We start from the raw sequence: 56,954 nt of genomic DNA, 5'->3' as shown, positions 1-56,954 counted from the left end.
GGGTGCGTGCGACCACGCGCCCTGCCCATCCGAGCGCCTTGGGGTCTCCGTGTCCGGCGACGAGTTCGTCGCCCACGAAGAACACATTCCTCATCGCGTGAACGCCCTTGTCACCAGGTCCTCCTGCTCATCCTTGTGTCGCGACGACAACCCGGAGGCGGGGGAGGCGGACGCGGGACGCGTGACTCCGGAGACCTCGCGCTCGGCCACCCGCGGCAGTGCGTGAGCGAGGTACGTCCAGGCACCTTGGTTGCGTGGCTCCTCCTGGACCCAGGTGAGGGGCGCGTCGCCGTACGGGGCCAGGGCCTCGTGCAGCGCGTCCTTGTCGAGCGGGTACAGCTGCTCGAGCCGGACGATTGCGGTGGTGGTGTCGCCGTCCTTGTCTCGCTGCGCGGCGAGGTCGTAATAGACCTTTCCGGCGCACAGCAGCACCCGCTCGACACCCGCCGGGTCGACGGTGTCGCCGATCACGGGGCGGAACGTGCCGGTCGTGAAGTCCTCCACGTCCGACTGAGCGGCCCGCAGGCGCAGCATCGACTTGGGGGTGAACACGATGAGCGGACGGCGCGGACGGTCGTACGCCTGGCGACGCAGCAGGTGGAAGTAGCTCGCAGGGGTCGACGGCATCGCGGCGATCATGTTGTCCTCGGCGCACAGCTGGAGGAACCGCTCGACGCGGGCCGACGAGTGGTCGGGACCCTGACCCTCGAAGCCGTGGGGTAGCAGGAGCACCACGGACGAGGACTGACCCCACTTCTGCTCGGCAGAGGAGATGAACTCGTCGATGATGGTCTGCGCGCCGTTGACGAAGTCGCCGAACTGCGCCTCCCACAGCGTCAGAGCGTCGGGACGCTCGACCGAGTAGCCGTACTCGAACCCGAGCACCGCGTACTCCGACAGCGAGGAGTCGTAGATGTGCAGCGGTCCCTGGTCGGCGCTCAGGTAGCGCAGGGGAGCCCACTCGGCGCCGGTGGCGCGGTCGTGGAACACTGCGTGGCGCTGCACGAAGGTGCCGCGACGGGCGTCCTGACCCGACATACGGATGGGCACACCCTCCTGCAACAGCGTGCCGAAGGCCAGGAGCTCACCGTAGCCCCAGTCGATGCCGCCCTCGCGGGTCATGGCTTCGCGACGCTCGAGCAGCTTGCCGAGCTTGGGGTGCACGGCGAAGCCCTGGGGCGGGCGCACGTGCGCGCGCCCCACTCGCTCGACGTGTGCGGGAACTGCGGCCGTCTTCCAGCCCACCATCACGCCCGCGTCCTCGGACTGCGACGAGGGCAGCTCAAGGCCGGAGATCGACTCGGTGTCGGTGCCGGAGAAGCCCTCGCGGGTCTCGATGAACACCCGCTCGAGTTGGGCGAGGTAGTCCTGCGACACCGCCTCGGCCTCTGCCTCCGTGATGTCGCCGCGACGGATCAGCGCCTCGGTGTACAGGTGACGCACCGAGCGCTTGGCCTCGATGAGGTCGTACATGCGCGGCTGCGTCATCGAGGGGTCGTCGCCCTCGTTGTGACCGCGGCGGCGGTAGCAGACCATGTCGATGATGACGTCGCGACCAAAGGCCTCGCGGTACTCGAAGGCCAGGCGCGCGGCGCGCACGGCGGCCTCCGGGTCGTCGCCGTTCACGTGGAAGATGGGGATCTGATAGCCCTTGGCCAGGTCCGTGCAGTAGCGCGTCGAACGCGAGTCACCAGGCCCGGTCGTGAAGCCCACCTGGTTGTTGATGATCACGTGGACGGTGCCACCTGTGGTGTAGCCGCGCAGGCCTGCGAGGTTGAGCGTCTCCATGACCACGCCCTGGCCAGCGAAGGCCGCGTCGCCGTGAATGAGCACGGGCAGCACGGGGAAACCCTCGGTGGCAGGGTCGGCGCCCAGCTGGTCGAGCTTGGCACGCACGATGCCCTCGAGGACGGGGTTGACCGCCTCGAGGTGCGAAGGGTTGGCCGCGAGGTAGACCTTGGTGGTCGCGCCCGACTCGGCGGTGAAGGTGCCCTCCGTGCCCAGGTGGTACTTGACGTCACCGGAGCCCTGGACGGAGCCGGGCACCGCAGTGCCGTCGAACTCGGAGAAGATCTGCGAGTAGGACTTGCCGGCGAGGTTGGCGAGCACGTTGAGGCGGCCACGGTGGGCCATGCCGATGCAGACCTCGTGGATGCCCGACTGGGCGGCAGAGGACATCACGGCGTCCAGCAGCGGGATCAGCGACTCGCCGCCCTCGAGGGAGAAGCGCTTCTGACCCACGTACTTGGTCTGCAGGAAGGCCTCGAACGCCTCTGCGGCGTTGAGGCGGCGCAGGATCCGCAGGTGCTCCTCGCGGCTGGGCTTGGTGTAGCCGTGCTCGAGTCGCTCCTGGAGCCACGCGCGCTGCGCACGGTCCGCGATGTGCATGTACTCCACACCCACGGTGCGGCAGTAGGCGTCGCGCAGGCGGCCCAGCACGTCGCGCATCTTCCAGCGGTCCTGGCCACCGAACCCGGCGGTCGAGTACACGCGGTCCAGGTCCCACAGGGTGAGGCCGTGGGTCTGCACGTCGAGGTCGGGGTGCTTGCGCAAGCGGGTCGACAGAGGGTCGACGTCTGCCATCAGGTGGCCGCGCGAGCGGTACGAGTGGATGAGCTCGGCGATCCGCGCGGGCTTGGCGGCCTCGGCGTCCTCGTTGGTCGCAGAATCCTGCACCCAGCGCACGGGCTCGTAGGGCACGCGCAGGGCCACGAACACGCGGTCCCAGAATCCGTCCAGACCCAGCAACTTCTTGTGCACGAGCGCGAGGAACTCGCCCGACTGCGCACCCTGAATGACGCGGTGGTCGTAGGTCGAGGTGAGCGTCATGACCTTGGAAATGCCAAGGCGAGACACCGTCTCTTCCGAGGCTCCCTGGTACTCGGCCGGGTAATCCATCGAGCCCACGCCAATGATCGCGCCCTGGCCGGCCATCAGGCGCGGCACGGAGTGCACGGTACCGATGGTGCCGGGGTTGGTCAGGGTGATCGTGGTGCCCTGGAAGTCGCTCGCCTGGAGCGTGCCAGTGCGGGCCTTGCGGACCACGTCCTCGTAGGCCTGCCAGAACTTGGCGAAGTCCATCGCATCGGCGTTCTTGATGCTCGGCACGAGCAACTGGCGCACGCCGTCGCCCTTGTCGAGGTCGATCGCGAGGCCAAAGTTGATGTGCTCGGGAGTCGCGACGGCGGGCTTGCCCTCGTCCTCCGTGTAGGCGACGTTCATCGCGGGCTGCTCGGTGAGCGACTCGACGATTGCGTAGCCGATGAGGTGAGTGAAGGACACCTTGCCGCCGCGGGTGCGCGCCAGGTGGTTGTTGATCACCGTGCGGTTGTCCATGAGCAACTTCGCGGGGATCGTGCGCACCGATGTCGCGGTGGGCACCTGGAGGCTCGCCTCCATGTTGGTGACCACGCGCGCGGCCGGGCCGCGCAGGCGCTCGACGCCGTGCTTGACGTCCTTCGCTGCCACGGTCTGGTGCTCGTGGCGCTGCAAATACAGGGCGGTGGGAGCCTGGGCGGTCGCGATCGGCTGAGTCGCGGCTTCCGTCTCGGTAGGCATCTCACCAGGGGTGGCCGATGCGGGGGGCACCGCCGCGGCGGGCGGTGTCGGTGCCGCAGGGGTCGCGGCCGTCATGGCAGGCGCCACGGCGGCCGATGCGGCAGCAGGTGGCGCCGATGCCACGGGCTGCGCGGGTGCCGAGGCAGGGCTCGGCGGGGAAGCAGGGGCAGGCTCGCCCCCGAGGATCAGGGACGCGACGGTGGGGGCTCCATTGCCCCTCGCGACGGTCGTGCGTTCAGTGTCAGGCGCGCTGGTGTCGGTGGACACGTCGGGGGCCGCTCGCTTTCTTGGCAAACATGCATCGGGGACGTCGGTGTACAACTTGCATTGTCCAGCCTAGACGGATTCACCCGGTGCTTCGACCGTCGATTTGGTGCAATCGTTATCCGATGTCGCGGCGGAACGTCACGAGCCACCCGATCAACGCCGCGATCGCGGCGTAGGCCAGCAGCACCAGCAGCCCGCCCCACGCGGGGAGCAAGTCGGCAGACCCCGCAGCGGAGTAGAAACTCGCCCCAGCGATGGCCTCTCCCGCGGCTCCCGGCAAGAACTTGCCCACCGGGGCGAGTGGCTCGACGAACGCGAACGCGACCCTGAGCAGGGGCTCCACGAGTTGTGTCCAGCACAGCAGCGCCACGATCACGACCACCTGATTGGTGATCGCCGCACCAAACCCGACCCCCACCAGAGCCCACACCGCCAAAGCGGCGGTGCCCATGCCGATGGCAACCCACGCATCGGCCGTATCGAGAAGGGTGGGCTGGTCGGCGAGCGCGAGCGCGCCGGCGCCGATCGCGACGCCCACGGCCATCGCCGTGACCGCATAGATGACAGCAAACGGGAGGACGGCGACGAACTTCGCGGCGATGACCCGTGCGCGGCTGGGTTCGAGCAGCAGCGTGGTGTCGATGGTGCGGTGGCGGAACTCGGAGGTCACCGTGATGGCGCCAAGAATGACGGGGAACACGTAGCCAAACGACACGGGCAGGGCGTAGATCATGGCCGCCATCGCGGCCGGATCCATGGCTGCGGTGGCGGCATCCGGGTCGCCCAACTGGTCGGCGAACGCCATCGCCGCGCCGATCGAGCCCGTCATGAAGGCGACCCCGAGAAGCATGCACAGCAGGAGGATCCACCACAGGCGGGTCGACGCGAGCTTGCGGACCTCGGAGCGGATTGCGGCGCTCATGCGCCCACCCCCGTCTCGGTCGCGGTGAGTCTCAGGAACACGCTCTCGAGGCTTTCGCCGCCGTCCTCAAGGCCGTGAACTTCGAGCCCGTCGGCGAAGGCCGCGGCGCCCACCTGTGCCGCCGTCGTCGCGGTGATTGCGACCTCGCCTGCGCGCACTGCGGTGTGAGTGTGGGGAAAACGTGCTGCGGCGAAGGCCGCAAGCCGGTCGGCGTGAGGGCTGCGCAGGCGCACCGTGGGTTGAGCCAGGGCGCGCAGGTCCTCGAGCGTCGACTGATGGCGCAAGGAGCCGTCCGCGATGATCACGATGTCGTCGACGGTCTGCTCGACCTCGGACAGCAGGTGAGAACTGAGCAGGACGGTGCCCCCCGCATCGGCAAAGCTCCGCAGGAAGGTGCGCAGCCAGCGGATACCCGCGGGGTCCAGGCCATTGGCCGACTCGTCGAGCGCGAGCACGCTCGGCCGGCCCAGCAGTGCGGTCGCGAGGCCCAGGCGTTGGCGCATGCCCAGCGAGTAGCCACCCACCCGACGGTCGGCGGCCTCTCTCATGCCCACGGCGTCGAGGGAGGCCATGCACTGGGCGTCGTCGGCCCCCACCAGCGGCGCATAAGAACGCAGATGCTGGCGTGCCGTACGGCCGGGGTGGAAGGCTCCCTCGAAGTGGGCGCCCACGACCGTGCCCGGCCGCTCATGGTCGCGGTAGGGAACCCCACCGATGGTCGCGGTCCCCGCGCTTGCCGACACGAGCCCCACGAGAATGCGCAGCGTCGTCGACTTGCCCGCGCCGTTGGGTCCAAGAAACCCCGTGACGCGTCCGGGCTGAGCCGTAAACGTCAGGTCATCGACGGCAGTGACGGGGCCGTAGCGCTTGCTCAGGCCTGCGACTGCGATGGCGCGCGGTTCCATGATCCTCCGTGTGGCTGGGATGGTTCTCGGCGACCCTATCGGGTGGTCGGTATGCTGACCACACCATGGACTGCGACTGTCACACGTCATGATCACTCAGTGGCTGCTGGTCGGGCTCGGCGTGCTGCTCACCATCGGAACGGCCGTGTTCGTTGCCGCCGAATTCTCCCTCGTGGCGCTCGACCCCGCCCACGTCGACGACTCGGATCGCGGCGGCAAGCGCGTGCGACGGGCGTTGCGGCGGCTGTCGACCCAGTTGTCCGGCGCTCAGGTAGGCATCACCCTCACGACCATCCTGCTGGGCTACACCGCTCAGCCCGCGCTAGTCGAGCTGCTCGAGGTGCCGCTGTCCTCCACCCCGCTCGCGCGCACCGCCGTGGCGGGAGTCGCTGGTGTGGCATCACTCGTGCTGGTGAATGCCTTCTCGATGATCTTCGGTGAGCTGGTGCCCAAGAACGCCGCGCTCGCGGATCCGGATCGCACCGCGCGCCTGGTCACCCCGGCCAGCATGTCCTTCACCACCGCGTTGGCGCCGATCATCTCCGCGCTCAACCGCAGCGCCAACGGGATCTTGCGGATTATGGGGCTCGAGCCGCGCGAGGAGTTGTCGGGAGGTCGTTCTCCTCAGGAGCTCGCTGCGTTGGTGCGGCGCAGCGCGGAGGCCGGCACTCTTGCGCCGTCGACCGCGCTGCTGCTGAAGAACACGATCGAACTCGACGCGCTGACGGCTATCGACGTGATGACCGACCGCACCCGCATGCACACCCTCGAGCGCGATGCGGTCGCTGCCGATGTGCTGTCGCTCGCGCGCGCCTCGGGCCACTCGCGCTTCCCGGTGCTGGGCGAGGGCGTGGACGACGTGCTCGGTCTGGTGCACCTGCGTGCTGCCGTTGCGGTGCCAGCGCACGAACGCGACACGGCGCCCGTGGCGGACTTCATGGTCCCCGCGCCCCGGATTCCGGAGACCATGCGCATGCGGCCGCTGTTGATTGAACTGCGCGACCTGGGGCCCCAGTGCGCGATTGTCGTCGACGAGTACGGCGGCACCGCTGGCCTGGTCACCCTGGAAGACGTGGTCGAGGAACTTGTGGGGGAGGTGGCCGACGAGCACGACCGCAGGCGCGCGGGGGTGCACCGCACCCCGGGCGGCGCGTGGGTGGTGCCCGGCGACCTGCGGCCGGACGAGGTGGACGAGGTCACGGGATTAGGCGTGCCCGAGTCGCGCGCGTATGAGACCGTCGCGGGTTTTGTGATGGCCAGCCTTGGCCGTGTCGCCGAGGTGGGCGACGAGGTCGACAGCGACGATGCGCGTATTCGGGTCGAGCGCATGGATGGTCGCCGAATCGACCGGGTGCGACTCACCCCGATGGCGCGCGACGCCGCCGGACGGGACGGTGAGTCATGAGCCCGGGCATGGTGTTCGCGGTCGCGGGACTGTTGCTGGCCAACGCCTTCTTTGTGGGTGCGGAGTTCGCGGTCATCTCCGCGCGACGCAGTTCGATTGAGCCGCGTGCAGAGGAAGGATCGCGCGCGGCGCGCACCGTGTTGTGGGCGATGGAAAACGTCTCGCTCATGCTCGCGTGCGCCCAGTTGGGCATCACTGTGTGCTCGGTGTCGCTGGGTGTGGTGGCCGAGCCCGCGATCGCGCACGCGCTCGAAGGTCCGTTCCATTCGCTGGGCGTGCCCGAGGCGGCAGCGCACGGAGTGGCCGTTGCGGTGGCGTTGCTCATCGTCGTGAGCCTGCACGTCGTGGTGGGCGAGATGGTGCCTAAGAACGCCGCAGTGTCGAGCCCCGACCGTGCCGCCCTGATCTTTGGCCCTCCGCTGGTGTGGCTCGCACGGGTGCTCAAGCCGGTGATCTTCGCCCTCAACTGGGTCGCCAACGCGCTGCTGCGCGCCGTGGGCATCGAGCCGCGAGATGAAGTCACCAGCGCGTTTACCGCGGACGAGGTGCACTCGATCGTGGAGCGTTCGAGCGAAGAGGGAACGCTGTCGGACCCCACCGGCCTGCTCACAGGCGCGATCGAGTTCTCCGACCACACCGCCGCTGATGTGATGGTGCCCGTCGACTCCGTGATCGGTGTGGAGGCGGGCGTGAGCGTGGACGAGTTCGAGCGAGCGGTGGTCAGCTCCGGCTTCTCACGACTTCCCGTGAGCGACTGCGCCCGCTACGTGGGCTACCTGCACATCAAGGACACGTTGTTTGCGCGGCCCGGCGAGCGCGAGGAGCCCATTCAGGAGTGGCGCGTGCGCGATCTGCCCGCCGTGGCACCTGGAGACGAGGTCGAGTCAATCCTTGCCCTCATGCGCAGCTCAGGCGCCCACCTCGCCGGCGTCGAAGACGACGGCGTGACGGTGGGGCTGGTGTTCCTGGAGGACATCATCGAGGAACTTGTGGGTGAGGTCCGGGACGAGATGACGCGGCACGAGGGAGCATCGTAGTTTCACGACATCGTGCTCGAGGTGTGGGGAAATCCACACTTTTACCAGGGGACTGGTGTGACCGTTACCGTTTGGTTACACTCGCTCGCAACGTCCGATGGCTCCGGCCGCGGTCACGATGGCACTTGTACCCGGTCTTTGGAGGCTCGTGTGAGCTTTGACGCTGACGCGCTCGCGCCCGCTCAGGGACGCCGCTCGCGCCGCTCACGTCGACTCCTCGAGACCCAAGAAATCCAGATCCGGTCCACGCACCGACGCCGCAAGATTCTCACGCGCTCGGGCGTGCTCGCTGGCTTCGCGCTCGCGATGGTCGTATATCCGGTGATGGGAACCTTGGCTCCCTACGCCGACGCGATGGAGAACTTGCCTGGCGTGGTGTCCGGCGAGAGCCCGTCCACGGCACGTGCGCTGCTGGGCGATGGCCCGCAGTTGCTCGCCTCCGAGCTGCCCTTGCCTGACCCTGACGTCGCCTCCGCGACGATTGCCGCCGCCACCCAGTTCACGTTCTCGACGTACCTGCCCGACTGCGACCCCTCCGTGGGATGGGAGGGCCGCAACGGTCGCCTGACGGATGCCTCGCTGTGCAGCCTCGGCAACGGTTCGCAACTGCGCAACGATGCTGCGGTCGCGTTCGCGGAGATGAATGCCGCCTACGAGGACGAGTTCGGTCGCGAGATCTGTCTGTCTGACTCCTATCGCACTCTCCAGGGCCAGGTCCAGACCAAGGCCTCGCGCGGCTACCTCGCCGCCACCCCCGGCACGTCCGTGCACGGCTGGGGCCTCGCCATCGACCTGTGCCGTGCCGACTCTCGCGGTGCGTCCAAAGCGTGGCTCGAGGAGTACGGCCGCATGTGGGGTTGGGTCAACCCCGGTTGGGCAAAGTCGTCCAAGTGGGAGCCCTGGCACTGGGAGTACGAGCCCGGCACCGACGAAATTGGCGTGTACGAGTCCGCCTATTGGAACGTCGGGGATATCTACCGTTCGAGCGAGGACTACTCGTAGCGGATCTCTCGCAAGGTCCGGCCGCATGGCCGGGCCTTCAGCATGTGCGCATGGGCCGCTAGCGTGCACGGACGGAACCCGCGCCGCTGACCTCTTGGTCCACGGTCGCCCCGCCGCTGTAGAGCACGTCCCCAGCCCCCGACAGCTCCACGTCGAGCGTGTCCGTCGCCGTGACGGCGACGTCGCCCGCACCCGACAGGTCCACGCTCGCATGGGTGGCGGTCAAAGCCTGCGCGTCAACGGAGCCTGCGCCGTCGAGTTCGACGGACAGCGAATCGCAGTCGCCTGCGAGGCTCAGCGCCCCCGCTCCGGTGAGCTTGGCGGCCAGTTTCGCTGAGTCGATCCCCTCGATCGAGACGTCGCCCACCCCGGACAACTCGATGGATTCGAGCGACGGGACCGTGATCGTGTACTGCACGTCCTGATCGCGCCACCCCCACGTCCACGAGGGTCCGTTCAGCGACAGTGTTCCGTCGGTGACGGCGACCCGCAGCGCGGCGAGCAAGCCCGTGTCCGCGTGGACCTCGACGGAAGGCTCTGGCCCCACCCGAATCTCGACATCGCCAGCGCCATCGTGGCGAATGTTGGCGAAGTCGCCCACCAAGAACTCGGCGGCGCCCGGTGTGCCGTCGAGCTCTGGTTCACCGAACGAGCAACCTGACACCAACACCGGCGCCAGCACGAGCGAGGCAGCGGTCAGCGTCGCGGTCCGAGACGAACGGACAGGGCTGAACCGCGAACGGGACGTGTGTGACATGGGTGCTCCTCGACAGGCGTGGTGACTCCAACGTCACTGACGCTATCGATGCCATCCCAGCCGCCGCATCGGCCGTGCGGGTGCATTCCTGGGTGCCTGAAGAGGGGGGACTCCCTCACCCGGATGAGGGAGTCCCTTCAGGGTTGGCCCTGAGGCTGATCGCCTACAGCCAAGGGGAGGAGATGTCGAAGGTTTCAGCGACGCCCCTGATCTCCTGGCGGGTGAGTCCCTCGGCGCGGCCGCCTGCAACCAGGTCCATGTACTCGTACTTGGCTCCCGTCTCGGCGTACTCGACGCGGTCGACGGCGCGATACACCGACACATCCGAGCGCGACATGGTGCCGTGCTTGGACCACAGCGTGATCTCGAAGTCGCGCAGGCCCTCGACGTTGGCTGCGCCCATCTCCTCGGAGCCCGGGATAAAGAACGGCAGCACGGCGATGCCCTGCGACAGCGACACGATGCTCTCCGGCTCCCAGCGCAGAATGGCGGCGTTCATCCGCGCCGTGTCGCGGTAGGCCGGGATGTGGGACAGGTAGGTCAGGTGCGGCGGCTGGGCGTGCACCACGGCGTGGAAGTCGATGCCGCGGCGGCTCACCTGGTCTTCGTGGACTGCGAGGTGCGAGTTGAACTCCGAGGTCAGGCGCGCAAAGCGGCGGACGTTCGAGGTGTAGAGGGTTCCCGTGAGGCCGTCCTCGTGAATCTTGACAGCGCCGATCGCGGCGAGGGGCTCGAGGACGATCTGGCGCAGGCGGCGGCCCGAGCCGGTCGCCAGGACGGTGCCGCCCGCGAGCGAGGGTGCAGGGACGGGAAGTTCGATCTCCTCGGCGTGGGGGAAGTGGCGACGGACCTCGACGTCCCAGCCCATGTATACGGAGATGTTGCCGGCACCCGCCTCGGAGGCGTCGATGTCGCAGATGCGCGCGCCCGCCTCTCCGATCTGCTCGATGATCTCGTCGAGGGTGGGCTTGGGTTCGGTGGCGGGGTGTGTCGACATGATGCTCCTCGGGTGTGGCGGCGGTGCCGGTGAGTGGTGGCGGTGTGTCGCCAGGCTGTTGCGAACTGTTGTTGAAACGATTCAACCATGGATGTGGTGATGGCGCGATGGGCTCAAGGTCCCGGTTCGCCCCGCCCCACCCCGTTGATACCTGTGTGTGCGTGATTTCGAGTGCGCCTGCGCACCTGATACCCGTCTGTGCGCGTGGGGTGGCGTCACGTGTGCGCCACGCCGCCTGGCGCGCGCAGAGCTCGGGCGAGAGCCGTGGGGCCGCGCCCGGGTGACGCCGCTCGTGGGTGTGGGACCGTCACGGGTATCTAGCGCGCCTTGACCCGTGATGTCGCGTCGAGACGGGTATCAACCGGGAGGGAGCGCGGGAGGGCGGAGAGGGGCGGGAGGGGCGGGGCGGGAGGGAGCGTGGGAGGGCTCTCCGGTGGCGCGTCGCTGCCCCATGCACCAGGCTGAAGACAGCGGCACGACGAGACCCGGAGCGCCGCAACCCACTGCCGCAGGCGGGCAACCCGCCCGTCTGCCGGCTATGCGGGAGGAGTCACAATGCGCATCGGCGTGCCCAAGGAGCTCAAGAACCGCGAGACTCGCGTCGCACTCACCCCCGCCGGGGCGAAGGCGCTGGCCGCCGCAGGCCACGAGGTCGTCGTCGAGCGCGGCGCTGGTGCGGGCGCATTCCTTCCCGACCGCGAGTACGTGGACGCTGGGGCGATCATCGGCACGGCGCGGCAGGCGTGGGACGCGGACCTGGTGCTGAAGGTCAAGGAACCCGAACCCCAGGAGTTTGGCCTGCTCCGAGACCAGACGCTCTTCACCTTCCTGCACCTCGCGGCCAACCCCGAACTCGCCCACGCACTCGTCGCCGCGGGCACCACGGCCATCTCGTATGACACGGTCCAACTCGACGACGGATCCCTTCCGCTGCTGATTCCGATGAGTGTGATCGCTGGCAGGCTCTCCATCGTCGAGGGTGCGCACTTCCTGCTCAGTGCGTGCGGCGGGCGCGGGGTACTGCTCGGCGGTGCGCCGGGCGTGGCCGGAGCGCGGGTGGTCGTCATCGGCGGGGGAGTCGCAGGGGCGAGTGCACTCGCGCAGGCAATCGCCCTGGGGGCCGATGCGGTGGTCGCCGACATCGGCGATGCCCGACTGGTGCGGTTGGCTGCCACGCACGCCGGGCGGGTGCGAACGGTGCCGTCCCGCCCGGAGGTGATCGCGCAGGAGGTGGCGCGAGCTGACCTGGTGATTGGCGCCGTGCTCGTCCCGGGTGCCCAGGCGCCCAAAGTCGTCACCCGCGCCATGGCCGAGGCGATGCGCCCCGGCAGCGTGCTCGTCGACATCGCGATCGACCAAGGAGGGTGCTTCGAGTTTTCGCGGCCCACGAGCCACGATGACCCGGTGTTCCGCGTGGGGGACTCGCTCGTCTACTGCGTGGCCAACATGCCGGGCGCGGTGGGCGCGACGGCCACCGCAGCGCTCACCGCCGCGACGGGGCCATATGTCGCCGCACTTGCAGCGGGCGTGAAGCAGGCGATCGCCGCGGACGCGGCATTGGCGCGCGGAGTCAATGTTGCCGCAGGAACCGTGACACACCCCGCAGTGCGGGCGGCACTTGCGAGTCGCTAGCGGACTCGGCTGAGGGAACCCCCGGGACGGGCTCCGACGGATCCTCGTCCGGCTCGGCAGCCAGGTCCTTGCGTGGTGGCCGGGGGTTGACGATGGGGTAGTCGGCGAGAGCCCGCTCGGCTGCCTCACGCCCGATGTCCACCAGTTCGGGGAGATCTTTGGTGATCCACTGCGAGCGAGTGTCGGTGAGGGGGCGAATGTAGGTCACGTCGGCGCGGATCAAGTACTCGTGTACGTGAAGTGCCTGGTGGCCGAGCGCATCCCATTCAGGAGCGATCCGCACCCCGATGACATGCGTGGCTCCAAGGTCGAAGCACGCCTCGATGGGCAGGTTCTGCACAATCCCGCCGTCGACGAGTTCCCGGCCTTCGATGGTGACGGGCCGGAACACGCCGGGCACGGCGATCGAGGCGGCCACCGCCTCGGCGAGTTCGCCCTGGGTCACGACGACGGCCTCGCGCGTGCGCCAGTCGGTGGCGACCGCGCCAAAGGTGACAGACAGATCCTCGATGTTGCGCTCCCCGGCGACGCGATCGGCAAGGGCGCGTAACGCATCGGCGCTGAGAATGCCCTTGCCGGGACGTGGTGCGAAGGTGCCGAACGTGCCCCAGGTCGCGCGAGCGGCCCAGTCTTCAAGGACGTAGGGGTCGAGGCCGAGCGCATAGGCCGCGCCGACGATCGAGCCTGCCGAGGTGCCGGTCACGACGGTGGGGCGAATGCCGCGCTCACGCAATACCTGCAGGACTCCCACATGGGCTGCGCCGAGAGCGCCACCTCCGCCGAGCGCGAGTCCGAGCCGGGGGGTGGTGCGTAGATCGTCGATGGCCTCCATTGACCCATCGTAGGCTTCTCGCATGTCTGAAGACCCGGGTGAGCGACCACGTACTTGGCTGCCAGTTGCGGGCGCGGCAGGTATAGCGGTGCTCTTCGTGGTGGGTGCGCTCGTGTGGAGTGCGCTGGCGGGCGGGGCGAGTCCCGCTGAGCAGGCCGCCATCGTTGCGTGCGAGGCCGCGCTCGACAAGGCAGATGCGCCCGCCATCGTGGGTGGGGACGTGTACGAGTCGCCCGAGTGGCGTGACTACTACGCCATCGCGGAGGCATACGGTGAGGTTCCCGTGCCGCTCGAGGAGATGGACGATGCGGCGGTTGCCTCATGGGAGGACGGTGCCCGGGCGTATGAGGAGGATGGCGACGGTTTCATCGCCATCGTCTGGAAACTTGAGGACGACACCTACCGTCAGTGCGTGCTTCCGGTGACGGACGGCGAGGTGGCCACGGGCGGTGCGACCGTGGCGGACGTAGGGATCGCGCAAGAGGACTGACCCCACCGGGAAGGCCTCACACGCTAGTGGCGTTGCCTCGATGCCGACGTACCACCCGGGGCCGTCGCGCAGGAGGAGGAAAACAATGGGGCGCAACCTCGCTATACGCACCGCCGAGACCGTCGGCATGGGACTCATTGGGGACGGAGTTCTCGGGCTGTTGCAGCCGGAGCAGCACGTCGCGCGGTGGGAGTCGGGGCCGTCGTGGTGGCAGCGCGGCCTGCGCCCGTTCGTGGGCAATGCCCGCAACACCAGGACCTTTGCGGCTGTGGAAATCGTGGCAGGGATCGCCCTGGTGTGGGCGCTGCCCAAGGGTGGCAAGCGCTAGGCCGTTGCCCGGCACCTCGCCTTCTCGTTCTTCGTCCTCTTCGTGAGTCAAATGGATCCATTTTCATCGTCTAAGGGGGCGATTTTCCCGTCAAATGGATCCATTTGACTTGGGAACGGGGGTTAGTGGAGGGTGCCGCCCACGGTCGGCGCGTCGGCGCCCGGCACCGCGTCGAGCGTGGTGCGGATCGCGATCTCCAGCGCGGTGACGATGTCGCTCAAGGGAAGATCGGGCTGGCCGGCGGGGGCCTGGCCCGAGGCCCACGGAACGTGGATGAAGCCGGCCCTGGTGCTGGCGTCGGCCGCCTCGAGCGCGTGGAAAAACACGTGATTGCACACGAACGTGCCCGCAGTGTGCGACACCACGGCAGGGATCCCTGTGGCGGCGATGTCGCGTTGAATGGCTTTGACGGGCAACGTGGCGAAGTGCGCCGTGGCAGCGCCGTCGACGCAAGGCTCGTCGAGCGGTTGGTGACCGGAATTGTCGGCGATACGCGCATCGGCGAGGTTGATGGCGACACGCTCGACGGCGATGCCCGGACGGCCGCCGGCCAGCCCGGTCGCGAGGATCACGTCAGGCGAATGCGCGGCGATCAGTTCCCGTAGACGGGCGGCGGCGCCCGCGAACGTGACCGGGAGCACCTCGGTGACGAGCGTGGCGGGGCCTGCCCACTGCGCAGCGAGCGCCTCCACTGCCTGTCCGGACGGGTTGACGGCGTCGCCGGCAAAAGGCTCGAACCCGGTCAGCAGCACGGTGGTCATGAAAGATCTCCTGGTAGAAACGACAAAGCCGGAGGGACCCACGCCTCTCAGCGTGCCCTCCGGCTTATGTGTCGCGAGCATACGACGTGCCCCCGACAGGAATCGAACCTGCGACCTTCGGTACCGGAAACCGGCGCTCTATCCGCTGAGCTACGGGGGCGTGCGGGCGAGCCCGCGAGGGTCAAGACTAGCAGGGGGCGGGGGTCTCACCCGGCACGCGGGCGCCGTGCCCCCTGACCGCTAATCCTGGGCGGCCCGCAACCGGATCGCCATGTACGGTCGCGCAGGCAGGTCGACCTTGGTGGTGCCCTCATGGACGCCCGGAAGGGTCTCGATGGTCATGTTCCAGGTGTCGATGACGTCGATGTGCGCGCGCATGCCTGCGGGGACGGCCACGTGGCGGAATCGCGGTTGAACGGCGCCAAAATACTGGATCACATACTGGCCCGTTACGCCGCCCCACGGGACATCCCAGTCGGACGGCAACGGGTCGAGTCTGCCGATGGGTGACGCCTCAACGACGTCACGCAAGAAGGCCAGTCGTGCGACGGCGTCACCCTTGAGCGCACCGCCCTTGGACCACCACAGCACCTCGTCGGCGTCGTGAAAGGTCTCGCCGTGAGAGACATAGCCGCCGCGCACAGCAGCGGACCATGCGATCTCAAGGACGGCCTGCGGCGTGTGGTTTCCCCAGCCCTGGTCGATGTCTCCCTCATACCCGGCCTCGTCCACCACGACGGGCTTGCCCCACGCCAGGCGCCACGCATCAACCTTCTTGGCCATGTCGCGATCGCCGCGCTGGATCGAGCAGTGGGTGGCCCATGGAGCGCTGTAGTCGTACAGCTCTGACCAGTTGTGAATCGACAGCAGGTGCCCTGCGTGGTCCTCCTGCCCCACGATCTCGGCAAACCGGTGCCACGAACTGGGGCGCTTAGTCGTCAGAAGCTCGTATTCGTTCGCGAGCGACCACCACACGTGTGGGAAGGCAGCCAGGCGGCGCACCACGTAGGTGAGGTACCGCTCGTCGACTGTCTGGCCGAGTGTCGACAGCCCCCACCGGTCGTACGGGTGGAAGAGGATCAGGTCCGCCTGAATGCCCAGGCTGTCGAGTTGCGTGAGCCGCCGTTCGAGGTTGGCGAAGTAGTCGAGGTTAAACCGAGTGGTGTCCCAGGATCCGTCTTCGGCCCGAGGGAAGACAAAGTGCTCGGGTTCGTTGCTGTTATACATGAACGACTTGGGGAACAGGCACATGCGGATCTTGTTGAACGGAGCCTTGGCCAGCGACACGATGGTCTGGTCCTGAAGGTCGTCCGATTGGTGAGTCCAGGCGTAGGCGGTGGTGCCGAAGGGTGCGTAGGGTGTGCCGTCCGCGTGGGCGAAGCCGAACTGGTCGACGACCCCGACGGGGCCGCGAGCTGGCCCATCGGCCACGGCGATGGTGCCATGGATTTCCCGCAGCGACCGCGCGTTGCTCGACGTCGTGAACTCCCAGTTGCCCGCGTGCGGGGGGAGGAACCTGATCCGGTAGGTTCCGTCGCCGTCGTAGAAGCCGCCCACCGCGATGGTGCTGTCGGACTCGGCAAAGGTGGCAGTGAGGTCAACGTCGACAAAGGGGTTGCCGTGCGATGGGCCTTGCAGGACGACTTCAGTGATCTCGTAGGTGAGAGCCGATGCGGGTGCGAGCACCCGTGCGCTTGCGACCTGGGTGGTGACGGGCTCATAGTCGTCGCGGACCACGATCGGTGGCTCGGGGGCGAGGTCAGGCTTGGTGCGCACGATCCGCGACAGTTCGTCGAGCACCAGGGCGGCGCGAGCCGCGTCGGGGCTGAGGGAAAACTCCAGGAAAGGGCCGAGCGGGAACTCTGCGAGCTGGGTCGCCATCGATGACTGCAAGAGGTCGGAGGCATGTTCTTCGAGCACCGCTCGCGAGTCCGCTTGAGCGAGGGCGTCGCCAAAGGTGTCGAATCTGTCGAAGGTGCGCAACGTTGTGCTCCAGACGTTGGTGGGTCGCCGCGTCGGCTGCGGCGTGTGGGCCTCCATCGGGGTCGAAACCAGGCTAACACGACACGCGTGTAACGTTCTACACCGGGTGGCCCGCGGTCAGCGCTCGGTGAGGGCCTCGACCATTTCGTCAATGGAAATCTGCACCAAGCCGTGGCGTGCGGAGAAGTCCCGCAGCGACTGGCCGCGCAGCATGTGTCCGTCGTCGCCTGCGATCTCACAGATCACACCCGATGGATCGAGCCCGGCCAATTGAGCGAGGTCGATCGCCGCTTCGGTGTGCCCTGGTCGTGCGCGCACCCCACCCGCGGCCGCAATCAACGGGAACAGGTGCCCGGGGCGCACCAGGTCGGAGGCCGTCGCGGTCGGGTCGGTGAGAACAGCGACGGCGCGGGCGCGATCGGGTGCCGAAATGCCCGTAGTGATGTCGTGGGTCGCGTCGACCGACACGGTGAAGGCAGTGCGCAGTGCTTCTTGGTTGCGCTCCACCATGAGCGGCAGGTCAAGGTGCTGAGCGCGCTCGAGCGTGATGGGGGCGCAGATGAGCCCTCGACACTCGCGCATCATGAACGCGATCCACTCGGTGGTCGCGTGCACGGCTGCCACGACGAGGTCACCCTCGTCCTCGCGGTCCGGGTGGTCCGTCACGACGATCGCACGGCCAGCTCGGATCTCGTCAACCGCCTGCTCGAGCAGTGCCGACGCCGCGCTCATGCGAGGCTCCCCACCAGCACTCGCGCGGTGGCGGCATCGACGATCATGACGTTGACCCACCCTCCTCGAAGCGCTCCCGCGATCGCCTCGGCCTTGCGCGTGCCACCCGCCACACCGATTCGCCGGGGGACTGTACGGAGAGCATCGGCCGTGATGCCGACCACGCGGGTGTCCAGATCGGACGCGACGGGTGCGCCGTCGACGTCGAAGTAGCGCAGGCATACGTCGCCTACCGCGCCTGCGGCTGAGAGCGTCTGGCGGTCCGGCGCGGGCAGCACGTTCCCCGATGAGTCGAGCATGGGGGAGGGGTCGAGAGCGCCAATCCCGACCAAGGCAATGGTGAGGTCGTCCCACCGGGCGGCGACGGAGGAAACGGTCGCATCACCCACGAACGCGTCATGGGCGGCGGTGGTGCCCACCACTCCGGGAGCAGGCAAGAAGATCGGTTCGGCGCTTGTGGCGGCGGCAAGCCTGGTGAGCAAATGGTTGGCCTCGACCTGTACCTGCGATTGGCCGATGCCGCCCACGAGCTGGGTGACGGATGTGGCGACGGGCTGCGGGAACGGCCGCAACGCGCCGGCCATCGCCACGAGGGTGGCGGACCATGAAGAGATACCGATGCGGTCGCCACCGATGAGAGTGGCCTCCAGGTAGGCGGCGGCCGCTGCGCCCAGCGCCGCAGTGACGTCTGCGGAGGCGCCCGTGTCCACCACCACGGCCTCGTCGATGCCGAATCCCTGCTCGAGTTGCGTCTCAAGGTCGGTGAAGACCCCCGCAGGCTCTGTGACCGTGACCCGCACCACACCCGTGTCGCTCGCGCGCTTGAGCAGACGTGACACGCGCGGCTGGCTGATGTGGAGGGCCTGCGCGATCTGCGCCTGGCGTAGGCCCTGCTCGTGGTACATCCGCGCCACGCGCACCAGCAGGCGCGTGTGCGGGTCTGCCACGGGGTCGAGGCGAGGCGCGGCGGGGGAGGTGTCGCTAGTCACGTGGGTCCTTTGCAAGAGCTTTCCGACCCGATAGTTTATGCGACGACGCTCCGCCCGCCGTGCCGATTCACTTGCCGACGAGGTCGCGGGCCGTTGCTGCGATGCCTTCGGGGGACATCCCAAAGTGGTCGAGCAACCATTCGGCGCTTCCGGTCGGGGCGAACTCACGGATGCCGAGTGAACGTACGCGAACCGGGGCCTCGCGTACGACAACCTCGGCGACGGCGCCACCCAGTCCAGTGGGCAGTGCTTCCTCCATCGTGACGATCGCACCCGTGTCGCGTGCGGCTGCCACGATCGCATCGGCGTCGATGGGAGAGATGGTGGGCATGGACAACACTCGCGCCGAAACGCCGTCGCGGGCGAGCGCGTCGGCCGCGCTGAGGGCGCGGGTGACCACGGTGCCGGTGGCGATGAGAGTGACGTCTGTGCCCTCACGGAGCGTGACGGCACGTCCGTGCTCGAAGGCGTAGCCCTCGGGGTTCACGGAGGGCACTCCCATACGGGAGACCCTCAGGAACACGGGCCCGTCATGGTGCGCAGCCCATCGCACTGCCTGGCGGGTCTCCTCGGGGTCGGAGGGAACGATCACGGTGAGACCCGGAATGGTGCGCAACCAGGCGAGGTCCTCGATGGAGTGGTGGGTGGGTCCCAACTCTCCGTAGGCAACGCCGGGGCTTTGGCCCACCAGCACCATGTGGTGACCGGAATAGGCGGCATCGACCTTGATCTGCTCCATGGCACGCGCGGTCAGGAAGCAGGCAGCCGCAGAGACGAACGGGATCTTGCCGCCGTTAGCGAGGCCGGCTCCGACCCCAACCATGTCCTGCTCGGCGATGCCGACGTTGATGAGCCGCTCGGGGAAGGCCTCCTGAAACGGAGCGAGCTTGCTGGAACCCACCGAGTCGTTGACGACGGCGACAATGCGGGGGTCAGCGTTGCCAAGTTCCACGAGGGTCTCAGCCCACGCATCGCGGCAGTCGTAGAGGGGGGCGGTGTCGGTCATGACTGCTCCAGTTCGCTCAGCGCTGTCTCGACTTGCTCAGGCGAGGGCACCTTGTGGTGCCACGCGACGTTGTCGGACATGAAGGAGACGGGGTGCCCCTTCATGGTGTGGGCGATGATCGCGGTGGGTTTGCCAGAGACTGCGGGCACCTGGGCGAACGCTGCTCGGAGAGCGCCATGGTCGTGGCCATCGAGTTCTACCACGTCCATGCCGAAGGCACGCAGCTTGTCGGGCAAGGGCTCGAGGTCGTTGGTGTCCGCGACCCGTGCGCCCTGCTGGAGGCGGTTGCGGTCCACGATGACGCACAGATGTGACAGTTGGTGATTGCCGGCCGTCATGAGGGCTTCCCAGTTGGACCCCTCTTGCATCTCGCCGTCACCGGTCACCACAAAGGTGCGGCGCTGCGAGCCGTCGATCTTTGCGGCGATCGCCGTCCCCACGGCGATGGGCAGCCCGTGTCCCAGTGGCCCGGTGCTCGCCTCGACCGCGTCGATCTTGGTGCGGGCGGGGTGGCCATTGAGCATCGACAGCGGCTCCATGAACGTGTCGAGGTCTTCAGGGTCGATGAACCCTGCAGCCGCGAGGGTGGTGTAGAGGGCTGCCGCGGCGTGGCCCTTGGACAGGATGAGCCTATCCCGCTCGGGGTCGCCGAGCAGTTCGGGCCCCATGTGGAGCGCGTCAAGGTAGAGCGTCGTCAGAATGTCGATGACGGAAAACTCGCCGCCAATGTGGCCGAGTCCTGCGGCACGCACCATCTGGATGTCGCGCATGCGGATGGCGCGCGCGGCGGAGCGTAGGTGCGCCACCGCCTCGGCGTCTGTTGCGCCAGTCGGAACACGTCCGATGACGGCGAACTGTCCACGCGGCAGGTCCTCGGGATGAACCGCGGGCACGAGGTCCTCTTCGAGGGTCACGTCACTCACCCCGCATGCAGGAGAACAGCACGTCTTGGACGATGCGTTGCGCCCCCATGGCGTCTTGGCGCAGTTGCGCAGCGCGCAGTGCCTCGACGTCAAGCTCGTCGAGCGCGCGGTGCAGGGCCTTGAGGAAGCGGATGGACAGGTTGGCTGCCTCGACGGTGTCCTCGCGGAAGGGGAACTGGTCGAGTTGCCACACGCCTTCCCAGCCGTTGACCTTCAACGTGTAGAAGAACTCGAAGACCTCGACGGGGTGAACCGTGCCGACGACCAGGTCGTCGTCCCAGCCGCGAAGGTTGTCGTTGACGTCCATGCCCCACAGCAGGCCCTGGTCGATCAGCAACTGTGCCGAGGCGGAGGGTGATTCGCCGCCGTACAGCGCGTGGCCAAAGTCGAGCAGCACGCCAACGTTGTCGACACCCATCTCCTTGATGCCGAGCGCCGTCTTGGCCGCCGAGTCCCAGAACATCTTGCCGCGGGGCTCGCGGGGCTTGTATTCGATCACGATCTTGATGTCGGAATTGGCCTGTGCGAGTTCACGCATGCCGTCCACGGCAAGGCGCCACTGCTGGCGGTGGTCGACCTGGAACGGGTAGTCCCAGCCGTCCTGGCCGGGCCACACCTTGAGGTACTGGGCGCCGAGCGCGCGCACCACGTCGGCCGCTTCGTTGAGGAACTCGAGGAGTTCGGCGCGTACGGCGGGGTCGGGGTGCGTGAAGGCGCCCTTGGAGAACTTGCGCAGGTAGATCTCTGGAGTCACGCCGATCGCTTCAAGACCGTGCTCGACGAGTGCGGCCTTGACCTGGTCGATTGTCACGCCCTCGGTGAAGGGGTAGGGGACGTCAACCACGGACAGGTCGTCAACGCGTCCGGCGCGGGCGATCTGCTCCAGGGTGGTCACGGGCGGGGCGTAGCCGTCGGTGGCGTAGCGGTCGACGTACGACGCGAAGTGCCACAGGCCGGCACCGAACTTGGGGTAGTTGGACATATCTATTCACCTCCGAGTGAGATTGCAAACATCGTACAACGTTCTACGTCCGGTCGTGAAGAAGGCGGGCTCGAGCGACGGCAAGGCTCCACCGGTCGCGCCCGTGCGGCGTGTCACCTTCGCGCGGCGCGAAGGAGCGCTCGGCTGCGGCCGCAGCCAGGTCGTGGCCCAGGCGCCGCCACGCGAGCCGCGCCACACCCCGCAGCGCGACGTCGCCACTGCCGGCGACGTGAACGGGCTTCCCGAGTGCATCGGCTTGGGCCTGCATGAGGAGGTCCGATGCGGTTGCTCCGCCATCGGCGCGTAGTGCCGTCACTGGCGTCGTGCTCGCCATGGCGTCGACGACATCGGCCACTTGCATGGCGACGGCTTCGAACGCGGCGCGCGCGATGTGGGCCGCTGTGGTGCCCGCGCCCAGCCCGGTGAGGGTACCCACTGCGCGGGGGTCCCAATGTGGCGCCCCAAGGCCACCGAACGCGGGCACGAAGGCGGCCTCGCCGGAGTCCGGTACGGTCGCGGCAAGGTCGCCGAGCGCGCGGGCGGAGCCGACGCCGAGGAGCCGTGCCGTCCAGTCGAGGGCGGCGCCGGAGTAGCGCACATTGCCTTCCAGGGCATAGGTGGGCTCGTCCGTGAGCCATGCAAGTGTGGTGGCCACGCCAGGCGCGCGTGCGAGGGACGGTCCGGTGCCACGCATGATCGACGACCCGGTGCCGAAGGTCGCCTTGACGACCCCAGGATGGCCGCCGCCATGCCCCCATAGCGCGGCATGCGAGTCCGCCATGGCGGTGAGGATGGGGATCCCGGCCGGCAGTCCGTCGCACTGCGTTGTGCCGAAGGTGGCGTCGGACCGCGCGATGGCGGGGAGTGCCGCTCGCGGGATTCCGAATAGGGCGAGCAGGTCGCTGTCCCACTCCAAGGTGTGCAGGCTCATGAGCAGGGTGCGCGACGCGTTGCCCGCTTCGATGGCGTGTGTGGCGCCAGCCGTGAGCTGTGCGAGGAGCCACGAATCGATGGTGCCGACCACGCTGCCTGCGGGGGCCCTGCTGAGTAGCCATGCAGCCTTGGGGGCACTGAACATCGCGTCGAGCGGCAGACCGGTGCGGGAGGTGACCAACTCGCCGGCACCGTCTGATGAGAACTGTGCACACGCATCGGCCGTGCGGGTGTCCTGCCATGACAGGACCGGCCCGCGAGGCTCGAGGGTGCGGGGGTTCCAGCACGCGACCGACTCGCGTTGGTTGGAGATGGCGATTCCTGCGACGCGGTGAGCGCCGACGGCGTCGATGCACTCGGCGATCGTGGCGCGGCTGAGCTCCCAGATGGTGGTGGCGTCCTGCTCCGTCCAGCCCGGCTTGCCGTGGGTAATGGGGACCGGTCGTGATGCCTTGGCTAGGGTGAGGCCGGTGGCGTCGACCGCCACCGCCTTGGCGTTCGTAGTGCCCTCATCGAGGGCGATGATGACGTCGCCATCGCGGGTGAGGGGAGCGGTGTGGGTGCGCGTCATCGCGCCGCCTTCCTGTGAGGGCTGGCAGGCCGATGCGCATGCAGCCGTTTCGTAGAACGTTACACGAATACGCGTGGCGGCGCGCTTCCGAGCCGACCGCGGGACGAGCCGGCCGCGCTGTGGGGCGTACTACGGGGCGGGGGTCGTGCTACGAGGCGAGGGTCGCGCTCGTGCGGCGGGCGACGAGCCGGGGCGGCTCGCGGTGGCGCATGGGCTCCACGCGACCGTCAAGCCGCTCGAGGAGGTACTGCGCCGCGGTGGCGCCCGTGTGCTCGCTCGACTGGTCGATCGTGGTGAGGCCCACGTCGGCCAGGCCTGCGGCAAAGATGTCGTCGTAGCCCGTCACGGAAACGTCGGCAGGCACGCGCAGTCCTTGCTCGTGGGCTGCACGCAACACGCCGAGCGCGGCGATATCGGCACCCGCGAAGATTGCCGTGGGGGGCTCGGCTGTGTCGAAGAGTTCCTTCGCGGCGAGGTAGCCGCCCTGTTCCGAGTAGTCCGCGTCGATGATCCACGGCTCGAGGCTGTGGGCCTTCATAGCGGCGGCGTAGCCCTCGCGCCGGGCAGTGTGGGACAGCCGGAACGGCGGGCGCAGTTCTCCTGCGGTCTGACTCGTGTGGGCAATGCGGCGGTGACCCAGTGCCACGAGGTGGTCGACCATGAGGCGGGCGCCCAACTCGTCGTCGTCGGCGACGGTGTCGAAGCTGTCCGATGGTCCGTGGAGCGCCACACACACGGTGGGGATGCGCTGGGCGATGCGATCGACCACGTCGATGTCCATGTGTGGCGCGACAAGGATGAGGCCGTCAACGCCGCGGTCGACGAGGGCCTCTACCGCGCGAAGTTGGCCGCTCGGTGCGGTGCCGGCCGCGATAAGGAGCTCTTGGTACGGCGTGCCGCCAAGGTGTGCGCCAATGCGCTGTGCCACCTCGGTCTGGAACGGGGAGGACAGCTCGGTCAGCACCACGCCGATCGTGTAGGTGCGCCCGCGCATGGCGCGCGCTCCGGCGTGGGGGCGGTAGCCAAGGGTGTCGATCGCGTGTGTGACGCGCTGCCGCATGGACGGGCTCACTCCGTACGCGTCGCGCAGCACCTTCGACACTGCAGACGTAGACACTCCAGCCTCGCGCGCGACGTCGCCGATGGTGACACGGCGACGGCTTGACGGCGCCGGACGCGTGGGGGCGTCGACGCCGTCGTCGGTGATGGCATTGCCGTTCATGATGTCCTTCACACTAGCCCATGGGGCATGCAACGATGGAGAGGTGTGGATCGTTACACATCCGTGACCGGGGGCGTTTGACAGCCGCATTCACCCCGCGTAGTTTCAAGCGTAGAACGTTACACACTGTGCAAGGACGCAACAGAGTTTGCCGGTGGCGTTCGAGGTCACTCCCGTCGGGGAGCGGCTGGGAAGCAACTCGATTACAAAGGAGTAACCATGAGGCTCATGCACAGCCGGCGCACCGCGGCATTCGCTGCGGGCGCCGCCGCGATGGCGCTGACGCTCGGCGCCTGTTCGAGTGACGCCGGGGGCGACGAGTCGCCCTCCGGTGACCCGACGTCGACCGGTGGTACCACCCAGGAAGCTTCGAAGGAGCTGCTGGTTCTGGGGTCAACGGCCGACATGTACGGCTGGGACCCCGCGAATCAGCCTGGCTACCAGAACTGGGCCGGTGAAGCGGTCTGGGACAACCTGGCCAAGACCAACTCGGTGGGCGGGCTCGAGCCCGACATCGCCGAGTCGTGGGAGATCAACGAGGACAACACCACCTTTACGGCACACATTCGCGAGGGCATGACGTTCTCCGACGGCACGCCGGTCGACGCCGCCGCAGTGGAGGCGTCGTTCATCTACGTACGTGACCAGTCGGGCTCCGGTGCTGACTACACGGACATCACGTTCGACTCACCCGACGATCTGACCATCTCGATCACTTGGCCTGAGCCCCAGCCGGTGCTCGCGAACAAGATTGCCGCAGTCAAGATCATGCCGGCGAGCTACCTCGATGCCGCCAACTGGGAGCAGCCTGTGGGCTCCGGACCGTACGAGTTCGACGCTGCGACGTCGACGACGGGTTCGGTGTACAAGTTCACCAAGAACGAGGACCACTGGAACGCTGACGAGTACCCCTACGAGAACCTCGAGATCCGCGTGATCGAGAGCGAGACCGCTGCCGTGTCCGCGCTCAAGACCGGCCAGATCGACGGTTCGCTCGTGGGGGTGGGCTCCATCGAAGAGGTCAAGGCCTCCGGGCTCGAGACGATTCAGTACGAGTCCAACACGACCCGCCTGATCATCTCGGACCGCACGGGCAAGGTCATCCCTGCTCTGGGCGATGTCCGTGTGCGCCAGGCGATGAACATGGTGGTCGACAAGCAGGCCATGGCAGACCAGCTCTACCTGGGCAACGCCAAGCCCGCGTACCAGACCTTCCGCGAGGGCACCCCGGCCTACATCGAGATGTCGGAGGATCCCTACCCCTACGACGTCGAGGCCGCCAAGGCGCTGATGGAAGAGGCTGGCTACGCTGACGGTTTCGAGCTCGAGATCCCCACCATGGAGGGTCAGTTCCACGAGACCCTGCTGCCTTACGTGTCGCAGCAGCTCGCTGAGATCAACATCACCGTGACAGAGGTCCCCCTGTCGGGCGCCAACGCGATCGGTGACCTGCTCTCGGGTACCTACCCGGTCGTGCTGTGGCAGCTGGGCAACCTGGGTAACTCTGCCCTGCAGATCTACATCGAGGACACCCCCGAGGGCTGGTGGAACCTTCAGCACGAGCCCAACGAGTACGTCGACTCGCGCTGGGACCAGATCGCCACCGCGAGCGAGGAAGAATCCGCGACGCTCCAGAAGGAAATCAACCAGTACATCACTGACGAGGCGTGGTTCGCTCCGATGGTCTACACGGGCAACACCTACGCGTTCAACGCGGACAAGGTCAGCATCCCGACGCAGTCCGACCAGGAGAGCCTGCACCCCAAGCTGCGCGACTTCAAGTAACGCAGCCCGACCAGTGACCGGCGAAGGACCTGACCCATGGCACTTTCTTTCCTCAAAGACCTCATCCGCTCGATAGGAGTCATCCTCCTGGTGACGTTCTCGACGTTCGCCTTGATGTATGGCAACGCGGAGGGCATCGCTCGATCGGTGCTCGGCAAGCAAGCCACGGAAGAGGCTGTGCAGCAGAAGGTCATTGACATGGGCCTGGACCGGTCACTGGTCGTGCAGTACTGGGATTGGTTGACCAGCGCGCTCACGGGCGACCTGGGCAACTCGTTCTACACCAGCGAGCCCGTCTCGTCGGCGCTTGCGACGAGGGTGCCCATCACCCTCACGTTTGTTCTGCTCACGCTGCTCCTGGCGGGCCTGATCGCCGTTGTTCTGGGCGTGACGGCTGCCGTCAGGGGCGGCGTGACAGACAAGCTCGTGCAGTTCTTCTCGGTGCTGGGCACCGCGATTCCCCCCTACATCGTCGCGATCGTGCTGGTGTCCTTGTTCGCGGTCCAGTTGCGCATTTTCCCCGCGACGGGGTACGTGCCGCCTGGCGAGGACTTTGGGCTGTGGCTTCAATCCGTGACGCTGCCAGTAATGGCGCTGCTCTTTGGCGCCGTTGCCGGTATCGCCGCGCAGTTCCGCACGGCGACCCTCGACACGCTCGGCAAGGACTATGTGCGTACCGCCCGCGCTCGCGGCATCTCGGAGCGCGAGGTCCTGTTCCGCAACGTGTTGCGCAATGCCGCGGCCCCCGGCCTGACAGCCCTCAGCCTCACGATGATCGGCCTCCTGGGAGGCTCCGTGTTCATCGAGCAGGTGTTCGCGGTCCCCGGCATGGGTCAGCTCGCCAACGAAGCGGCCAAGATTTCCGACATTCCGATGGTGATGGGCACCGTGCTGGTCACCATCCTCATCGTGCTGATCGTCAACTTCCTCGGTGACCTGGCGGTGGCGATGCTCAACCCGAAGGCGAGGAAGCGATGACGAATCCCCTGGACGGCGGCGAGCTCGCTGCCGAGGCAGAGAAGGCTCCGACCAAGGTCGACAGTCGTGGTGGCCGCGACTCGACGGTCGTCGCGTTGCTCAAGAACCCGCAGGGTCTCATCTGCCTGATCTACCTTGCGCTGCTGATCCTGGTCGCGATCTTTGCGCCCCTGATCGCTCCCTATGGCGTCACGGAGACGGACATTCTGAGCGCCAATACTCCGCCCGGTACGCCGGGGCACATTCTTGGCGCCGATGCGGCTGGCTACGACATCTTCTCGCGACTGGTGTGGGGCTCACGTCAGACCCTGACCGCGGTCGTGATCATCGTGTCGGTCTCCGCCTCGATCGGCGTGATCGCGGGCCTGTTCTCGGGCTTCTACCGCGGCAAGCTTGAGACGGTCAGCAACTTCGTGGCGGACTCGCTCATGTCGCTGCCCGCCGTCGTGCTGCTGATCGCGATGTACGCGTTCACCGGCCCCAACCTCCCGATGGCTATGGCCGTCTACGGCGTGATTGTCGCCCCGACCTTCTATCGCCTCGTGAAGTCGACGGTGGTCTCGGTGCGCAACGAGTTGTACGTTGACGCCGCGCGAGTGACGGGCATCTCCGACATCCGCATCATCTTGCGCCACGTGCTGTGGGCGGTGCGAGCGCCCGCGATTATCCAAGGTGCGTTCATCATGGCTGCTGGTATCAGCATGGAGGCCGGCATCTCGTTCATCGGCCTGGGCAACCCCGCCGGTGCCTCGTGGGGCATGACCCTGCAGCGCTCGTTCAACAGCATCTACAACAACCCGCTGGCCGTGGTGTGGCCCTCGCTCGTCATCTGCCTGACGATTCTCTCGTTCGTGCTGCTGGGAAACGCGCTGAGCGACGTGCTCCAGTCGTCGGCGCGTAGCACGGTGCTGTCGCCTCGGCGCAAGCGCGCCGAGGTCGCGGCGGCGTTGGCGAGGCTCGAACAGTCCGGTACGGCCGATGCGGACGCTGGGCAGCCGCGTGAGCTCAGTAGCTCGGACGACGTCCTGTTGGCCATCCGTGACTTGCGTATCGCCTACCCCATTCACGGGGGCGGGCTCAACGAAGTGGTGCACGGAGTCGACTTCGACCTGCGCCGCGGTGAGATCCACGGTCTGGTGGGGGAGTCCGGATCGGGAAAGTCTCAGATCGCCTTTTCCACCCTGGGCATTCTTCCCAAGGAGGCCGTGGTCCTGAGCGGGTCCGTCCTTCTGGGCAACGAGGATCTGATGGCGGACCCTGGTGCCCTGACGAGGGCACGCGGCCGGCGCATCGGCTATGTGCCACAAGAGCCCATGTCCAACCTCGATCCGTCGTTCACCATTGGTGTCCAGCTGGTGCGTGGTCTGCGCTCCGCTAAGCCCATGTCGAAGCGGGCCGCCACGGACATCGTGATTGCGCTGCTCAAGCGTGTGGGCATTGCGGATGCCGAGCGAGTGATGAAGTTGTACCCGCACGAAATTTCGGGTGGCATGGCGCAGCGCGTGCTGATTTGCGGTGCGATCGCGCCAGAGCCCGACATCATCGTGGCCGACGAGCCGACGACGGCGCTGGACGTGACAGTTCAGGCGGAGGTGCTCCAGATCCTGCGCGACCTGTCGCAGGAACGTGGCCTGGCAATGATCCTCGTGACCCACAACCTCGGCGTGGTCGCCGACCTGTGCCACACGGTGACCGTCATGAAGGACGGCAACTTTGTCGAGCGCGCCGATGTCGAGACCTTGTTCGCCTCCCCCCAAGAGCCGTACACGCAAGAACTCCTCGCGTCGTCGCGGTCCGTCGAACTGATGGAGATTTGACATGACTGAGCCGTTGCTAAGCGTCAGGGACCTCGTGGTTCGCTTCCCCGGTGCGCGGGGCCAGTCGACGCAGATCATCCACGGGGTCAGCTTTGATCTCGCTGCAGGGGAGACGTTGTCGCTCGTGGGCGAGTCGGGGTCGGGCAAGACCACCATTGGCAGGGCGATTCTGGGGCTTGCGCCGGTGTCCGGGGGCTCGGTGTCATTCCGGGGCGAGGCCATCAGCAACATCTCCCGCCCGCGGCGTCGCGAGGTCGCCAAGGACATCCAAGTGGTGTTTCAGGACCCGTACTCGTCGCTCAACCCCGCGCTGACGGTCGGCAGTTCGCTGGTGGAACCTCTGCGCGCCGCCGGTGTTGAGGAGGGCAGCGCGCGAGTGCGTGAGTTGCTCGATGCCGTGGGTCTTCCGGCCGATGCGGCGGGGCGCTACCCTCGCGAATTCTCGGGCGGACAGCGACAGCGCATCGCGATCGCGCGTGCGCTCGCCCTCGAACCGGCGGTGATCGTCTGCGACGAGCCCACTAGCGCGTTGGATGTCACGACGCAGGCGACAGTGCTCGCGCTGTTCAAGCAGATTCAGAAGGACACGGGCGTGGCGTACCTGTTCATTAGTCACGACCTGGGTGTCGTCAACTCCATCAGCGACCGCATTGCGGTGCTCTACCAGGGGCGAATCGTCGAGCTTGGCGACGCTCATCAGGTCGCGACTGCACCCCGCCACGGGTACACCCACCGCCTGCAAATGGCGGCCCCCATCGCTGACCCCGCGCGCCAGCGTGCGCGCAGAGCGGAGCGTGAGCGGGTGCTCGCCGCGATGGCCGCCGACACGGAGGGACAGAAGTGAGTGTCATGACCGCGTCAGTCGCGCGAGTCGAGCGCCCTCGATTCGATCACCGCGAGCCCGTTGGCCGTGTGCTGGGAGTAGGCACCGGCACCCCACGGCTGTCCTGGCGCATCGAAACCGACAACGCGCAGTTCAGCCAGACCAAGGCGCAGATTGAGGTGACCACCCACGGCAGCGTCGCGACGTACCTGGTCGAGGGCGATCAGCAGGTGCTCGTGCCGTGGCCAGGCGAGCCGCTGTTGTCGCGGCAATCCGCGACCGTGCGCGTGCGGGTGGCTTCGGAAGGCAGCTGGTCAGACTTCAGCCCGGCTGCCACGGTCGAGACCGGCCTGCTGCGCCACTCCGACTGGACTGCCGCCTTTGTGAGCCCCGAGTCCATCGCGGGGCTCGACGAGCCCGCGCCCCAAGTACGCCGCACGTTTGAGATTCCGGGGGAAGTGGCGCACGCCAGGCTCTATGCCACAGCCCACGGGATCTTCGCCGCGACGGTCAACGGACGTGAGGTAGACGAAACCGTCCTCGCGCCAGGATGGACCGCGTACGAGGCTCGCTTGAGGTACCACACCTACGACGTCACGTCCCTGGTGCAGGAGGGGATGAACGAGATCGCAGCGGTGCTGGGCAACGGCTGGTACCGCGGCTATCTGGGCTACATGGGCGGACGCGCGATCTATGGAGACCGCCTCGCCTTCCTTGGCCAACTGGAGGTGACCACCACTGACGGCAGGGTTCACATCGTCAACACGGACTCCTCGTGGAGCGCCCGCGAGACGGTGATCGTCGCAGACGACCTGTACAACGGCCAAGCGACGGACCTGCGCCGTGCGCACATGGCCATGCCTGACTGCGCAGTCGAGGTGCTCGACACGGACCACAGCGTGCTGGTCGCTCCCGACGGCCCCGCCATGGCCCGGACGGGTGTCCGGCCTGCCCAGCGAGTGTGGACGTCCCCCTGTGGTGCGACGCTGGTCGATTTTGGTCAGAACGCCGTGGGGTGGGTGCGGCTGACCGCACGCGGAGTGGGGGAGGGCACCGAAGTGGTGGTGCGCCACGCCGAGGTGCTCGAGAACGACGAACTCGGAACCCGCCCGCTCAGGTCGGCCGCGGCAACCGACCGTTGGGTACTCGATGGGCGTGACAGCGTCGAGCTCGAACCCACGCTGACGCTCCACGGCTTCAGGTATGCACAGGTGGATGGCATCCCCGATCTGCGTGCCGAGGACATCGAGATGGTGGTGGTCGGCACGCAACTCGAGCGCACCGGCTGGTTCGATTCCTCGCACGAGTTGTTGAACCGCCTACACGAGAACGTCGTGTGGTCCACACGCTCCAACTTTGTCGACCTGCCCACGGACTGCCCGCAACGAGACGAGCGCCTGGGTTGGACGGGCGACATTCAGGTGTTTGGGCCTACGGCCATGTTCTTGTTCGACCTGTCTGGGTTGCTCACCAACTGGCTGGCGGACCTGTCTGCCGAGCAGCTGCCCGACGGCACCGTGCCCCACGTCATTCCCAACTGCTTCTTGGACGGGCCACGAGACCCCGACGCGGCGGCCTGGGGTGATGCGGCAACCATCGTCCCGTGGACGGTGTACGAGCGGACGGGTGATGTGGCCCTTCTTGCCCGTCAGTTGCCGAGCATGCGTGCGTGGGTCGACCGCGAGGCCCACCTCGCGGGCGATGACTTGCTGTGGACCGGCGGCTTCCAGTTTGGCGACTGGCTTGACCCGACCGCGCCGCCCGAGGCCCCCGGTGCGGGCAAGGCTGCCGCCGAGGTGGTGGCGACCGCACACTTTGCCCGGTCGGCGTGGATCGTCAGCCAAGCGTTGGCGGTCGTGGGTGATCGTGCCGGTGCGGCGCGCTATGGCGACCTCGCTGAAAATGTGAGGCGCGCATGGGTGAACGCGTATGTCACGCCGTCCGGCCGCATCGTGTCAGAAGCTCAGACGGTCTATGCGCTCGCAATCGCGTGGGACTTGCTGTCCACTGACATCCAGCGTGCCGGCGCGGGCGAGCAGTTGGCTGACCTTGTGCGCGCCAGTGGCTTCCGTATCGCCACGGGCTTTGTCGGTACGCCGCTCATTTGCGATGCGCTGACCAAGGCCGGGCATGTCGACCTTGCGCACCGGCTCTTGCTCCAGACGGCGTGCCCGTCGTGGCTGTACCCCGTCTCGATGGGCGCGACCACCGTGTGGGAGCGGTGGGACTCCATGCTTCCCGACGGCTCGATCAATCCCGGTGAGATGACCTCCTTCAACCACTACGCCCTGGGCGCCGTGGCGGACTGGATGCAGCGTTCGATTGCCGGGCTCGCCCCGGCCGCGCCCGGCTACAGGCGGGTGCACATCGCTCCGGTGCCTCCCCAAGCACTCGATCACGCCTCGGCGCGCCACCTCAGCCCCTACGGCGAGATCTCGGTGGCATGGAAGCGCGAGGCCGGTGGCATCACAGTGTCCGTGCACGTGCCTCCGGGGGTAGAGGCCGACATCGCCTTGCCAGACCGGCCCCTGTTCACTGTCGGTGCGGGCGACCACTCGTGGCGGTCCACCGTCGCCGCGAGCGCTCCAGCAGCGCCCGAGACCATCCGCGACCTCATCGATCTCGAGCCCGCCTGGCTCCGGGTGGTCGCCGCCACGACGAGGGGCGGGATCAGCCCCGACGGAGAGGAGCAGGTCCTGGGCTGGGTGCGCGACTACCTCGACTTCCCTGCCAGCTTTGTGATGGAGGCGATCGTCCAGCAGCTGCACCCCCATGACAGGTTCGGGCCCGACCACCCCCTCTACCGGGAAGTCATGGCGATCGTGGAAGGCGCGGCGGAACAGCGCGCTGCCTGACAGCACAACGATGAGAGGACGAACGCGCGATGATGCCTGATGACGCCAATGACCGGTTGCGCGCTGACGAACGTGTGGAGCTCCTGCTGGCTCAGATGACGCCGCAGGAGAAGGCATGGCAGGTGACGGCTGCGCCCGCGTGGTTCCTGGTGGCACCCGATGGTCGTGGCCATGAGGGGATCGACGCGACTCCGACCGCGTACACCAACCTTGCACGCGACTTTGTCGTCGAACCCGCGCGCATGCTGTCCGCTTCCGAGCGGGTGTTTTCTTCCGCGGTGACATACGAGAGGGGTAGCTGACATGCCATCGTCAGCCGTTCAGCCCATCATCCCGGGGTTCTATCCCGATCCCACGATCTGCCGAGTCGGGGACGACTACTACCTCGCGAACTCGAGTTTCGAGTACTTTCCCGGTGCGCCACTGTGGCACAGCCGTGACCTGGTGACGTGGGAGCGGGTGGGCAACATCCTCACCTCCCGCGAACAATTCGTCGAGGGCGCGTCGCGTCCATCCAACGGCATCTACGGCTCGACCCTTCGCCACCACGACGGCCTCTTCTACTTCATCACGACCAACCTGTCGGACTACGGGGCCGGCCAGCTCATTGTCACGGCGAGCGACCCGGCGGGGCCGTGGAGCGCACCGGTGTGGGTACCGCAAGCGCTCGGTATCGACCCCGACCTGGCGTGGGATGACGACGGCGTGTGCCTGTTGACCTGGCACTACCTCGACTTCGAGACGGGCGAGCAGGACATCCGTCAGGCACCCATCGATACGGCGACGGGGATGTTCCTTGAGCCCGCAGTGCCGGTGTGGCAGGGCAGCGGATTGGCCGCGGCAGAGGGGCCGCACCTGTACCGCATCGGCCGCTGGTGGTATCTGGTGCTCGCCGAAGGCGGCACCGAGCGAGGACACTGCGTGACCGTCGCGCGCTCGCTTTCGCCTCGCGGCCCGTTCGAGGGCTGCCCAGCCAACCCGGTGTTCACCAAGCGCTCAACCGTCGAACCTGTCCAGTCCGTGGGTCACGCCGACCTCGTGCGCACTCCGGCGGGCGAGTGGGCGGCCGTCTACCTCGGCACCCGACCGCGCGGGTCGACTCCAGGCTTCCACGTGCTCGGGCGCGAGACGTTTGTTGCCGGTATCGAATGGCGTGACGACTGGCCCGTGTTTGTCGATGACGCCTGGGAGGTGGAGGAACCATCGACCGCTCACGCCACGCACTTCAGCGAGCCTGACTGGGATGCGCACTGGGTGGTGCCCGAAGGGGTGCTCCCTGCCGCTGGCCGTGGTCTGGTCAGCCTTGAGCCCGACCGCTACCTCTGCACCCGCGTCACAGACTTCTTGTGGACGGCCGATGCGGTGGTTGCCGGCGAGGGCGGCCTGGAAGTACGCATGGATCGCCGGCACGCCTACGGCGTGACGGTCAGGGACGGCCTCGCGCGTGCCTTCGTGCGCATCGGCGGTATTGAGGCCGAGGTGGGGAGGGCAGACGTTGCACCGGGCGACGTGACGGTGCGGATTGCAGCAGTGGACCCCGGCCGGGCAACGGTGCCGCTATCCGATGCCGGCCCCGACGACATCGTGCTGAGCGTGGCGAGCGAGTCGCAGGAGGTCTCCCTCGCGCGCATCGACGGGCGCTATCTGTCCACCGAGGTCGCAGCGGGCTTCACCGGGCGCATGCTCGCGCTCGGCGCCGCGGGGCACTCGAGTCGCGTGCGGGCCTTCTCTTATCAACCATCACGAGACTTGCGCAGCTGAGGTCACGGCCGCGCACCATGCGCGTCGCAACCGCGCCGCGTTCCATCAACGATGCTGGAGTGAACACATGAAACCTGTAGTAACCCGCAGAACCTCGCGAGGCCGAGCGGCGACCATTGCGTTGTCGACGTCAGCGCTCGCGGTGGCCGCGATCGCCACGCCTGCCACGATGGCGGTAGCCGATCCGGCAGACTGCGTCGAGGCCGCTGGCGCCTGGCAGATCACCGCCGACTGTGTCGATCCCGAATGGACGGAATTCACGGTGCTCTCGGAAGAGGATGTCGACGGCGAGTTCCCGCACCATCTCGTCACTGGCCGGTTGGGAGCTGAGGGCTCCACCATGACAGTGACGATCGCTCTGCCTCCGGCGGACGCCTTCGAGGGCCGCTTCTTCCAGTACACCTACCCCTTCCCGGTGGAGTACGGCGAGCGTGCCCTGGAGTTCGCCCTCGAGTCCGGTGGCTACTCCGTGGCCGTGGGCAACGGCGGCCTCGCCCTGGGCTATCGCCACGCTGCGGCCGGCGCGAAGTTCGCCGAGGCCTACGCCGCCGAGTACTACGGCTGGGACGAGGAGATCTACGGCTACCTGTACGGCCCGAGTGGCGGTTCATTCCAAACGACCGGTGCCGCCGAGAACACCACGGGGGTCTGGGACGGCTTCGCGCCGTTCGTTCAGGGGACGATGGTGGCAACCCAGCACCACAAGATTCGCGGACTCGCGGAACTGGTGCTCGGGGACAAGGCCGACGACATTCGTGACGCGGTCCTTCCCGGCGGAAGCGGCGACCCGTACGCCACCCTCGACGAGGCAGAGGCGACCGTCCTGAGGGAGATGACGGAATACGGCATCCCGCTGGCTGCGTGGGAGTACCCCGAGTACCTCTTCGGCAAGGCCTGGCCGTATGACGGCAACGGCCTGCTGGTCGCCAATGACTCCTTGCGCGGCGTCGACCCCACGTACGCCGACGACTTCTGGAACGCCGCCGGGTACGTGGGATCGGAGGACTCCGCTCTCGGTGACAAGGTTCGGGAAATCCTGGCCGACCTCGGTGACACCGAGGACAACCGGTGGATCATCGCTTTGGGCTTCTACCACCGGTACGCACTGCCGCTGGACTATGAGAAGTACCCGACCTTTGATCAGTTCCTTGATGACAGTGGCGACCCGCTGTACCCCCAGCGCGAAGCCAGGGCGGGGAGCTTCTTCGGTTCGGTGTCAGGAGGCGCGAAGTTTGACGGCGACATCAACGGAAAAATGATCATCGTCCAGAACTTGTACGACACGGATGCCTTCGCTCACAACGCCGTGTGGTACTCGCAGGAGGTCGTCAACAGCCTGGGTAGCGACGGCGCGCAGGAGAACTTCCGTCTGTACCTCACCGACCACGCTGATCACCAAGAGGCGCCGGCTGTCGATGACCGTGCCAAGCACCTGGTCGACTGGAATGGATCGGTCGAGCAGGCACTGCGCGACCTCGCTGCTTGGGTTGAGGACGGGGTCAGTGCGCCGGCTTCCACGACGTACGAGATCATCGGGGGGCAGGTCACTCCGGCCACCAGTGCCGCGCAGCGGCACGGTATTCAGCCCACGGTGGATCTGCTGAGCGCAGGCGAAGAGTCCGTGACCGTCGAGGTGGGTGAGGCAGTGACGCTGACCGCATCGGCGCAAACGCCACTGTCGTCGAGCAAGGTCGTTTCCTTCGCATGGGACTGCGAGGGTGATGGCACCTACACCTCGGCGGACGTCGCCAGCCCGGCGCAGGCGGTCTCGGTGAGCAAGACCTGCACGTTTACCGAGCCAGGCGAGTACTTGGTGGCCGTCAAGGTGACGTCGCAGCGCGACGGTCACGAGGGGGACACCTATGCGCGAGTCGAGAACCTCGACCGTGCACGGGTCATCGTCGAGCCCGCCTCGACCGACCCGACCCCGGACCCCGACACCGACACCGATGGTGATGCTGACGGTGACGGCACGGCCGACCCGGCCGTTCCCGTGCCTGCCGACCCGACCTACACGGGATAAGCAGTCGTCGTGAAGTGATCCGGCTCGGCGGCACACGAATGGTGTGTCGCCGAGTCGGCGCGGGTGGACATCGAGACTCCCCGCGGACAAGTAGCCGTCGCTTGGCGCAAGGACCAGGCGCGGTGGTGGCTCGACGTCAGCGTTCCCCACGGCTCGACGGCGACGTGTCGCGTCCGTGCACACGTACGGCACTTGAGTGCTGGGGAGCACAGCGAAGCGTTCGAGCTGTGAGGTGGGGTGGGTATCCACCCCACCTCACAGGGGTCAGCGACCTGCCTGCCAGTCGGCAAGCTCGGCGAGCTTGCCGACCATGTCCGCGATCATGAGCCGGTTGTCGATGCTGATGTAATAGCGCATCGGCCGTCCTTCCTCGACCTCAACCCAGGTGCGCTTGCCCTCAAGCGTGGGGGTGGGAAGCATGAGGTAGGTCGAGGTGGCCGGGTCCGGGTCGTAAGGGGTGTGGAGCGCGGTCAGGAGCACGAGCGGCTGGTCGCCCATGATGTAGACATCGCCGGTGCGATGGCCGTCGGCTACGAGTCCCGCGAGTGCCGCGTCGAGTTCGTCGTGCAGGTACTGGCCGGTGAGGCCAAGCGGCCTCACCAGGGTGCGCACCTCCGACATCGCCATCATCGCGTGGCGATACGTGTCTGCTGGCACCTGCCACACGGGGATGGTGGAGTGACCAAAAACAGTGCGCACAGCATGCGGGTCGATCATGGTGTTGTACTCGTCGCGGGGCTCACCTGATGTCTCCGTGCGCAGGGCAGGGTGCGTGGTGCCGCCGATCCACACCAGTGTCATGCGGTCCGCGATGCTGGGCTCGAGCAGAAGCGCACAGGCGAGGTCGGTGAGGCCGCCGCCAGCGGCGTAGAACAACGGCCGGTCGTCGTCCCGCAGCGCCTCGGCGACGATGGCGCGCGCGGCGGGGGTGTCATAAGCGGTATGGGGGTCTGCTAATGCGTGCTCGGCGCCGGTGATGACTCGGTCACCTGCTTCGAGGCCCATGCGTGCCAGGATGTGGTGCACGACGGCCGTGCCATGCGCCGCTTGCTGGTCGCTAGGGTCCCAGCCGTCGCCCGCGGGCAGGTGAGACGACACGATCAGGCGGGTCTCCGCATCGGGTGACAACAAGTGGTGAACCACCTGGTAAAGGTCGTCGGGGTCGCCGATGAAGTCGTTGTCGATAATGACGCGATAGCGAGATGTCTGCTGGTGGGGAGCGAGCCAAGGGATAGAGCCAATGCTCCAGCGCAGACTCGGGTCCACGGCGACATCGTCGTGGGAGGTGGGCAGGCGGGTCATGGCTACCTCGATTCCGTTGCGGGTGTGGGAGCGGGGGCAGGCGGGGAGTCGGCGACCAGGCTCGCGAGGTCGTGGGACGCGGGCCTCACGCGCTCGATCATGAGCCAGTAGACGGCGACAGCAATGGCAACGCAACCGCCCATCAGTAGGGCCATGGGCGCGACAGACTCGACGCCGAGGACACCCACCAGCGGGGCAGTCAGTCCTGCCATGCCGAAATTCGCCGCGCCCAAGAATGCTGACGCGGTACCGGCCTGATGTGCCTGGCGGCCCATCGCAATGACCGACGTGCAGGGGCCCACCGTGCCTGCGCCGGCCATGAAGACCACGGTCGCGGCGGTGATGCCCGGTACCCCGCTCGCGGCGGCGGGGATAATCGCGAAGCCAGCGAGCGCCACCAGGGGCAGGCTGACGCGCAGCACGCGGTAGGGGCCTGCACGACGCACCAGGCGAGCGCTGGCCTGCGTACCCACCACGAACGCGACCGCGTTGCATGCGAAAACGATCGAGTAGCTCGTGCTATCGAGTGCGTAGGTCTCCTGGAGGAGGAACGACGAGGCCGTCATCATCGTGAACACGCCCGAGACAATCAGGCCGCCGACCAAGGCCGAGCCCAGGAAGTCGGGAGTGCGGGCGAGCCCTGCGTAGCGGGTGGCAATGGCTCGCGGGTGCATCGGGAGGCGACGCTGCGGAGGCAAGGTCTCGCGCAGGCCTACCAACGCGATGAGGAGCATGAGTGCGCCGTACCCCGCGATGACCACGAAGATGCCGCGCCAGTCCATCAGGCTCAGGAGTTGGACGCCGAGGAAGGGGGCGAGCACGGGGGCAAGGCCCGTGACCACCGCGATGCGTGCAAGAACCTCAACAAAGCGGGACCCGCTGTACAGGTCTCGAACGATGGCCATGGACGCCACCGCGCTTCCGGCCGCCCCGAAGCCCTGGACCAGGCGGAACGCCAGCAGTGTGCCGATGCTCCCTGCGCTCGCGACGCCAATACTCGCCACGACGTGAAGCGCGGTCGAGGCGATCAGGGGCGTGCGTCGACCGGCCGCATCGGCCCAGTTGCCGACCAGAAGCTGCCCGAGGGCGAAGCCCAACGTTGTGGCCGTCAAGGACAGCTGCGTCGCGGCGGTGGTCGCGCCAAGTTCGGTTTGGATGCGGGGCAGTGCGGGGAGATAGAGGTCGACTGTCAGTGAGCCGAGCGCGGCTAACAGGCACAACACCACCAGCGTGCTGCGTGTCGGGGAGGTCATGACGGAGCGGACGGGACGTGAGGACATGAGGCGTACCTGGACGGCCTTTGGAGCTGTGTTGCGGGTGCCCCGGCGCCGTCGTCGTCCGGTCCCGGCTTCCAGGTTATGCAACGTTCCACACTCGGTCAAGTGCGCCGAGTATCCTGATGCGTTGGCACGTTTCGGGAGGATCCACATGAGCCACGCAACAGACATCACTGTCATCGCGACGGGCGGGACCATCGACAAGGAGTACCTGCTGTCCGGGGACCTTGCGGTGGGGGAGCCTGCGGTAGCGCGCGTTCTTCACACGCTCGTGCCGTCGGTGACCGTGCGGGTGGTGGGAGTGCTGGCCCTCGACAGTCGCGACATGGCGGACGCTGACCGCGAGGTGCTCGCGCGCGAAATCGCGACTGCCCAGACCAGTGCCGTCGTCGTCACCCACGGCACCGACACCATGGCCGACACCGCCGAGTACTTGTCCGGGCGCGTGGCCGACGGGGTGACGGTGGTCCTCACGGGCGCACTGCGGCCCGAGACCGTCGCGGGATCTGATGCTCATGTCAACGTGGGGTTCGCGCTCGCGGCCGCGCAACTAGCGGCGCCGGGCGTCTACGTCGCGATGGGTGCGCGGTTGTTCGCCGCCGGGACTGTGCGCAAGGACCTCGCGACGGGCGCGTTCGTCGCGCTCCCGCGGTAGTGGAGCAGCGGCTGGCGCGCCTCGCCCCGCTCGCCGTCGCCCTCTCCCACGCCCCGCTCTCCCACGCCCCGCTCTCCCACGCCCCCTCCTCGTTCGCGTAGGCCTCGCCCACTTTCCGCCGCGCTGTGCGCGCTGCGCGTAGATGTGGGACGCGCGGGGCCGTCGTCGCGTGAGTGGCCCCGACGCGGGGCCCCGCCGCCACGCTGACCCTCACCTACGCGTACCGCGCACCGAAGCTCCAGATCTGGGCGACGTCTACGCGAACCGAGGGCGGGGCCGCGGATGGGGCTCGGGGTGGGGCCGCGGATGGGGCTCGGGGGGTGGGACCGGGAGCCCGATGTGCGGCGAGCGCCTAGGTCACGGCCCCCAGCTGCCACGGCACGAACTCATCGGATCCCAGGTCGAGCTCCTCCGACACGGTCTGCTCGCCGGACGCGACGCTCAGGATCTTCTCGAAGATCTCCCGCCCGACCTCCTCCAAGGTGGCCGTGCCGTCCACGATGCGCCCGGCGTTGAGGTCCATGTCCTCGGTCATGCGCTCGTAGGTCTCGGTGTTGGTCGCGACCTTGATGGAGGGCGAGGGCTTGCAGCCCAGCACGGATCCGCGACCGGTGGTGAACACCACGACGGTGGCGCCGCCGGCGACTAGGCCGGTCACGGAGACGGGGTCGTAGCCGGGCGTGTCCATGAAGGTCAGGCCTGGCAGATCGATCTTCTGCGCATACTCGCGCACCGCGACCAGCTCGGAAGACCCCGACTTCGCGACGGCCCCGAGCGACTTCTCGAGGATGGTCGTGAGGCCGCCTGCCTTGTTGCCGGGGGAGGGGTTGTTGTCGAGCGTGCCGCCACCGTGCGCGGCGTATTCCTCCCACCAGCGCAGGCGGGCGAGCAGCGCATCGGCCACGTCTTGGGAGACAGCGCGGCGCAGCAGCAGGTGCTCGGCGCCGTAGACCTCGGGGGTCTCGGCGAGCGCCGAGCGCCCGCCCTGTGCGATCAGCAGGTCGCTCGCGAACCCCAACGCCGGGTTGGCGGTGATGCCGCTGTAACCGTCGGAGCCACCGCAGTTGGTGCCCAGCACGAGGGCCGATGCGGGGGCTTCCTCCCGCCGCAATGCCTCCACTCCCGGCAGCATCCCCTCGATCGCGGCGACTCCCGCGCGCACCGTCGAGCGGATGCCGCCCGTCTCCTGGATGGTCAGGGTGGTGACGGGCAGGTCCTCGCGCAGCGCGAGCCCGTCGAGGATGGTGGCCGCTGGCAGCATCTCGCAGCCGAGGCCGAGCACGAGCAGGCCCGCCATGTTGGGGTGCGAGGCGTAGCCCTGCAGGGTGCGGCGGGTGATCTGCGCGCCCTCGCTCGTGGGCACCAGGCCGCAGCCGGTGTCGTGGGTGAGCGCGACCACGCCGTCGACGTGGGGGTAGGCGTCCAGGACCGGCCCGCGGAACTGGTCGGCGATCATGCGCGCCGTCGACGCCGAGCAGTTGACGCTCGTCACGATGCCGATGTAGTTGCGTGTGCCCCACGAGCCGTCGGAGCGGCGGTAGCCCAGGAAGGTGCGCTGCTCGGTGGCGGGCACGGTGGGGCGGCGGTCCACGCCCACCTCGACCTCGCGAGTGCTGTCATCCATGCCCAGGTTGTGCGCGTGCACATGCGCGCCGGGCCGGATGTCGACCTTCGCGCGGCCGATGACCTGGCCGTACTTGCGTACCGGTTCTCCCGCGGCGATGGCGCGCAACGCGACCTTGTGGCCCCGCGCGATGTTCGAGCCCACGGTGAGCTCGCCAGTGGGCCCACCGGTCAGCACCGTGCCGCCCGCCAGGTCGCGCGTCGCGACCGCGACATCGTCCTCGGGGGCAAGGATCAGTGTCACCTGGGGCAGGTCCAGCGTGTGCGGGGTTGCGGTCGCAGGGCTCATGACGACACCGCGGCAGAGTTGACGGCCGATGCGGTGGCGACCAACGCCGCCACGTCTCGTACCGCGGCGCTCACCGCGTGGCGCCAGCGATCGTCCTCGGCGAGGGCGGCGGGGAACACCTCTCGTACGGCGAGCATGCGGCCGGCGAGGCCGCCCACCGGGCCTGCGGCAGCATCGGCCAACAAGGATGCGAGGGGGTCGTCGAGCACGACGGGTGCGCCCGCAACGACCAGTTCGCCCTGCGCGCACGCGCGGACGTAGAGCATCCAGGCCGCAACGGCCCGCGCCATCGCGTGCGGCACGTGGCCGGCGTCGAGCCGGTCGCGCGCGGTGGCCAGGAACCGGATCGGCACCTTCTGCGAGCCGTCCATGGCGATCTGCACCGTGGTGTGGCCAATGGCGCCGTTGGCGAAGCGCTCGAGCACGGACTCGCGGTAGGCCTCGAGGTCGATCTCGCCGCGCTCGCCCAGCGACGGGATGGCGTCGTCGTCGATCTGGGTGCGGGCCAGGGCGTGCAGCTCGGGGTCAGCGACAGCGTCGGCGATCAGCGCGTGGCCGCGCAGCGCGCCCGCGTAGGCGAGCATCGAGTGGGTGCCGTTGAGGATGCGCAACTTGGCGTGCTCGTATGGCGCGACGTGGTCGGTGAACGTCGCACCCGCGTCCTCCCACGCGGGGTGAGGCCCGGTGAAGCGGTCCTCGATGACCCATTGCGTGAACGGCTCGGCGACCACCAAGCCGGCATCGCTTGCGCCCAGCAGTTGCTGCGCGGTCGCGCGGTGAGCGTCTGTTGTCGCCGGCACGATGCGGTCGACCATGGTCGCGGGGAACGCCACCGAGGCGCGCAGCCACTGGGCAAACTCCACCGCGCCGGCCGCGGGAGAGACCTCGAGGATGGCGTAGACCAGGCGCTCCACGGTGGGTCCGTTGTCGAGCAAGTTGTCGCACACGACGACGGTGATCGGCTGCGCGTCGCCGCGCCATCGCCGGGTGAGTGCGCGCAGGAGAAGGCCGATGGCACTACGGGACGGAACCGACGCATCGGCCGTCGAGCCATCGATTTCCTTGGCGAGTACCTCGAGGTCGAAGGCGAGCGCCGCATCGGCTAGGTCGGGGCCACCCCCGGGGGCCCTGCGATAGCCCTTCTCGGTGACGGTCAGAGAGACGATGTGCGTGCTGGCTGCCGCGACGCACTCCAGTACCCGCGCGGTGTCCTCGGCGGGGAACAGGACATCACGCACGGCGCCGATGAGGTCGAGCCGCGAGCCCGCATCCGACAGTTCGAGTACCCCGTACAGCCCGGCCTGGGGCAGCAGTTGGTCGCGCACCGATGCGCTGCGCTGGGTCACGCCGACGATGCCCCAGCGGTCGTCGCCGGTGAGCGTCGCGGCCTGCTCCGTGAAGACCGCCTGGTGCGCGCGGTGGAAGGCGCCGATCCCCAAGTGGACGATGCCGGGAGCCGCGTCGCGGTCGAGTGCGGCGAGCGGGCGCACGGCCGGATCGAGGCCACCCGCACTCAGCGTCGCGAGGGTGGCGGGGGACAGTCGGGGTAGAGACGTCATTGTCTTCCTTCTGGGTGCTACGCGTGGGCTGGCAGGGGGTGGGTCGAGTCGCGCACCACGAGTGCGACGGGAAGGCGCATGGTGTGGGCGTCACCGTCGTCCAGGCGCAGGCGTTCGAGAAGCGTGATGGCCTCGTGGCCTGCGCGGGTCAGGGGAATGGCGACGGTTGTCAGTTGGGGGGAGACGTAGGTCGCCGCGCCGATGTCATCGAACCCCAGCACGGAGACGTCCTCGGGAACACGCACGTCGCGGGCGCGCAGCCGCGACATGACGCCCAGGGCGATCAGGTCGTTGTAGCACAGGAAGGCGGTCGCGCCGGTCTCGAGTGCGAGGTCGGCGGCCGCGACGCCGCCTTGATGCACAGGCCGGTGGCTACCGACGTCGGCCACCTGGATGCCGTCCACGGAGTCGAGCGCCCGTCGCCGATGGGCGTCAGACCATGAGGAGGTGGGGCCGCCGATGTATGCGACGTGCCGGTGCCCCAGCGCGCGCAGGTGCTGCAGCGCCTGGGTGACGCCGCTCGCCGAGTCGAACGTCACCGACGGCAGGCCCTCGACCTCGCGGTTGACCAGGACGATCGGGCCGGCCGCCGCGCACTCGCGGATCTGCTCCTCGGGCATGCGTGGGGAGCACAGCACCAGGCCGTCGACGTTGGCCTGCAGGTCGCGGACGATCGCGAGCTCGGCGCGCGGGTCCTCGTCAGTGTCGGCCACCAGCACCGAGTATCGCGTGCCCCGTGCCTGGGCCTGCACGCCTTTGGCGATCGCCGCGAAGGAGGGGTTGGCGAGGTCGGGCAGGACCAATCCCACGTGCCCGCTATGGCCCGAGGCGAGTGCTTGTGCTGAGCGGTTGGGTTGGTAGCCCAGCCGCTCAGCGGCCTCGATCACCCGGTGGCGGCGTGCCGTCGAGACGGTGTCCGGTGCGCTGAGCGCTCGGGAAGCCGTGGCGGGCGATACGCCTGCCGCGATCGCGACGTCTCGCAAGGTGGCCACGGTGCCCTCCCTTCTGCTGTGGTCAAGACCGGGTGGCAGTGGCGACCGGGCCTTCGCGGCGCCTGGGCGGGACGCGCGCGTTCGTTCATCATGGCACATTCTGTTTCATCTGGGAATGCGCTTGCCGTTCCAGTTTATGCGTGAGAGAGTAGGGTCCTGCGCTTGAAAGCGCATTCATTTCGTTCAACATGGCTTCGACGAGGAGGTCCCGGTGACCGTGTCGCCCATCTCGACTTCAGCACTGCACGAGGACCGGCTGCTGCCGTCCGCACCCGAGGAGCGCGCGATCGCCAGGGAGCTCTACGGCGTGACCAAGGACCTGCCACTCGTGTCGATGCACGGGCACGTCGACGCGGCCATGCTCGCGGCCAATCAGCCCTTCGGCGACCCCGCCTCGCTGCTTGTGATCCCGGACCACTACCTGGTGCGCATGCTCGTGTCGCAGGGCGTCCCCCACGACGCGCTCGGGGTGCCGCGCCGCGACGGCGGAACGGTCGAGACGGACCCGCGCGAGATCTGGCGCGCGTTCGCCACCCGCTGGAAGCTGTTCCGCGGCACGCCCACCCGCATCTGGATGGAGCACGTGCTGGAGTCGGTGCTCGGGGTGTCGTCGGCGTTGTCCGCCGACACGTCGGACGAGGTCTACGACGCCATCGCCGATCGCCTGACCCAGCCCGCCTACCGGCCGCTCGCGCTGCTGGACTCGCTGCGTATCGAGATCCTCGCCACGACCGACGCCGCGGGCGACCCGCTCGCATCCCACGCCGACCTCGCGTCCCGTGGTTACGGCGAACGGATCGTGCCCACCTTCAGGCCCGACGCCGTGGTCAACCTCGACCGCCCCGACTGGCTCGCGAGCGTGCAGGCCATGGGGCAGCAGGCGGGCATCGACATCGTCGACTACTCCTCCTACATCCAGGCCATCGAGTCGCGCCGCGCGGCGTTTGTCGCTGCGGGGGCCCGCGCCACGGACCACGGCCACCTGTACGCGGACACCGAGCCGCTCGACGCTGCGGAAGCCGACCGCCTGCTTCAGGCGGCGTTGCGTGGAGAGACCACCAGCGCATCGGCCCGGCGCTTTGCCGGCCACATGCTCACCGAAATGGCGCGCATGTCGTGCGAGGACGGCCTGGTGATGCAGTTGCACCCCGGCGTGCTGCGGGACTACGACCCGCGGGTGTTCGCCGAGCGTGGCGCGGACGTGGGCTACGACATCCCCATCCCGATCGACTACGCCCAGTCGCTACGGCCGCTGCTGACCCGCTACGGCCACGACCCGCGCCTGACCCTGGTGCTGTTCACGGTGGACGAGGACGTTTTCGGGAGGGAGTTGGCGCCGCTGGCCGGCGTGTTCCCCGCCGTGCGGCTGGGCGCCCCGTGGTGGTTCCTCGATACGCCCGATGCGATGCGCCGGTTCCGTGACACCGTCACCGACACGGCTGGTTTCTACAACACCTCCGGATTTGTGGACGACACCCGGGCGTACCTGTCGATCCCGGCTCGGCATGACGTGTCACGACGGGTGGACGCGGGGCACCTCGCGCGGCTGGTGGCCGAGCATCGGCTGTCTCTCGACGAGGCCATCGAGACCGCCGTCGACCTCGCCTACGAGATCCCGCGCGCGGTGTACCCGCGCCTCGACCACTGACCTTCGCTCGCCTTCATTCGATCCCCGAGAGGACTGTTCGTCGTGACCCAAGTGACTGACCAGAACCCCACCGCGCCGCCGCGCCACGAGCCCGCGGGAGGGCCCAGCCCTCTCGTGCTGCCCACCTTCGACGAGCCGGCCGCCGACCGCCCGCGCACCCGCTACGCGGTGGTGGGCACGGGGCACCGGGCGGGCATGTATGTGGACGCGATCACGGGGCCGCACGCGGACGTCGCCGAGATCGTGGCCTGGCTCGACCGCAACCCTGGGCGCATCGACTACTACGACGCGCTCGTGGGCGCCGCTCGCGGTGCGGACGGTGCGGACGGTGCAGACAGCGAAGGCGGGCCCGCGGGGCTGCCGCGTTACGACGCCGACGGCCTCGAGGAGATGATCGAGCAGCAGCGCGTCGACACCGTCATTGTGACGACCATCGACGCGACGCACGCGGAGGTGATCGACCGCGCCATGCGGGCCGGCGCCAACGTCGTGGTGGAAAAGCCACTGACCACCACGGCCGAGGGCTGCCGACGCATCACTACTGCAGTCGGCGAGACCGAGCGCGACCTCGTCATGACGTTCAACTACCGCTACGCGCCGCGCAACTCGACGCTGCGCGAGGTCATCGCGTCCGGGCGCATTGGCAAGGTCACGTCGGTGCACTTCGAATGGGCGCTCGACACCGTGCACGGCGCGGACTACTTCCGTCGCTGGCACCGCCAGAAGATCAACTCCGGCGGGCTCGTGATCCACAAGTCGTCGCACCACTTTGACCTGGTCAACTGGTGGTTGGGCGACGTCCCCTCGCGTGTGTATGCCCGTGGCGGCCTCAAGTTCTACGGCGCCGCCAACGCTGCCGAGCGCGGCCTGGGCGAGCGTCCCGAGCGCGGCACCGGCGCCGAGGGTGACCCCTTCGCACTCGACCTGCGCGACGACCCACGACTGGCCGCGCTGTACCTCGACGCCGAGCACCACGACGGCTACCTCCGTGACCGCGACGTGTTCGATGCCGACATCGATATCGAGGACAACCTCGCGCTGGTGGTTGATTACCGCGGCGGCGCGCTGCTGACGTACTCGCTCAACGCGCACGCGCCGTGGGAGGGCTACCGCGTGACCGTGAACGGCACGGAAGGCCGCGCCGAGCTCGAAGTCGTCGAGCGCGGCGCGGTGATCGCGGGCGCGGACGGCAAGGTCACTCTCGACCCGTCCGCCACCCCCGAGGGGCTCGCCGCCGACGCGCTGCGCCCCCATGGTGAGCGCCTGCTCGTGCAGCGCCACTGGGAGGCGCCCGTGGATCTCGAGATCCCCGCGGGGATTGGCGGTCACGGCGGCGGCGACGCGATCTTGCTCATGGAGGTCTTCCGCGGCGACCTACGCGTGGGTGAGGACCCGCTCCGCCGCGCGGCCGGCTACCGCGACGGCCTGCGCGCCGTCGCGGTAGGCATCGCGGCCAACCAATCCCTCGCCACGGGAGCGCCCGTGGACATCGACTCGCTTGACCTGGGAGAGGAACTCTGATGGCGACCCTTGACAACGGTGACGTGCTTGCCCAGCTGGGGACGCATCGGCTGGTTCCCGTTGTGGTGCTCGACGATGCGGGTGCTGCCGATGGCCTGGCCGGCGCCTTGGTCGCTGGCGGGCTGCCGGTCGCGGAGGTGACCTTCCGCACGGCGGCGGCCGCCGAGTCGATCCGCGTGATGGCGGCTCGCGGCGACGTGCTGGTGGGTGCCGGGACGGTGCTGACCGTCGCGCAGGTCGACGCGGCCGTGGACGCGGGAGCCTCGTACGTGGTCTCTCCCGGCCTGTCGCGCGCCGTGGTCGAGCGCTGCCAGGAGCGCGGGGTCGCGGTGCTGCCCGGCGCGGTGACGGCCTCTGAGGTGATGGCCGCGCTTGAACTGGGCGTGTCGACGGTGAAGTTCTTCCCTGCGGGCACCTCCGGTGGTGCGGCGGCGGTCAAGGCGCTCGCGGCCCCGTTTGGTGGGGTGTCGTTCGTGCCCACGGGCGGGATTGGCCCCGACAACCTGCACGAGTACTTGAGCATCTCCGCCGTGCACGCGGTGGGTGGCTCGTGGATGGTGCCGCGAGATCTGGTCGCGGCCGGCAAGTTCGATGAAGTCAGTGCGCTCGTGGCCCAGGCCGTGGCGCTACTAGCCAAGGAGGCTTGAGTTGTCCGTGCTGAGTGTGAAGTCCGCTGAGCAGTGCCGCTTCGACGCGGTGTCGCTGGGCGAGGTGATGTTGCGACTTGACCCCGGAGAGGGGCGTATCCGCACGGCGCGGTCGTTCACAGCCTGGGAGGGCGGCGGCGAGTACAACGTGTCGCGCGGCTTGGCGCGGGCGTTTGGCTACCGCACCGGCGTGGTGACCGCGCTCGCGGACAACGAGGTCGGCCACCTGGTCGAGAACCTGATCCTCGCAGGCGGGGTCGACACGTCCAACCTGGTGTGGAAGGACTACGACGGCATCGGCCGGTCGGTGCGCAACGGGCTGAACTTTACCGAGCGCGGCTTTGGCGTGCGCGGCGCGGTGGGGGTGTCCGACCGCGGCCACACCGCCGCCTCGCACTTGGCGGCCTCCGATGTGGACTTCGATCACCTGTTTGGCGAGCTCGGGGTGCGCTGGCTGCACACCGGCGGCATCTACGCCGCGCTGTCCGACACCGCAGCCGAGACGGTCATTGCTGCGGTGGAGGCAGCGCATCGGCACGGCACCGTCGTGTCCTACGACCTCAACTACCGCCCCTCGCTGTGGAAGGAGTTCGGCGGCAAGGACCGCGCGCAGGAGGTCAACCGGGCCATCGCGCCGCACGTGGACGTGATGATCGGCAACGAGGAGGACTTCACCGCCTCGCTGGGCTTCGAGGTGCCCGGCGTCTCGGAGGACCTGGCCGAACTGGACGTCGCAGGCTTCACGCAGATGATCGACGCCGCGGCGACGGCCTTCCCCAACTTCCAGGTGATCGCCACGACCATGCGCACCGTGCACACCGCCAGCATCAACGACTGGGGTGCCCTCGCGTGGTCCCAGGACACCGGAGTGGTGCGCGCGACCCAGCGTGACCGCCTGGAGATCCTGGACCGCGTGGGAGGCGGTGACTCCTTCGCGTCCGGCCTGATTCACGGGCTGCTGGAGGGTGAGACGCTCGAGCGTGCCGTCAACCTTGGTGCGGCCCACGGCGCGCTGGCCATGACCACCCCTGGAGACACGACCATGGCCACCAAGGCCGAGGTTCACAAGCTCGCCGCCGGAGGCGGCGCCCGCGTCGACCGCTGATACCCGGACGTCGCGACAGCACCACCGCGCCCGGCGAGTGAATGGATGCCACTCGCCGGGCGCGCTTGCGTCTGGGTGCACGCGCTGCGTGCTGGTGGGACATGAGTGCCACTTTTCGCCCGAATCTGACCCTCATGTCCCACTCCTGCGCAAGAGGGGGGGAGGGTGGGCAGGGCCGATGCGTCGGCTGGCCCCCGCACCGCTCGCCGCGGTCTGTTGCGTGCTGGTGGGACATGAGTGCCACTTTTTGCCCGAATCTGACCCTCATGTCCCACTCCCGCGCAAGAGGTGGCGGAGGGTGGGCAGGGCCGATGCGTCGGCTGGCCCCCGCACCGATCCCGCACCGATCCCGCACCGATCCCGCGCCGCTCGCCGCACCCACCTGCCTGACAAGCCAAATGGATCCATTTGACTGGTCAGGAGGGGGTTAGTCGCGCGGGACGAGCCTGCGCAGCTGAGTCACGTGTCCAGGGTTGAGCTCCGCGACGGAGGCGACGCCCAGGAGCTTCATGGTGCGCACGATCTCCGTCGACAGAATCTCGATGGCGCGGTCCACGCCCTCGCGCCCGCCAGCCATCAGGCCATAGAGGTAGGCGCGGCCCACGAGCGTGAAGTCCGCGCCCATGGCGAGCGCCGCGACCACATCGGCGCCGGACATGATGCCCGTGTCGAGGATGATCGTCGCGTCCGGTCCCAGCGCCGAGCGCACCGAGGGCAGCAGGTGGAACGGCACCGGGGCGCGGTCGAGTTGGCGGCCACCGTGGTTCGACAGCACGATGCCGTCGACGCCCACGTCCATGACCCGCTTGGCGTCCTCGACGGTCTGGATGCCCTTGACCACGACCTTGCCGGGCCACTGGTCGCGCACCCACGCGAGGTCGTCGAAGTCCACCGTGGGGTCAAACAAGGTGTCCAGCAGTTCGCCAATGGTCCCGTCCCAGGACGACAGCGACGCGAAGGCCAGTGGCTCGGTGGTGAGGAAGTTCCACCACCATTCGGGGCGCGGGATGGCGTTGAGCACGGTCGAAGGCGTCAACTGCGGCGGGATGGTGAAGCCGTTGTACGAGTCGCGCAAGCGTGCGCCGGCGACGGGAACGTCGACGGTCACCAGCAGGGTGTCGAAGCCGGCGTCGGCCGCGCGCGACACGAGCCCCATGGACTTGTCGCGGTCCTTCTGCATGTACAGCTGGAACCAGTTGCGTCCGTCGGGGTTGGCCTCGCGCACGCCTTCGGGGGACGTGGTGCCCACCGTCGACAGCGAAAACGGGATCCCGGCAGCGCCAGCCGCGGAGGCACCGGCGCGCTCACCCTCGGCGTGCATCATGCGAGTGAAGCCCGTGGGGGCGATGCCGAACGGCAACGCGGACGGCCCGCCAAGAATCGACACCGAGGTATCCACCGAGGACACGTCCCGCAAGATCGCCGGGTGGAACTCGATCTCCCGGAAGGCCCGGCGTGCCCGCCCGAGCGACAGTTCGAACTCAGCGGCGCCGTCGGTGTAGTCGAACGCGCCCTTGGGGGTGCGGCGCTTGGCGATCAGGCGCAGGTCCGCGATGCGGTGGGCCTTCGCCAGCCGGCGCGCCCGCCCATCCCACTCGAACCGCTTGAAACGCATGAGCGGTGCCAGGTCGGCGGGGCGCGGTACGCGTCGCTCCATTTTCATCGGTGTTCTCCCGAGGGCTGGTAGGTGATGACGTCCTGCGTGCGCGAGACCAGGTCCCGCAGGGATTCGATGCTCTGACCCGTCGCTCCGAGCGCGCGGGCCTGTACTAGCACGTTACCCAGTGCGGTGGCCTCGACGGGACCGGCCACGACGGGCAGCCCCGCGCGGTCGGCGGTCCGCTGGCACAGCAGCGAGTTGAGCGCGCCACCACCGACCACGTGAATGGTGTCGACCGCCTGGCCGGACAGGCGGGAGGCCTCCGCCACCGCATCGGCAAAGGCATGGGCAAGCGACTCGATGATGCAGCGCGTCATCTGCGCGGGCGAGGACGGCACGGGCAGGCCGCGTTCGCCGAGCCACGATCCGATCCGGGCGGGCATGTCGCCGGGGGCGGTGAACACGTCGTCGTTCGCGTCGAAGACGGGCACGGGCCCCTCGACCGCGGCGGCCTGCGCGAGCAACGTCGGCAGGTCGATCGCGGCCCCACCGCGCTCCCAGGCGCGGATCGACTCGCTCAGCAGCCACAGCCCCATGACGTTGTGCAAAAAGCGCGTGCGGCCGTCGACGCCGCCCTCGTTGGTGAAGTTCGCCTCGCGCGCGGCGTCGGACAGCACGGGCGTCGCGGTCTCGACGCCCACGAGCCCCCAGGTCCCGCACGAGATGTACGCGCCGCCCGTCTCCCGCATGGGCGCGGCCAGTACGGCCGATGCGGTGTCATGGCTTCCCACGGCCGTCACCGGGGTGCTGGCCGGCAGTCCGGTCGCGTGGGCGACCTCAGGCGACAGAGCGCCGATGCGCTCGCCGGGGCTCACGAGTGACGGCAGCAGGGAGGGGCTCAAGCCCAGCGCCTCGACGAGCGCGAGGTCCCATTCGCGGGTCGCGACGTCGAGCAGCCCGGTGGTCGAGGCGTTGGTGCGCTCAGCGACCTGCGCGCCGGTCAGGTAGTAGGCAAGCAGGTCGGGCACGAGCAGCAGTCGGTCGGCGGCCGCGAGCACCCCGGGGTCCTCCGCGGCGAGCTGGTAGGCCGTGTTGAACGCCAAGAACTGCAGCCCGTTGCGGGCGTACAGGCTTGGAAAGTTCACCTTCGCGTGCACGGCCTCGACGCCGCGCGCGGTGCGGGTATCGCGGTAGTGGAACGGCTCGCCCAGGGTGCGACCGTGGCGCAGCAGTGCGTAGTCCACGGCCCACGAGTCGATGCCGATTGATGCCAGTTCGACCCCCGCATCGGCCGCCGTGCGGAGCCCTCCGAGCGCTGCCCGGTACAGGGCCTGCACATCCCAGTGCAGGCCGTCGGGCAGTGCGACGGGTCCGTTGGGGAAGCGCGCGACCTGCTCGAGCGAGAGCGTGTCCGCGCCCACGCGCCCCACCATGACCCGGCCGCTCGTGGCGCCCAGGTCGATGGCGGAGACGGCGAGGCTCATCGCAGGAATGCCGCCGCCACGCCCGCGTCCACCGGCACGTGGAGGCCGGTCGTGTGGGTCATGTCGGGGCCCGTCAGGACGGCCGCGGCGTTGGCGACGTGCTCGGGGAGCACCTCGCGCTTCAGGATGGTGCGCTGGGCGTAGAACTGACCCAAGTCGTCTTCCTCGATTCCGTAGGTTTTGGCGCGGTTGGCTCCCCAGCCGCCGGCGAAGATGCCGGAGCCGCGGACCACGCCGTCAGGGTTGATGCCGTTCACCTTGATGCCGTACTCGCCCAGTTCGACGGCGAGCAGACGCACCTGGTGGGCCTGGTCCGCCTTGGTTGCGGAGTACGCGATGTTGTTCGGTCCCGCGAACACCGAGTTCTTGGAGGCGATGTACAGCACGTCGCCGCCCATGTCCTGGTCGATCATCACGCGCGCCGCGGCCTGCGAGACCAGGAACGATCCCTTGGCCATGACGTCGTGCTGGAGGTCCCAGTCGCGCTCGGTGGTCTCAAGCAGCGGCTTCGACAGCGACAGGCCGGCGTTGTTGACGATCAGGTCGACGCCGCCAAAGGCGAGGACGGCCTGGTCGACGGCCGCCGCGACGGCCGCGGCATTCGACACGTCGATCTGCACGCCCACGGCGACGTCGGCGCCGCCGAGTTCCGCCGCGGCAGCCTGGGCCTTGTCGAGGTCGAGGTCGGCGATGACGACGCACGCGCCCTCGGCGGCCAGGCGGGTCGCGATGGCCTTGCCGATGCCGGAGGCGGCTCCCGTCACGAACGCCATCCGTGTGGCGTGCGACTTGGGCGCGGGCATGCGCTGGAGCTTGGCCTCCTCAAGCGCCCAGTATTCGATGCGGAACTTCTCCGCGTCCGAGATGGGCCTGTAGGTGCTCAGCGACTCGGCGCCGCGCATCACGTTGATCGCGTTGAGATAGAACTCTCCTGCGACGCGCGCGGTCTGCTTGTTGGCCCCATAGGAGAACATGCCGACGCCGGGCACGAGCACGATGAGCGGGTCCGCGCCGCGGATCGCGGGCGACGATGCGTCGGCGTGGGCCTCGTAGTACGCCTGGTAGTCGGCGCGGTAGGCCTCGTGCAGCTCGCGCAGTCGGGCCTTCGCGTCGTCGATGGGGGCGTCGGCGGGAAGGTCGAGCACCATCGGCTTGACCTTGGTGCGCAAGAAGTGGTCGGGGCACGAGGTGCCCAGTGCCGCCAGGCGCGGGTGCTCGGCGCGGGCGAGGAAGTCCAGCACCGGCTCGGCGTCGCTGAAGTGGCCCACCATGGGGCGGTCGGTGCTCGCGAGCCCGCGGATGGTGGGAGCGAGAGCGGCCGCCTTGGCGCGGCGCTCCTCGGGAGCCAGCGCGCCGTAGCCGTCAAGTGCGGCGCCGAACGGTTCGGGACGCCCGTGGGCCTCGATGTAGGCCGCGGCGGTGTCGATGATGTGCTGCGAGCGCTCCTCGCACTCGGCGGAGGTATCGCCCCACGCCGTGATGCCGTGGCCGCCAAGGATGCAGCCGATCGCCTGCGGGTTGGCGTCCTTGATGGCCGCGAGGTCGAGGCCCAGCTGGAAGCCGGGGCGGCGCCACGGCACCCACACGACGGCGTCGCCAAAGATGGCGCGGGTGAGCTCCTCGCCGTCAGCGGCGGTCGCGATGGCGATGCCGGAATCGGGGTGCAGGTGGTCCACGTGGGCGGCGTCGACCAGGCCGTGCATGGCGGTGTCGATCGACGGCGCCGCGCCGCCCTTGCCATGCAGGCAGAAGTCGAAGGCCGCGACCATCTCGTCCTCGCGTTCCACGCCGGGGTACACGTCCACCAGGGCGCGCATGCGGTCAAGGCGCAGTGCCGCGAGGCCGCCTTCGGTGAGCGTCCCGAGGTCACCGCCCGATCCCTTGACCCACAGTAGCTCGGTGGCCTCGCCCGTGACGGGGTCGGTCTCGGTGCCCTTCGCGGAGGTGTTGCCGCCCGCGTAGTTGGTGTTCTTGGGGTGGGATCCCAGGCGGTTCGAACGCTGGATCAGGTCGGTGACGACGGGGTTCGTCATGACGGTCCTTTCGTGGAGGTGACGGGTCAGGCGCGTGCCGTAGCAGCGAGCCAGGTCAGGTAGGTGGTCAGGGTGCGGGCCGCGAACGGCTCGTGGGGTTGGTTGAGGTGGCCGTGGGTGGCGCCCAGCTCGTACGAGCACTCGACGGCCACGCCGGCCGCCTCGAGCTCGCGTGCCAGGTGCTCTCCGCTGGTACGAAGGTCGTCGCGCTCGGAGTTGACGATGACCGTGGGCGGCATGGCCGCAAGGTCGTGCCCGCCCGGCAGTGCGTACGGGTCGTCGAGCAGCGCGGGGTCGCCCACGTAGTGGAGGTTCATGCCGGCCACCGCGTGGGGGAAGAACCGGCGGTCGTCGGGAAGGTCCGCAACGGCCGATGCGACGGTGGCGTCGTGCTCGGGAAGCGCGGCATGGACGGTGGGGTAGGCGAGCATGAGGCCCGCTGGGCGCGGCGTTGGCGACGGCAGGGCCGATGCGCTGGCTGCGTCGCGACACAGATGCAGCGCCGCGCTCGCGGCCAGGCACGCGCCCGCGCTCGCCCCGCCGATCACGAGAGTGGCGGGGTCGACGCCCAGCGTCTCGGCCTGCGTGTGTAGCCATGCGAACGCGGTGCCCAGGTCGTCGTGGGCGGCGGGGAAGCGGCGCGCGGCCTCGAAAGTGGGGGCGGTCGACCAGTCGCCGCCGAACTCCACCAGGCGGTAGTCGACCGACAGGACCGTGTGGCCCGCCTCGGCCAAGGTGCGTGCGACATGGTCGCCCTCGGGCATGTCGAGGTCGCCGTGGACAAAGCCGCCGCCATGGGCCCAGACGATGCCGCGGGGGTTCACGATCACGCCCGAGCCAGCGGGCGCATCGGCCGTGCTGGGCCGGTACAGCCTCGCGGGGACGTCGTGGCGCGTCGCGGTGGTCTCCCACGGCAGGAATGACGACGGGAGGGTGAGGCTCTCGACGGAGATCATGACAGGCCAGCCGCCTGGAGTTGGGTCTCGAGGTGGAAGACCTCCGGCAACTGCGGGGCACCCTGATCGGGGCGGTCGCCGTCGAGCGAGACAAAGAACGGTGCCATGGTGGCCTCCCACTGCGCGGTGCGGGGGTCGGCGGCAAGTGCCGCGGCCGAAGCCGCGTCGTCGTCGGTTTCGTACACGCCTACGAGCAGTCCGTCGGGGCGTAAGAACAGGCTGTAGTCGCGCCGACCGGCGTCGCGGATGGCCTCAAGCATCGGGGGCCAGACGGCCCGATGCGCCTCGACGTACTCGTCCAGACGCTCCGGGTCCACCTGAAGCGTGAAGCACACGCGTGCCATGGGTTACGCGCCCCAACCCGCCTGAGTGCCGCCCACGCGCTCCTCGGAGATACGGGCAAGATAACCCGACTCCGCGAAGGCCGCCATGGGGTCAGCGGGCAGGCCGCGGGAGACGCGCCAGTCGGCGAGGTCGCCGCGCACGTCCGTGTAGAAGGCGTCCATGAGGATCCCGTGGGCGCCCAGCACGTCGCCGGCGACCTGCGCGGCGGTGAGCGCCTCGCGGTCCACGAGCAGCGCGCGAGCGGTCATCTCTTGGACGTTCAACACTGAGCGCATCTGGCCGGGGATCTTGGCCTCGATGTTGTGGCACTGATCGAGCATGAAGGCGGTGTCGCCGTCCTTGCCGTAGCCGCCACCGCGGATGACCTCGACGATGATGCGGAACAACTGGAACGGGTCCGCAGCGCCCACGATCAGGTCGTCGTCGGCGTAGTTGCGCGAGTTGAAGTCGAACGAGCCGAGCTTGCCCAGGCGCAGGAGCTGCATGACGATGAACTCGATGTTGGTGCTCGGGGCGTGGTGGCCGGTGTCGAGGCACACCGTGGCGCGGTCGCCGAGGGCCGCCACCTGCGCGTAGCTGGTACCCCAGTCGGGCACGTCCATGTGATAGAACGCCGGCTCGAAGATCTTGTATTCGAGGACCAGGCGCTGGTGCTCGCCGATGCGGGCGTAAATCTCCTGGAGCGCCTCGTGCATGCGGTCCTGGCGGCCGCGCATGTCGTCCTGTCCCGCGTAGTTGGTGCCGTCGGCGAGCCAGATCTTCAGGTCGCGCGAGCCGGTGGCATCCATGATGTCGATGCACTCGAGGTGGTGATCGATGGCCTTGCGGCGAATGCGGTCGTCACGGTGGGCGAGGGAGCCGAGCTTGTAGTCGGCGTCCTGGAAGGTGTTGGAGTTGATGGTGCCGAGCGCGACGCCGTGGTCTTTGGCGTGGGTCGCGAGCTGGCTGTAGTCGTCGACCTTGTCCCACGGGATGTGGAGCGCGACGGTGGGGGCGAGTCCGGTGAACCTGTGCACCTGGGCGGCGTCGGCAACCTTTTCGTACGGATCGCGCGGGGTGCCGGGCGTGGTGAACACCCGGAAGCGGGTGCCGGAGTTGCCGAAGGCCCACGAGGGCAGCTCGATGGCCTGCTCCTCAAGGCGGTGCGCGATGCTCGCGAAGTCCGTCATGACGTCGTTGTCCTTAGCCGGTGGGGTGGAAGTGCGGGGCTATCGGTCCCGACACGTCCGCTATGAATCGTTTCAACTCTGCCGAGACTAGGTCTCGCGTATCGGGTTGTCAAGGCCGGCCGCGGCAGTGCGCTGGGCTGCGCATGGGGCCATCGTGGCATAGTTGGGAAGCGCTTTCCAGGGGCGCGCCAGGAGAGGCGCCGCAGCGCATCGGCGCAGGTGTGTCACGATTCAACGCATGAACGACGACGGAGGGACCGGGGCATGGCGGTGAGCGTGCGCGAGGTTGCGCGGCTGGCGGGAGTGTCCGTCGGCACCGTCTCCAACGTCCTGAACCGGCCCGACCAGGTCAAGGACGCCACGGTGGAACGCGTGCGCGAGGCGATCGCGGAGCTGGGGTACGTCCCCAACGCCGCCGCGCGCCAACTCCGCGCTGGCCAGTCCACCACCGTGGCGCTCGTGGTCCTGGATGT

Annotated in this window: 48 protein-coding genes and 1 tRNA gene (1 of these 49 running past the window's edge); 21 read left to right on the top strand and 28 right to left on the bottom strand. The window is 68.3% G+C overall.

The genetic code is table 11. From position 1 onward, the window contains the following. The 4 genes from ACK5NO_RS08680 to ACK5NO_RS08665 all read right to left on the bottom strand — a co-directional run. Nucleotides 1-94: the start of a GDSL-type esterase/lipase family protein gene (locus ACK5NO_RS08680; RefSeq protein WP_416812270.1), read on the bottom strand. The gene continues 518 nt to the left of window position 1, outside the view; only the first 94 of its 612 coding nucleotides appear in the window; it begins with the start codon at nt 92-94; its stop codon lies beyond the left edge, outside the window. Beyond that, nucleotides 91-3,825, bottom strand: coding sequence for a multifunctional oxoglutarate decarboxylase/oxoglutarate dehydrogenase thiamine pyrophosphate-binding subunit/dihydrolipoyllysine-residue succinyltransferase subunit (locus ACK5NO_RS08675; RefSeq protein ID WP_416812269.1), 3,735 nt, complete (start codon nt 3,823-3,825; stop codon nt 91-93). Before ACK5NO_RS08675 ends, ACK5NO_RS08680 begins: the two co-directional genes overlap by 4 nt. A gap of 115 nt (nt 3,826-3,940) precedes the next feature. Next, nucleotides 3,941-4,747 carry an ABC transporter permease gene (locus ACK5NO_RS08670; RefSeq protein ID WP_416812268.1) on the bottom strand — a complete coding sequence of 269 codons (807 nt, stop codon included), beginning with the start codon at nt 4,745-4,747 and terminating at the stop codon, nt 3,941-3,943. Beyond that, nucleotides 4,744-5,652, bottom strand: a complete 909-nt coding sequence (locus ACK5NO_RS08665) for an ATP-binding cassette domain-containing protein (protein WP_416812267.1) — start codon at nt 5,650-5,652, stop codon at nt 4,744-4,746. Before ACK5NO_RS08665 ends, ACK5NO_RS08670 begins: the two co-directional genes overlap by 4 nt. An 88-nt stretch (nt 5,653-5,740) precedes the next feature. On the opposite strand from ACK5NO_RS08665, the gene ACK5NO_RS08660 reads away from it, so the two are divergent. From ACK5NO_RS08660 to ACK5NO_RS08650, 3 genes are all read left to right on the top strand, one after another. Further along, nucleotides 5,741-7,057 (top strand): hemolysin family protein, encoded by a 1,317-nt coding sequence (locus ACK5NO_RS08660; protein ID WP_416812266.1) that lies wholly within the window; start codon nt 5,741-5,743, stop codon nt 7,055-7,057. Beyond that, entirely contained in the window at nt 7,054-8,094 is a 1,041-nt protein-coding gene (locus ACK5NO_RS08655; RefSeq protein WP_416812265.1) for a hemolysin family protein, read from the top strand. The genes ACK5NO_RS08660 and ACK5NO_RS08655 overlap by 4 nt, the downstream gene beginning before the upstream one ends. A gap of 150 nt (nt 8,095-8,244) precedes the next feature. Then, nucleotides 8,245-9,096 carry a M15 family metallopeptidase gene (locus ACK5NO_RS08650; RefSeq protein ID WP_416812264.1) on the top strand — a complete coding sequence of 284 codons (852 nt, stop codon included), beginning with the start codon at nt 8,245-8,247 and terminating at the stop codon, nt 9,094-9,096. Nucleotides 9,097-9,154: 58 nt separating this feature from the next. On the opposite strand, the gene ACK5NO_RS08645 is transcribed toward ACK5NO_RS08650, so the two are convergent. Together ACK5NO_RS08645 and ACK5NO_RS08640 are read right to left on the bottom strand one after the other, a co-directional pair. Then, complete coding sequence (locus tag ACK5NO_RS08645) at nt 9,155-9,853, bottom strand: head GIN domain-containing protein (protein ID WP_416812263.1); 699 nt, start codon at nt 9,851-9,853, stop codon at nt 9,155-9,157. Between the two features lie 163 nt (nt 9,854-10,016). After that, nucleotides 10,017-10,850, bottom strand: a complete 834-nt coding sequence (locus tag ACK5NO_RS08640) for a class II aldolase/adducin family protein (protein WP_416812262.1) — start codon at nt 10,848-10,850, stop codon at nt 10,017-10,019. A 555-nt stretch (nt 10,851-11,405) separates the two neighbouring features. Between ACK5NO_RS08640 and ald the strand changes: the two genes are divergently transcribed. Continuing rightward, entirely contained in the window at nt 11,406-12,482 is a 1,077-nt protein-coding gene (ald, locus tag ACK5NO_RS08635) for an alanine dehydrogenase (protein ID WP_416812261.1), read from the top strand. Here the strand turns inward: ald and ACK5NO_RS08630 are convergent. Then, on the bottom strand, nt 12,421-13,314 hold the full coding sequence (locus ACK5NO_RS08630; RefSeq protein WP_416812260.1) for a patatin-like phospholipase family protein: 894 nt from the start codon (nt 13,312-13,314) through the stop codon (nt 12,421-12,423). The two genes, ald and ACK5NO_RS08630, sit on opposite strands and share 62 nt — an antisense overlap. 22 nt (nt 13,315-13,336) lie before the next feature. Here ACK5NO_RS08630 and ACK5NO_RS08625 point away from each other — a divergent pair, with 22 nt between their 5' ends. Continuing rightward, nucleotides 13,337-13,804, top strand: coding sequence for a hypothetical protein (locus ACK5NO_RS08625; RefSeq protein WP_416812259.1), 468 nt, complete (start codon nt 13,337-13,339; stop codon nt 13,802-13,804). 85 nt (nt 13,805-13,889) lie between these two features. Then, complete coding sequence (locus ACK5NO_RS08620; protein WP_416812258.1) at nt 13,890-14,132, top strand: hypothetical protein; 243 nt, start codon at nt 13,890-13,892, stop codon at nt 14,130-14,132. 122 nt (nt 14,133-14,254) lie between these two features. Here the strand turns inward: ACK5NO_RS08620 and pcp are convergent, their stop codons facing one another. From pcp to ACK5NO_RS08570, 10 genes are all read right to left on the bottom strand, one after another. Then, nucleotides 14,255-14,893 (bottom strand): pyroglutamyl-peptidase I, encoded by a 639-nt coding sequence (gene pcp, locus ACK5NO_RS08615; RefSeq protein ID WP_416812257.1) that lies wholly within the window; start codon nt 14,891-14,893, stop codon nt 14,255-14,257. Between the two features lie 87 nt (nt 14,894-14,980). Continuing rightward, nucleotides 14,981-15,053 (bottom strand) — tRNA-Arg (locus ACK5NO_RS08610). Between the two features lie 80 nt (nt 15,054-15,133). After that, nucleotides 15,134-16,933 carry a DUF5605 domain-containing protein gene (locus ACK5NO_RS08605; protein WP_416812256.1) on the bottom strand — a complete coding sequence of 600 codons (1,800 nt, stop codon included), beginning with the start codon at nt 16,931-16,933 and terminating at the stop codon, nt 15,134-15,136. 60 nt (nt 16,934-16,993) lie between these two features. Continuing rightward, a complete protein-coding gene (ribB, locus tag ACK5NO_RS08600; protein WP_416812255.1) occupies nt 16,994-17,608 on the bottom strand; it encodes a 3,4-dihydroxy-2-butanone-4-phosphate synthase in 615 nt (204 codons plus the stop codon). Then, nucleotides 17,605-18,597 carry a sugar-binding transcriptional regulator gene (locus ACK5NO_RS08595; RefSeq protein ID WP_416812254.1) on the bottom strand — a complete coding sequence of 331 codons (993 nt, stop codon included), beginning with the start codon at nt 18,595-18,597 and terminating at the stop codon, nt 17,605-17,607. The genes ribB and ACK5NO_RS08595 overlap by 4 nt, the downstream gene beginning before the upstream one ends. Before the next feature lie 67 nt (nt 18,598-18,664). Further along, nucleotides 18,665-19,603, bottom strand: a complete 939-nt coding sequence (locus ACK5NO_RS08590) for a transketolase family protein (RefSeq protein WP_416812253.1) — start codon at nt 19,601-19,603, stop codon at nt 18,665-18,667. Next, nucleotides 19,600-20,517: a transketolase gene (locus ACK5NO_RS08585; protein ID WP_416812252.1), complete on the bottom strand. Its 918-nt coding sequence runs from the start codon at nt 20,515-20,517 to the stop codon at nt 19,600-19,602. The genes ACK5NO_RS08590 and ACK5NO_RS08585 overlap by 4 nt, the downstream gene beginning before the upstream one ends. Before the next feature lies 1 nt (nt 20,518). Further along, the gene (locus tag ACK5NO_RS08580) at nt 20,519-21,508 is read right to left on the bottom strand and encodes a sugar phosphate isomerase/epimerase family protein (RefSeq protein WP_416812251.1); all 990 of its coding nucleotides are present in this window, start codon (nt 21,506-21,508) and stop codon (nt 20,519-20,521) included. 43 nt (nt 21,509-21,551) lie between these two features. Next, complete coding sequence (locus tag ACK5NO_RS08575; RefSeq protein WP_416812250.1) at nt 21,552-23,012, bottom strand: FGGY family carbohydrate kinase; 1,461 nt, start codon at nt 23,010-23,012, stop codon at nt 21,552-21,554. Nucleotides 23,013-23,160: 148 nt separating this feature from the next. Continuing rightward, entirely contained in the window at nt 23,161-24,234 is a 1,074-nt protein-coding gene (locus tag ACK5NO_RS08570; protein WP_416812249.1) for a LacI family DNA-binding transcriptional regulator, read from the bottom strand. 219 nt (nt 24,235-24,453) lie between these two features. Here ACK5NO_RS08570 and ACK5NO_RS08565 point away from each other — a divergent pair, with 219 nt between their 5' ends. From ACK5NO_RS08565 to ACK5NO_RS08525, 9 genes are all read left to right on the top strand, one after another. Then, nucleotides 24,454-26,019: an ABC transporter substrate-binding protein gene (locus ACK5NO_RS08565; RefSeq protein ID WP_416812248.1), complete on the top strand. Its 1,566-nt coding sequence runs from the start codon at nt 24,454-24,456 to the stop codon at nt 26,017-26,019. A gap of 36 nt (nt 26,020-26,055) precedes the next feature. Then, entirely contained in the window at nt 26,056-26,997 is a 942-nt protein-coding gene (locus tag ACK5NO_RS08560) for an ABC transporter permease (protein ID WP_416812247.1), read from the top strand. Then, nucleotides 26,994-28,814 carry a dipeptide/oligopeptide/nickel ABC transporter permease/ATP-binding protein gene (locus ACK5NO_RS08555; protein WP_416812246.1) on the top strand — a complete coding sequence of 607 codons (1,821 nt, stop codon included), beginning with the start codon at nt 26,994-26,996 and terminating at the stop codon, nt 28,812-28,814. Before ACK5NO_RS08560 ends, ACK5NO_RS08555 begins: the two co-directional genes overlap by 4 nt. A gap of 1 nt (nt 28,815) precedes the next feature. Next, nucleotides 28,816-29,658 (top strand): ABC transporter ATP-binding protein, encoded by an 843-nt coding sequence (locus ACK5NO_RS08550; protein ID WP_416812245.1) that lies wholly within the window; start codon nt 28,816-28,818, stop codon nt 29,656-29,658. 5 nt (nt 29,659-29,663) lie between these two features. After that, a complete protein-coding gene (locus tag ACK5NO_RS08545; RefSeq protein WP_416812244.1) occupies nt 29,664-32,492 on the top strand; it encodes a family 78 glycoside hydrolase catalytic domain in 2,829 nt (942 codons plus the stop codon). A gap of 32 nt (nt 32,493-32,524) precedes the next feature. Then, a complete protein-coding gene (locus tag ACK5NO_RS08540; RefSeq protein ID WP_416812243.1) occupies nt 32,525-32,794 on the top strand; it encodes a hypothetical protein in 270 nt (89 codons plus the stop codon). 1 nt (nt 32,795) lies between these two features. Beyond that, nucleotides 32,796-34,253: a family 43 glycosylhydrolase gene (locus ACK5NO_RS08535; RefSeq protein WP_416812242.1), complete on the top strand. Its 1,458-nt coding sequence runs from the start codon at nt 32,796-32,798 to the stop codon at nt 34,251-34,253. Between the two features lie 67 nt (nt 34,254-34,320). After that, complete coding sequence (locus tag ACK5NO_RS08530) at nt 34,321-36,276, top strand: hypothetical protein (RefSeq protein WP_416812241.1); 1,956 nt, start codon at nt 34,321-34,323, stop codon at nt 36,274-36,276. Nucleotides 36,277-36,339: 63 nt separating this feature from the next. Continuing rightward, nucleotides 36,340-36,507 carry an alpha-L-rhamnosidase C-terminal domain-containing protein gene (locus ACK5NO_RS08525; protein WP_416812240.1) on the top strand — a complete coding sequence of 56 codons (168 nt, stop codon included), beginning with the start codon at nt 36,340-36,342 and terminating at the stop codon, nt 36,505-36,507. Between the two features lie 33 nt (nt 36,508-36,540). On the opposite strand, the gene ACK5NO_RS08520 is transcribed toward ACK5NO_RS08525, so the two are convergent. Together ACK5NO_RS08520 and ACK5NO_RS08515 are read right to left on the bottom strand one after the other, a co-directional pair. Next, nucleotides 36,541-37,578 carry a nucleoside hydrolase gene (locus ACK5NO_RS08520; protein WP_416812239.1) on the bottom strand — a complete coding sequence of 346 codons (1,038 nt, stop codon included), beginning with the start codon at nt 37,576-37,578 and terminating at the stop codon, nt 36,541-36,543. 2 nt (nt 37,579-37,580) lie between these two features. Then, a complete protein-coding gene (locus tag ACK5NO_RS08515) occupies nt 37,581-38,858 on the bottom strand; it encodes a multidrug effflux MFS transporter (protein ID WP_416812238.1) in 1,278 nt (425 codons plus the stop codon). 148 nt (nt 38,859-39,006) lie between these two features. On the opposite strand from ACK5NO_RS08515, the gene ACK5NO_RS08510 reads away from it, so the two are divergent. Continuing rightward, the gene (locus ACK5NO_RS08510; RefSeq protein WP_416812237.1) at nt 39,007-39,510 is read left to right on the top strand and encodes an asparaginase domain-containing protein; all 504 of its coding nucleotides are present in this window, start codon (nt 39,007-39,009) and stop codon (nt 39,508-39,510) included. Between the two features lie 352 nt (nt 39,511-39,862). Here the strand turns inward: ACK5NO_RS08510 and ACK5NO_RS08505 are convergent, their stop codons facing one another. From ACK5NO_RS08505 to ACK5NO_RS08495, 3 genes are read right to left on the bottom strand one after another with little or no spacing between them, the layout of a single operon-like run. Further along, nucleotides 39,863-41,422, bottom strand: coding sequence for a UxaA family hydrolase (locus ACK5NO_RS08505; protein WP_416812236.1), 1,560 nt, complete (start codon nt 41,420-41,422; stop codon nt 39,863-39,865). After that, nucleotides 41,419-42,981 (bottom strand): mannitol dehydrogenase family protein, encoded by a 1,563-nt coding sequence (locus ACK5NO_RS08500; RefSeq protein WP_416812235.1) that lies wholly within the window; start codon nt 42,979-42,981, stop codon nt 41,419-41,421. Before ACK5NO_RS08500 ends, ACK5NO_RS08505 begins: the two co-directional genes overlap by 4 nt. A 17-nt stretch (nt 42,982-42,998) precedes the next feature. Beyond that, nucleotides 42,999-43,973, bottom strand: a complete 975-nt coding sequence (locus ACK5NO_RS08495) for a LacI family DNA-binding transcriptional regulator (RefSeq protein ID WP_416812234.1) — start codon at nt 43,971-43,973, stop codon at nt 42,999-43,001. A gap of 211 nt (nt 43,974-44,184) precedes the next feature. On the opposite strand from ACK5NO_RS08495, the gene uxaC reads away from it, so the two are divergent. The 4 genes from uxaC to ACK5NO_RS08475 are packed head-to-tail and all read left to right on the top strand — an operon-like array spanning nt 44,185 to nt 48,894. Next, on the top strand, nt 44,185-45,621 hold the full coding sequence (gene uxaC, locus ACK5NO_RS08490; protein ID WP_416812233.1) for a glucuronate isomerase: 1,437 nt from the start codon (nt 44,185-44,187) through the stop codon (nt 45,619-45,621). 51 nt (nt 45,622-45,672) lie between these two features. Beyond that, nucleotides 45,673-47,142 carry a Gfo/Idh/MocA family protein gene (locus ACK5NO_RS08485; RefSeq protein WP_416812273.1) on the top strand — a complete coding sequence of 490 codons (1,470 nt, stop codon included), beginning with the start codon at nt 45,673-45,675 and terminating at the stop codon, nt 47,140-47,142. Beyond that, nucleotides 47,142-47,789 (top strand): bifunctional 4-hydroxy-2-oxoglutarate aldolase/2-dehydro-3-deoxy-phosphogluconate aldolase, encoded by a 648-nt coding sequence (gene eda / locus ACK5NO_RS08480; RefSeq protein ID WP_416812232.1) that lies wholly within the window; start codon nt 47,142-47,144, stop codon nt 47,787-47,789. The genes ACK5NO_RS08485 and eda overlap by 1 nt, the downstream gene beginning before the upstream one ends. 1 nt (nt 47,790) lies before the next feature. Beyond that, nucleotides 47,791-48,894, top strand: a complete 1,104-nt coding sequence (locus ACK5NO_RS08475; RefSeq protein WP_416812231.1) for a sugar kinase — start codon at nt 47,791-47,793, stop codon at nt 48,892-48,894. A gap of 427 nt (nt 48,895-49,321) precedes the next feature. Here the strand turns inward: ACK5NO_RS08475 and ACK5NO_RS08470 are convergent, their stop codons facing one another. Genes ACK5NO_RS08470 through rhaI form a run of 6 tightly spaced genes read right to left on the bottom strand, consistent with a single transcriptional unit; the run spans nt 49,322 to nt 56,481 of the window. Continuing rightward, nucleotides 49,322-50,551, bottom strand: coding sequence for an alpha-hydroxy acid oxidase (locus ACK5NO_RS08470; RefSeq protein WP_416812230.1), 1,230 nt, complete (start codon nt 50,549-50,551; stop codon nt 49,322-49,324). 2 nt (nt 50,552-50,553) lie between these two features. Then, nucleotides 50,554-51,978, bottom strand: a complete 1,425-nt coding sequence (locus ACK5NO_RS08465; RefSeq protein WP_416812229.1) for a rhamnulokinase — start codon at nt 51,976-51,978, stop codon at nt 50,554-50,556. Then, nucleotides 51,975-54,011, bottom strand: coding sequence for a bifunctional aldolase/short-chain dehydrogenase (locus ACK5NO_RS08460; RefSeq protein ID WP_416812228.1), 2,037 nt, complete (start codon nt 54,009-54,011; stop codon nt 51,975-51,977). Before ACK5NO_RS08460 ends, ACK5NO_RS08465 begins: the two co-directional genes overlap by 4 nt. 26 nt (nt 54,012-54,037) lie before the next feature. Further along, nucleotides 54,038-54,967, bottom strand: a complete 930-nt coding sequence (locus ACK5NO_RS08455) for an alpha/beta hydrolase fold domain-containing protein (RefSeq protein WP_416812227.1) — start codon at nt 54,965-54,967, stop codon at nt 54,038-54,040. Next, entirely contained in the window at nt 54,964-55,311 is a 348-nt protein-coding gene (locus tag ACK5NO_RS08450; protein WP_416812226.1) for an L-rhamnose mutarotase, read from the bottom strand. Before ACK5NO_RS08450 ends, ACK5NO_RS08455 begins: the two co-directional genes overlap by 4 nt. Before the next feature lie 3 nt (nt 55,312-55,314). Then, nucleotides 55,315-56,481, bottom strand: coding sequence for an L-rhamnose isomerase (gene rhaI / locus ACK5NO_RS08445; RefSeq protein WP_416812225.1), 1,167 nt, complete (start codon nt 56,479-56,481; stop codon nt 55,315-55,317). A gap of 264 nt (nt 56,482-56,745) precedes the next feature. Between rhaI and ACK5NO_RS08440 the strand changes: the two genes are divergently transcribed. Beyond that, nucleotides 56,746-56,954: LacI family DNA-binding transcriptional regulator (locus ACK5NO_RS08440; RefSeq protein WP_416812224.1), on the top strand; the 209-nt coding region annotated here is incomplete at its 3' end.

This window comes from Demequina sp., assembly GCF_047975725.1.
Classification (GTDB): domain Bacteria; phylum Actinomycetota; class Actinomycetes; order Actinomycetales; family Demequinaceae; genus Demequina.
Note: the sequence above shows the minus strand (reverse complement) of the source record. Positions and strands in the feature narration are given on the sequence as shown.

Excerpts from the sequence above, each read along its gene's own strand:
- ACK5NO_RS08670 (WP_416812268.1), bottom strand. The coding sequence starts at position 4,747 with ATGAGCGCCGCAATCCGCTCCGAGGTCCGCAAGCTCGCGTCGACCCGC.
- ACK5NO_RS08665 (WP_416812267.1), bottom strand. The coding sequence starts at position 5,652 with ATGGAACCGCGCGCCATCGCAGTCGCAGGCCTGAGCAAGCGCTACGGC.
- ACK5NO_RS08660 (WP_416812266.1), top strand. The coding sequence starts at position 5,741 with ATGATCACTCAGTGGCTGCTGGTCGGGCTCGGCGTGCTGCTCACCATC.
- ACK5NO_RS08655 (WP_416812265.1), top strand. The coding sequence starts at position 7,054 with ATGAGCCCGGGCATGGTGTTCGCGGTCGCGGGACTGTTGCTGGCCAAC.
- ACK5NO_RS08645 (WP_416812263.1), bottom strand. The coding sequence starts at position 9,853 with ATGTCACACACGTCCCGTTCGCGGTTCAGCCCTGTCCGTTCGTCTCGG.
- ACK5NO_RS08640 (WP_416812262.1), bottom strand. The coding sequence starts at position 10,850 with ATGTCGACACACCCCGCCACCGAACCCAAGCCCACCCTCGACGAGATC.
- ald (WP_416812261.1), top strand. The coding sequence starts at position 11,406 with ATGCGCATCGGCGTGCCCAAGGAGCTCAAGAACCGCGAGACTCGCGTC.
- ACK5NO_RS08630 (WP_416812260.1), bottom strand. The coding sequence starts at position 13,314 with ATGGAGGCCATCGACGATCTACGCACCACCCCCCGGCTCGGACTCGCG.
- ACK5NO_RS08625 (WP_416812259.1), top strand. The coding sequence starts at position 13,337 with ATGTCTGAAGACCCGGGTGAGCGACCACGTACTTGGCTGCCAGTTGCG.
- ACK5NO_RS08620 (WP_416812258.1), top strand. The coding sequence starts at position 13,890 with ATGGGGCGCAACCTCGCTATACGCACCGCCGAGACCGTCGGCATGGGA.
- pcp (WP_416812257.1), bottom strand. The coding sequence starts at position 14,893 with ATGACCACCGTGCTGCTGACCGGGTTCGAGCCTTTTGCCGGCGACGCC.
- ACK5NO_RS08605 (WP_416812256.1), bottom strand. The coding sequence starts at position 16,933 with ATGGAGGCCCACACGCCGCAGCCGACGCGGCGACCCACCAACGTCTGG.
- ribB (WP_416812255.1), bottom strand. The coding sequence starts at position 17,608 with ATGAGCGCGGCGTCGGCACTGCTCGAGCAGGCGGTTGACGAGATCCGA.
- ACK5NO_RS08590 (WP_416812253.1), bottom strand. The coding sequence starts at position 19,603 with ATGACCGACACCGCCCCCCTCTACGACTGCCGCGATGCGTGGGCTGAG.
- ACK5NO_RS08580 (WP_416812251.1), bottom strand. The coding sequence starts at position 21,508 with ATGTCCAACTACCCCAAGTTCGGTGCCGGCCTGTGGCACTTCGCGTCG.
- ACK5NO_RS08575 (WP_416812250.1), bottom strand. The coding sequence starts at position 23,012 with ATGACGCGCACCCACACCGCTCCCCTCACCCGCGATGGCGACGTCATC.
- ACK5NO_RS08570 (WP_416812249.1), bottom strand. The coding sequence starts at position 24,234 with ATGAACGGCAATGCCATCACCGACGACGGCGTCGACGCCCCCACGCGT.
- ACK5NO_RS08565 (WP_416812248.1), top strand. The coding sequence starts at position 24,454 with ATGAGGCTCATGCACAGCCGGCGCACCGCGGCATTCGCTGCGGGCGCC.
- ACK5NO_RS08560 (WP_416812247.1), top strand. The coding sequence starts at position 26,056 with ATGGCACTTTCTTTCCTCAAAGACCTCATCCGCTCGATAGGAGTCATC.
- ACK5NO_RS08555 (WP_416812246.1), top strand. The coding sequence starts at position 26,994 with ATGACGAATCCCCTGGACGGCGGCGAGCTCGCTGCCGAGGCAGAGAAG.
- ACK5NO_RS08550 (WP_416812245.1), top strand. The coding sequence starts at position 28,816 with ATGACTGAGCCGTTGCTAAGCGTCAGGGACCTCGTGGTTCGCTTCCCC.
- ACK5NO_RS08545 (WP_416812244.1), top strand. The coding sequence starts at position 29,664 with ATGACCGCGTCAGTCGCGCGAGTCGAGCGCCCTCGATTCGATCACCGC.
- ACK5NO_RS08540 (WP_416812243.1), top strand. The coding sequence starts at position 32,525 with ATGCCTGATGACGCCAATGACCGGTTGCGCGCTGACGAACGTGTGGAG.
- ACK5NO_RS08535 (WP_416812242.1), top strand. The coding sequence starts at position 32,796 with ATGCCATCGTCAGCCGTTCAGCCCATCATCCCGGGGTTCTATCCCGAT.
- ACK5NO_RS08530 (WP_416812241.1), top strand. The coding sequence starts at position 34,321 with ATGAAACCTGTAGTAACCCGCAGAACCTCGCGAGGCCGAGCGGCGACC.
- ACK5NO_RS08520 (WP_416812239.1), bottom strand. The coding sequence starts at position 37,578 with ATGACCCGCCTGCCCACCTCCCACGACGATGTCGCCGTGGACCCGAGT.
- ACK5NO_RS08515 (WP_416812238.1), bottom strand. The coding sequence starts at position 38,858 with ATGTCCTCACGTCCCGTCCGCTCCGTCATGACCTCCCCGACACGCAGC.
- ACK5NO_RS08510 (WP_416812237.1), top strand. The coding sequence starts at position 39,007 with ATGAGCCACGCAACAGACATCACTGTCATCGCGACGGGCGGGACCATC.
- ACK5NO_RS08505 (WP_416812236.1), bottom strand. The coding sequence starts at position 41,422 with ATGAGCCCTGCGACCGCAACCCCGCACACGCTGGACCTGCCCCAGGTG.
- ACK5NO_RS08500 (WP_416812235.1), bottom strand. The coding sequence starts at position 42,981 with ATGACGTCTCTACCCCGACTGTCCCCCGCCACCCTCGCGACGCTGAGT.
- eda (WP_416812232.1), top strand. The coding sequence starts at position 47,142 with ATGGCGACCCTTGACAACGGTGACGTGCTTGCCCAGCTGGGGACGCAT.
- ACK5NO_RS08470 (WP_416812230.1), bottom strand. The coding sequence starts at position 50,551 with ATGGAGCGACGCGTACCGCGCCCCGCCGACCTGGCACCGCTCATGCGT.
- ACK5NO_RS08465 (WP_416812229.1), bottom strand. The coding sequence starts at position 51,978 with ATGAGCCTCGCCGTCTCCGCCATCGACCTGGGCGCCACGAGCGGCCGG.
- ACK5NO_RS08460 (WP_416812228.1), bottom strand. The coding sequence starts at position 54,011 with ATGACGAACCCCGTCGTCACCGACCTGATCCAGCGTTCGAACCGCCTG.
- ACK5NO_RS08455 (WP_416812227.1), bottom strand. The coding sequence starts at position 54,967 with ATGATCTCCGTCGAGAGCCTCACCCTCCCGTCGTCATTCCTGCCGTGG.
- ACK5NO_RS08450 (WP_416812226.1), bottom strand. The coding sequence starts at position 55,311 with ATGGCACGCGTGTGCTTCACGCTTCAGGTGGACCCGGAGCGTCTGGAC.
- rhaI (WP_416812225.1), bottom strand. The coding sequence starts at position 56,481 with ATGACGGACTTCGCGAGCATCGCGCACCGCCTTGAGGAGCAGGCCATC.